This window comes from Pseudomonas idahonensis (assembly GCF_037903935.1).
Lineage (GTDB): Bacteria > Pseudomonadota > Gammaproteobacteria > Pseudomonadales > Pseudomonadaceae > Aquipseudomonas > Aquipseudomonas danubii.
This window is the reverse complement of record NZ_CP149586.1, coordinates 5,931,315-5,986,923: the sequence shown is the minus strand read 5'-3', so window position 1 is coordinate 5,986,923 and position 55,609 is coordinate 5,931,315. Positions and strand designations below refer to the sequence as shown.

At 62.5% G+C, this 55,609-nt stretch carries 50 protein-coding genes and 1 pseudogene (2 of these 51 only partly in view); 22 read left to right on the top strand and 29 right to left on the bottom strand.

Annotated features, from left to right (window positions below):
- The 5 genes from WIN67_RS27070 to WIN67_RS27050 form a co-directional block, all read left to right on the top strand.
- Positions 1–783, top strand: the 3' portion of a protein-coding gene (locus WIN67_RS27070; protein ID WP_110596247.1) for a D-alanyl-D-alanine carboxypeptidase family protein. It extends 375 nt beyond the left edge of the window; only the last 783 of its 1,158 coding nucleotides appear in the window; the start codon falls outside the window, past its left edge; it ends in the stop codon at positions 781–783.
- An 80-nt stretch (positions 784–863) separates the two neighbouring features.
- A complete protein-coding gene (locus WIN67_RS27065; protein ID WP_011063665.1) occupies positions 864–1,139 on the top strand; it encodes a DUF493 domain-containing protein in 276 nt (91 codons plus the stop codon).
- On the top strand, positions 1,139–1,786 hold the full coding sequence (gene lipB / locus WIN67_RS27060) for a lipoyl(octanoyl) transferase LipB (RefSeq protein WP_102865351.1): 648 nt from the start codon (positions 1,139–1,141) through the stop codon (positions 1,784–1,786). The genes WIN67_RS27065 and lipB overlap by 1 nt, the downstream gene beginning before the upstream one ends.
- A gap of 1 nt (position 1,787) precedes the next feature.
- Positions 1,788–2,810: a lipoyl synthase gene (gene lipA, locus WIN67_RS27055; protein ID WP_102865352.1), complete on the top strand. Its 1,023-nt coding sequence runs from the start codon at positions 1,788–1,790 to the stop codon at positions 2,808–2,810.
- A gap of 162 nt (positions 2,811–2,972) precedes the next feature.
- Entirely contained in the window at positions 2,973–3,920 is a 948-nt protein-coding gene (locus WIN67_RS27050) for a S66 peptidase family protein (protein WP_102882331.1), read from the top strand.
- A gap of 43 nt (positions 3,921–3,963) precedes the next feature.
- Here WIN67_RS27050 and WIN67_RS27045 read toward each other — a convergent pair whose 3' ends face one another.
- The 5 genes from WIN67_RS27045 to leuS all read right to left on the bottom strand — a co-directional run bounded on the left by WIN67_RS27045 (position 3,964) and on the right by leuS (position 10,046).
- Entirely contained in the window at positions 3,964–5,286 is a 1,323-nt protein-coding gene (locus tag WIN67_RS27045) for a lytic murein transglycosylase (RefSeq protein WP_110596246.1), read from the bottom strand.
- Between the two features lie 63 nt (positions 5,287–5,349).
- Positions 5,350–5,511 carry an alternative ribosome rescue factor ArfA gene (gene arfA / locus WIN67_RS27040; protein WP_007927093.1) on the bottom strand — a complete coding sequence of 54 codons (162 nt, stop codon included), beginning with the start codon at positions 5,509–5,511 and terminating at the stop codon, positions 5,350–5,352.
- 156 nt (positions 5,512–5,667) lie between these two features.
- Positions 5,668–6,705, bottom strand: a complete 1,038-nt coding sequence (holA, locus tag WIN67_RS27035) for a DNA polymerase III subunit delta (protein ID WP_115581007.1) — start codon at positions 6,703–6,705, stop codon at positions 5,668–5,670.
- Between the two features lie 39 nt (positions 6,706–6,744).
- Complete coding sequence (gene lptE / locus WIN67_RS27030; protein ID WP_102882328.1) at positions 6,745–7,350, bottom strand: LPS assembly lipoprotein LptE; 606 nt, start codon at positions 7,348–7,350, stop codon at positions 6,745–6,747.
- A gap of 89 nt (positions 7,351–7,439) precedes the next feature.
- Positions 7,440–10,046, bottom strand: a complete 2,607-nt coding sequence (leuS, locus tag WIN67_RS27025) for a leucine--tRNA ligase (RefSeq protein WP_102882327.1) — start codon at positions 10,044–10,046, stop codon at positions 7,440–7,442.
- A gap of 260 nt (positions 10,047–10,306) precedes the next feature.
- Between leuS and WIN67_RS27020 the strand changes: the two genes are divergently transcribed.
- Positions 10,307–10,627, top strand: a complete 321-nt coding sequence (locus WIN67_RS27020) for a hypothetical protein (RefSeq protein ID WP_102865358.1) — start codon at positions 10,307–10,309, stop codon at positions 10,625–10,627.
- Between the two features lie 123 nt (positions 10,628–10,750).
- Positions 10,751–11,512 (top strand): YdcF family protein, encoded by a 762-nt coding sequence (locus WIN67_RS27015; RefSeq protein ID WP_102865359.1) that lies wholly within the window; start codon positions 10,751–10,753, stop codon positions 11,510–11,512.
- 45 nt (positions 11,513–11,557) lie between these two features.
- On the opposite strand, the gene lnt is transcribed toward WIN67_RS27015, so the two are convergent.
- From lnt to miaB, 5 genes are all read right to left on the bottom strand, one after another.
- A complete protein-coding gene (lnt, locus tag WIN67_RS27010; protein WP_102882407.1) occupies positions 11,558–13,081 on the bottom strand; it encodes an apolipoprotein N-acyltransferase in 1,524 nt (507 codons plus the stop codon).
- Positions 13,082–13,271: 190 nt separating this feature from the next.
- A complete protein-coding gene (locus WIN67_RS27005; RefSeq protein WP_011063653.1) occupies positions 13,272–14,111 on the bottom strand; it encodes an HlyC/CorC family transporter in 840 nt (279 codons plus the stop codon).
- A gap of 42 nt (positions 14,112–14,153) precedes the next feature.
- Entirely contained in the window at positions 14,154–14,612 is a 459-nt protein-coding gene (ybeY, locus tag WIN67_RS27000) for an rRNA maturation RNase YbeY (protein ID WP_102865360.1), read from the bottom strand.
- Positions 14,605–15,624: a PhoH family protein gene (locus WIN67_RS26995; protein WP_102865361.1), complete on the bottom strand. Its 1,020-nt coding sequence runs from the start codon at positions 15,622–15,624 to the stop codon at positions 14,605–14,607. The genes ybeY and WIN67_RS26995 overlap by 8 nt, the downstream gene beginning before the upstream one ends.
- Before the next feature lie 199 nt (positions 15,625–15,823).
- Positions 15,824–17,152, bottom strand: coding sequence for a tRNA (N6-isopentenyl adenosine(37)-C2)-methylthiotransferase MiaB (gene miaB / locus WIN67_RS26990; RefSeq protein WP_162884095.1), 1,329 nt, complete (start codon positions 17,150–17,152; stop codon positions 15,824–15,826).
- Positions 17,153–17,286: 134 nt separating this feature from the next.
- On the opposite strand from miaB, the gene WIN67_RS26985 reads away from it, so the two are divergent.
- Positions 17,287–17,613: a DUF1820 family protein gene (locus WIN67_RS26985; RefSeq protein WP_007927079.1), complete on the top strand. Its 327-nt coding sequence runs from the start codon at positions 17,287–17,289 to the stop codon at positions 17,611–17,613.
- 47 nt (positions 17,614–17,660) lie between these two features.
- Here the strand turns inward: WIN67_RS26985 and WIN67_RS26980 are convergent, their stop codons facing one another.
- From WIN67_RS26980 to WIN67_RS26965, 4 genes are all read right to left on the bottom strand, one after another.
- On the bottom strand, positions 17,661–18,215 hold the full coding sequence (locus WIN67_RS26980; protein WP_253127814.1) for a tetratricopeptide repeat protein: 555 nt from the start codon (positions 18,213–18,215) through the stop codon (positions 17,661–17,663).
- Between the two features lie 221 nt (positions 18,216–18,436).
- Positions 18,437–19,720, bottom strand: coding sequence for a glutamate-1-semialdehyde 2,1-aminomutase (hemL, locus tag WIN67_RS26975; protein ID WP_102865364.1), 1,284 nt, complete (start codon positions 19,718–19,720; stop codon positions 18,437–18,439).
- Positions 19,721–19,738: 18 nt separating this feature from the next.
- Positions 19,739–20,362 (bottom strand): thiamine phosphate synthase, encoded by a 624-nt coding sequence (gene thiE, locus WIN67_RS26970; protein ID WP_102882323.1) that lies wholly within the window; start codon positions 20,360–20,362, stop codon positions 19,739–19,741.
- Between the two features lie 18 nt (positions 20,363–20,380).
- Complete coding sequence (locus WIN67_RS26965) at positions 20,381–21,178, bottom strand: hydroxymethylpyrimidine/phosphomethylpyrimidine kinase (protein WP_042941299.1); 798 nt, start codon at positions 21,176–21,178, stop codon at positions 20,381–20,383.
- A gap of 291 nt (positions 21,179–21,469) precedes the next feature.
- Between WIN67_RS26965 and WIN67_RS26960 the strand changes: the two genes are divergently transcribed.
- The 4 genes from WIN67_RS26960 to WIN67_RS26945 all read left to right on the top strand — a co-directional run bounded on the left by WIN67_RS26960 (position 21,470) and on the right by WIN67_RS26945 (position 27,886).
- Complete coding sequence (locus tag WIN67_RS26960) at positions 21,470–23,836, top strand: hybrid sensor histidine kinase/response regulator (protein WP_339070281.1); 2,367 nt, start codon at positions 21,470–21,472, stop codon at positions 23,834–23,836.
- 74 nt (positions 23,837–23,910) lie between these two features.
- Complete coding sequence (locus WIN67_RS26955) at positions 23,911–25,563, top strand: acyl-CoA dehydrogenase family protein (protein ID WP_339070280.1); 1,653 nt, start codon at positions 23,911–23,913, stop codon at positions 25,561–25,563.
- Positions 25,564–25,700: 137 nt separating this feature from the next.
- Positions 25,701–27,173, top strand: a complete 1,473-nt coding sequence (gene amn / locus WIN67_RS26950) for an AMP nucleosidase (protein ID WP_162884094.1) — start codon at positions 25,701–25,703, stop codon at positions 27,171–27,173.
- A 146-nt stretch (positions 27,174–27,319) separates the two neighbouring features.
- Positions 27,320–27,886 (top strand): pseudouridine synthase, encoded by a 567-nt coding sequence (locus WIN67_RS26945; RefSeq protein ID WP_162884158.1) that lies wholly within the window; start codon positions 27,320–27,322, stop codon positions 27,884–27,886.
- On the opposite strand, the gene WIN67_RS26940 is transcribed toward WIN67_RS26945, so the two are convergent.
- Positions 27,881–28,090: a DUF2788 domain-containing protein gene (locus tag WIN67_RS26940; RefSeq protein WP_003228500.1), complete on the bottom strand. Its 210-nt coding sequence runs from the start codon at positions 28,088–28,090 to the stop codon at positions 27,881–27,883. The two genes, WIN67_RS26945 and WIN67_RS26940, sit on opposite strands and share 6 nt — an antisense overlap.
- 104 nt (positions 28,091–28,194) lie before the next feature.
- Positions 28,195–28,674 carry an Lrp/AsnC family transcriptional regulator gene (locus WIN67_RS26935; RefSeq protein WP_102865370.1) on the bottom strand — a complete coding sequence of 160 codons (480 nt, stop codon included), beginning with the start codon at positions 28,672–28,674 and terminating at the stop codon, positions 28,195–28,197.
- 413 nt (positions 28,675–29,087) lie between these two features.
- Here WIN67_RS26935 and WIN67_RS26930 point away from each other — a divergent pair, with 413 nt between their 5' ends.
- On the top strand, positions 29,088–30,167 hold the full coding sequence (locus WIN67_RS26930) for a DUF6515 family protein (protein ID WP_339070279.1): 1,080 nt from the start codon (positions 29,088–29,090) through the stop codon (positions 30,165–30,167).
- Here WIN67_RS26930 and WIN67_RS26925 read toward each other — a convergent pair.
- Positions 30,161–31,057: a cation diffusion facilitator family transporter gene (locus tag WIN67_RS26925; RefSeq protein ID WP_123390350.1), complete on the bottom strand. Its 897-nt coding sequence runs from the start codon at positions 31,055–31,057 to the stop codon at positions 30,161–30,163. The two genes, WIN67_RS26930 and WIN67_RS26925, sit on opposite strands and share 7 nt — an antisense overlap.
- A 26-nt stretch (positions 31,058–31,083) precedes the next feature.
- Positions 31,084–31,503, bottom strand: coding sequence for a polyribonucleotide nucleotidyltransferase (locus WIN67_RS26920; RefSeq protein ID WP_102865373.1), 420 nt, complete (start codon positions 31,501–31,503; stop codon positions 31,084–31,086).
- A gap of 130 nt (positions 31,504–31,633) precedes the next feature.
- On the opposite strand from WIN67_RS26920, the gene hrpB reads away from it, so the two are divergent.
- On the top strand, positions 31,634–34,153 hold the full coding sequence (gene hrpB / locus WIN67_RS26915) for an ATP-dependent helicase HrpB (RefSeq protein ID WP_110596238.1): 2,520 nt from the start codon (positions 31,634–31,636) through the stop codon (positions 34,151–34,153).
- 7 nt (positions 34,154–34,160) lie between these two features.
- Here the strand turns inward: hrpB and WIN67_RS26910 are convergent, their stop codons facing one another.
- On the bottom strand, positions 34,161–35,237 hold the full coding sequence (locus tag WIN67_RS26910; RefSeq protein WP_102882316.1) for an endonuclease/exonuclease/phosphatase family protein: 1,077 nt from the start codon (positions 35,235–35,237) through the stop codon (positions 34,161–34,163).
- A gap of 87 nt (positions 35,238–35,324) precedes the next feature.
- On the bottom strand, positions 35,325–35,987 hold the full coding sequence (locus tag WIN67_RS26905; protein WP_110652050.1) for a YciC family protein: 663 nt from the start codon (positions 35,985–35,987) through the stop codon (positions 35,325–35,327).
- A gap of 180 nt (positions 35,988–36,167) precedes the next feature.
- On the opposite strand from WIN67_RS26905, the gene WIN67_RS26900 reads away from it, so the two are divergent.
- The 3 genes from WIN67_RS26900 (at position 36,168) to WIN67_RS26890 (ending at position 38,194) form a co-directional block, all read left to right on the top strand.
- The gene (locus WIN67_RS26900) at positions 36,168–36,938 is read left to right on the top strand and encodes a DUF2076 domain-containing protein (protein WP_267268959.1); all 771 of its coding nucleotides are present in this window, start codon (positions 36,168–36,170) and stop codon (positions 36,936–36,938) included.
- Positions 36,939–37,075: 137 nt separating this feature from the next.
- A complete protein-coding gene (locus tag WIN67_RS26895) occupies positions 37,076–37,555 on the top strand; it encodes an NYN domain-containing protein (RefSeq protein WP_102882313.1) in 480 nt (159 codons plus the stop codon).
- 27 nt (positions 37,556–37,582) lie between these two features.
- Complete coding sequence (locus tag WIN67_RS26890; protein ID WP_110652052.1) at positions 37,583–38,194, top strand: 3'-5' exonuclease; 612 nt, start codon at positions 37,583–37,585, stop codon at positions 38,192–38,194.
- Between the two features lie 14 nt (positions 38,195–38,208).
- Here WIN67_RS26890 and WIN67_RS26885 read toward each other — a convergent pair whose 3' ends face one another.
- Positions 38,209–38,661, bottom strand: a complete 453-nt coding sequence (locus WIN67_RS26885) for an Lrp/AsnC family transcriptional regulator (RefSeq protein ID WP_016963834.1) — start codon at positions 38,659–38,661, stop codon at positions 38,209–38,211.
- A gap of 160 nt (positions 38,662–38,821) precedes the next feature.
- On the opposite strand from WIN67_RS26885, the gene yedA reads away from it, so the two are divergent.
- Positions 38,822–39,730 (top strand): drug/metabolite exporter YedA, encoded by a 909-nt coding sequence (yedA, locus tag WIN67_RS26880; protein ID WP_102865379.1) that lies wholly within the window; start codon positions 38,822–38,824, stop codon positions 39,728–39,730.
- On the opposite strand, the gene WIN67_RS26875 is transcribed toward yedA, so the two are convergent.
- From WIN67_RS26875 to WIN67_RS26865, 3 genes are all read right to left on the bottom strand, one after another.
- Entirely contained in the window at positions 39,731–40,786 is a 1,056-nt protein-coding gene (locus WIN67_RS26875; RefSeq protein WP_339070277.1) for an alpha/beta hydrolase family protein, read from the bottom strand.
- A gap of 178 nt (positions 40,787–40,964) precedes the next feature.
- Entirely contained in the window at positions 40,965–44,174 is a 3,210-nt protein-coding gene (locus WIN67_RS26870; RefSeq protein ID WP_339070276.1) for a discoidin domain-containing protein, read from the bottom strand.
- 337 nt (positions 44,175–44,511) lie between these two features.
- Positions 44,512–46,941, bottom strand: coding sequence for a discoidin domain-containing protein (locus WIN67_RS26865; protein ID WP_339070275.1), 2,430 nt, complete (start codon positions 46,939–46,941; stop codon positions 44,512–44,514).
- 274 nt (positions 46,942–47,215) lie between these two features.
- Here WIN67_RS26865 and WIN67_RS26860 point away from each other — a divergent pair, with 274 nt between their 5' ends.
- On the top strand, positions 47,216–48,550 hold the full coding sequence (locus WIN67_RS26860; RefSeq protein ID WP_102882307.1) for a DEAD/DEAH box helicase: 1,335 nt from the start codon (positions 47,216–47,218) through the stop codon (positions 48,548–48,550).
- A 77-nt stretch (positions 48,551–48,627) separates the two neighbouring features.
- Here WIN67_RS26860 and WIN67_RS26855 read toward each other — a convergent pair whose 3' ends face one another.
- The 4 genes and pseudogenes from WIN67_RS26855 to WIN67_RS26840 form a co-directional block, all read right to left on the bottom strand.
- The gene (locus WIN67_RS26855; protein WP_339070274.1) at positions 48,628–49,860 is read right to left on the bottom strand and encodes a TIGR03862 family flavoprotein; all 1,233 of its coding nucleotides are present in this window, start codon (positions 49,858–49,860) and stop codon (positions 48,628–48,630) included.
- Between the two features lie 179 nt (positions 49,861–50,039).
- The gene (galE, locus tag WIN67_RS26850) at positions 50,040–51,059 is read right to left on the bottom strand and encodes a UDP-glucose 4-epimerase GalE (RefSeq protein WP_110652057.1); all 1,020 of its coding nucleotides are present in this window, start codon (positions 51,057–51,059) and stop codon (positions 50,040–50,042) included.
- A gap of 206 nt (positions 51,060–51,265) precedes the next feature.
- Positions 51,266–51,720 (bottom strand): annotated as a pseudogene (locus WIN67_RS26845) (transposase); the annotation flags it as partial.
- 300 nt (positions 51,721–52,020) lie between these two features.
- Positions 52,021–52,941 carry a histone deacetylase family protein gene (locus WIN67_RS26840; RefSeq protein ID WP_102882304.1) on the bottom strand — a complete coding sequence of 307 codons (921 nt, stop codon included), beginning with the start codon at positions 52,939–52,941 and terminating at the stop codon, positions 52,021–52,023.
- A gap of 75 nt (positions 52,942–53,016) precedes the next feature.
- Between WIN67_RS26840 and WIN67_RS26835 the strand changes: the two genes are divergently transcribed.
- The 3 genes from WIN67_RS26835 to WIN67_RS26825 all read left to right on the top strand — a co-directional run bounded on the left by WIN67_RS26835 (position 53,017) and on the right by WIN67_RS26825 (position 55,149).
- Positions 53,017–53,586, top strand: coding sequence for a GNAT family N-acetyltransferase (locus WIN67_RS26835; RefSeq protein WP_102865387.1), 570 nt, complete (start codon positions 53,017–53,019; stop codon positions 53,584–53,586).
- Between the two features lie 103 nt (positions 53,587–53,689).
- Entirely contained in the window at positions 53,690–54,559 is an 870-nt protein-coding gene (gene tesB, locus WIN67_RS26830; protein ID WP_102865388.1) for an acyl-CoA thioesterase II, read from the top strand.
- Positions 54,556–55,149 carry an HAD family hydrolase gene (locus WIN67_RS26825; protein ID WP_170002312.1) on the top strand — a complete coding sequence of 198 codons (594 nt, stop codon included), beginning with the start codon at positions 54,556–54,558 and terminating at the stop codon, positions 55,147–55,149. The genes tesB and WIN67_RS26825 overlap by 4 nt, the downstream gene beginning before the upstream one ends.
- 86 nt (positions 55,150–55,235) lie before the next feature.
- Here WIN67_RS26825 and WIN67_RS26820 read toward each other — a convergent pair whose 3' ends face one another.
- A protein-coding gene (locus tag WIN67_RS26820; RefSeq protein WP_102865390.1) for a hypothetical protein crosses the window boundary here: on the bottom strand, positions 55,236–55,609 show its end. It continues 598 nt past the right edge of the window; the window shows 374 of its 972 coding nt (coding positions 599–972); the start codon falls outside the window, past its right edge; its stop codon occupies positions 55,236–55,238.

The following is a 55,609-nucleotide window of genomic DNA, read 5'->3' as shown; positions in this document are numbered from 1 at the left end:
GACGCCAGCGTTGCGGTTTCCGAGCACATTGCCGGCAGTGAAGACGCTTTTGCCGACATGATGAACAAGACGGCTGCCGATCTGGGCATGAGCAACAGCCACTTCATGAACCCGACCGGCCTGCCGAACCCTGAGCACTACTCGTCGGCCCACGATATGGCGGTGCTGGCTCGCGCGATCATCCATGAAGACCCTGCCCACTATGCGATCTACTCGCAGAAGGAGTTCTTCTGGAACGGCATCAAGCAACCTAACCGTAACCTGCTGCTGTGGCGCGACAAGACCGTCGATGGTCTGAAAACCGGCCACACCGATGAAGCCGGCTACTGCATGGTGTCTTCGGCAGTACGCGATGGCATGCGTCTGATCGCCGTGGTGTTCGGCACCAACAGCGAGCAGGCCCGCGCCGCCGAAACCCAGAAGCTGCTGACCTACGGTTTCCGCTTCTTCGAAACCCAGACCTTCTACCAGAAAGGCACCGAGCTGGCTCAGGCGCCGGTGTGGAAGGGCACCACTCATCAGGTCAAGGCCGGTCTGGCTGAAGATCTGACCATGACCATGCCTAAAGGCCAGTTGAAAAAGCTCGCCGCCAGCATGACCATGAACCCGCAACTGGTTGCGCCGATCGCCAAGGGCGACGTGATTGGTAAAGTCGAAGTGAAACTGGACGACAAGGTGGTGCACAGCGCTGACCTGATCGCCCTGGAAGCGGTCGACGAAGGTGGTATCTTCCGCCGCATGTGGGATAGCATCCGTCTATTCTTCTACGGCTTGTTCAACTGATATTGTCGACCTGCATGGCCCTCGCTCCGAAGTGGAGCGGGGGCCATGTCCGTCGTCCGGCTTACGAGGCCGTTACTGCCATGACAGACACTGACGTTAAGTCGCACAAGATTGAATTCCCCGTCGATGACTACCCGATCAAGGTGATCGGTGACACGGTTGTCGGCTTCAAGGACACCGTGATCGAGATCCTCGCCAAGTACGCCAAGCTGGACATCAAGTCCCTCGCCGAGCGTCAGAGCAGCAACGGCAAGTACACCACGGTACAACTGCACATCACCGCCACCGGTGAAGACCAACTGCGTGATATCAATAGTGCCCTGCGTGCTACCGGTGTCGTCCACATGGTGCTGTGATGCCACAGACGCTGGGCTTTCGTGAGCTTGGCCTGATGGCTTACGAGCCGGTCTGGCAGGCCATGCAGCGCTTTACCAATGAACGTGGCACCAGCGCCCCAGACGAAATCTGGCTGGTGCAGCATCCGCCGGTGTTTACCCAGGGCCAGGCGGGCAAGGCCGAGCATCTGCTGCTGCCGGGAGATATACCGGTGGTGCAGGCCGATCGCGGCGGACAGGTGACTTATCACGGTCCCGGCCAGTTGGTGGCTTACTTGCTGCTGGATGTACGCAGGCTGGGATTCGGCGTGCGTGACCTGGTCAGTCGCATGGAGCAATGCCTGGTGGAGTTGTTGGCCAGCTACGGCGTGCCGGCGGCGGCCAAGCCCGATGCACCGGGTGTCTACGTCGAAGGGGCGAAAATCGCCTCCCTGGGCCTGCGTATCCGCCATGGATGTTCCTTTCATGGCCTGGCCTTGAACGTGGACATGGATTTGCAGCCGTTTCGACGGATTAACCCCTGTGGTTATGCCGGGTTGGCGATGACCCAGCTGAGCGACCATGCAGGGCCGATTGAATTTGCCGAGGTAAGTGCCCGGCTGCGTGCGCAGCTCGTCAAACACCTCGACTATGCTGAGCAGACGACCCTAACGGGCGGAATCGACTGATATGACTACTGCGCAAGACGCTGTTCAAACCCTGATCCCGACGGTGGATGTCTCCGAGCGGGCGCCACGTCCGAAAGTTGAAGCCGGCGTCAAATTGCGCGGTGCGGAAAAGGTTGCGCGCATTCCGGTGAAGATCATTCCGACCACCGAACTGCCGAAGAAACCGGACTGGATCCGGGTACGTATTCCGGTATCCCCGGAAGTCGACCGGATCAAGCAACTGCTGCGCAAGCACAAGTTGCACAGCGTCTGCGAAGAAGCATCCTGCCCGAACCTGGGCGAATGCTTCTCCGGCGGTACCGCAACCTTCATGATCATGGGCGACATCTGCACCCGTCGCTGCCCATTCTGTGACGTTGGCCACGGTCGTCCAAAACCTCTGGATGTCGACGAGCCGATGAACCTGGCAGTGGCCATCGCCGACCTGCGCCTGAAGTATGTGGTGATCACTTCGGTGGACCGCGACGACCTGCGTGACGGCGGTGCCCAGCACTTTGCCGACTGCATTCGCGAGATCCGCAAGCTGTCGCCGAACGTACAGTTGGAAACCCTGGTGCCCGACTACCGCGGTCGCATGGATGTAGCCCTGGAAATCACCGCTGCCACGCCACCGGATGTGTTCAACCACAACCTGGAAACCGTGCCGCGCCTGTACAAGGCTGCGCGTCCGGGCTCGGATTACCAGTGGTCGCTGACCTTGCTGCAGAAGTTCAAGCAACTGGTGCCCCATGTACCGACCAAGTCCGGCTTGATGCTGGGCCTGGGCGAAACCGACGACGAAGTCATCGAAGTCATGAAGCGCATGCGTGAGCACGACATCGATATGCTGACCCTTGGTCAGTACCTGCAGCCGTCCCGCAACCACTTGCCGGTTCAGCGTTTCGTGCATCCGGATACCTTCGCCTGGTTCGCCGAGGAAGGTTACAAGATGGGCTTCAAGAATGTCGCTTCGGGCCCGCTGGTACGTTCCTCGTATCACGCCGACGAACAAGCGAAACTGGCCAGAGAAGGCCTGGTTTCCTGATTTGCCTGCCCGCAAGGCTTGGGTCTTGCGGGCAGTTTCCCGGCTCTTTCGAGCACCTCTGCAGTCTCGGTTGTTTTTCGCCCACCCGGTCGCGTCCTCCTCTTCTGTTTAACGAGATTCATGGCTACTGTGCTTGAGTGAATTCACACAGGGAGAATCTGCATGCCCATCCAACCGACTGCTGCCCTTCATGCTCACCTGCCGGTGCCGGCACTGGCTGCGGAAGGCGTCATCGGCCTTATTGCCCCCGCCGGTCCCGCAGTGCTGGATACCGAAAAAGCCTTTCAATGGATGCGTTCCCGTGGCTATACGCTGCGGATCTTTCCCGGCGTCGGGCAGCAGGAGGGATATCTGGCTGGCAGCGACGAGGTGCGCCTCGATGACTTGCACAGCGCCTTTGCCGATAGCCAAGTCGACGCCATTGTGTGCCTGCGCGGGGGCTATGGCAGCCCGCGTTTGCTGGACAAGATCGACTTTGAGTTGCTGCGGCGCAACCCCAAGCCCTTTGTCGGCTACAGCGATATCACCGCCCTGCACCTGGCGATCAACCGCTATGCCGGGTTTGTGAGTTTTCACGGACCGATGCTCAATGCCGACCTGCTGGGTGACAAGCAACCGCCAACCGAGGCGTCCTTTTTCAACCTGCTCCGGGGCCAGGTAAAGGCGGGTAGTCTGCTGTCTCATCCCGTGGCTTTCCCATTGACCACTGTGGAGCCGGGCATTGCGTTGGGTGCGCTGTTGGGGGGGAATCTGTCGATGATTGCCTGCACGCTGGGCACGCCTTACGAAATCAATACCGACGGCGTCATCCTGTTTATCGAGGACGTCAACGAGCCGTTGTACCGTATTGACCGCTTGCTCAATCACCTGCGGCTGGCCGGCAAACTGGACAACCTGCGGGGCGTCTTGGTGGGGGATGTGGCCGGCGTGGACTTCAGCGCATTGTGCCGCCTGCTCAAGCAGACCTTCGAGCCGCTGCGGATTCCAGTGCTGGCAGGATGGCGCAGTGGCCATTGTGACCCGAACCTGACTTTGCCCATGGGCGCTCTGGTCAGGCTGGACGCAGGGGCGAGGGAGTTGACCCTGGCACAGGACGTGGTGTTCAAGTAGGACTGGCCCTGGCGAAGGGGGAACCCCTTCGCCAGCTCCGGGCTTAGCGGTTGCGCAGGCTGTCCAGCAACTTGTGAGTAGGGTAGCCGTCTGCGGGCCAACCCAATGCTTGCTGGGCGCTACGAATGGCTTTGCGGGTGTTGGCTCCGATGATGCCGTCGGGGTTGCCGGCGTCATACTGGTTGGCGTTGAGCAGGGTCTGCAATTCGATGCGCTCGGAGCGGCTCAGGGGCAGGTCGTCCTTGGGCCAGTCGCCACTGATCAGGCCGGCGCCGCCGAAGCGTTCGGACAGCAGGTTGACTGCCAGGGCGTAGGACGATGAGTTGTTGTACCTGAGCACCGCTCTGAAGTTATCCAGGATCAGGAACGCCGGCCCCCGATAACCCGCAGGCAGCAGCAAGGAGGCGGACAATTGCTCTGATCCGTAAGGCAGCGCCTTGCCATTGGCGGTTGTCATCCCCAGGCGCATCCACTCGGCCACGGTCTTGCGGGTGGAAGCATCGGCCAGGGCATAGTCGAAGCCGCTGTTGAGCTGGACTTCAACACCCCAGGGCTGACCCTTTTGCCATCCTGAGCTTTGCAGATAGTGGGCGGTGGAGGCCAGGGCGTCGGCCGGGCTGTTCCAGATATCGCGACGACCATCGCCGTCGAAGTCCACAGCGTGGGTGTTGTAGGTGGTTGGAATGAATTGGGTCTGGCCCATGGCCCCGGCCCAGGAACCCAGCATCTTCTCTGGCTGGATGTCGCCGTGTTGAATGATCTGCAAGGCGGCAATCAGCTGGCTGTTGGCAAAGGCCGGGCGCCGTCCCTCATATGCCAGGGTTGCCAGTGAGCGAATCACCGACTTGTTGCCCTGGAAGTCACCGAAATTGCTCTCCATGCCCCAAACGGCCACCAAGGTCTGGCGATCAACGCCATAGCGCTGTTCGATCCGTTGCAGGATGTCGCTGTACTGGACCAGCAGTGCCTTGCCCTTGCGTACCCGTACCGGGGACAGCGCGCCATCCAGGTATTCCCAGACGGGGCGGGTGAACTCCGGTTGGCTGCGATCGGCCTTGATCACGCTCATATCCGGGGTGACCCCGGCGAAGGCGCGGTCGAATACATCGGCGCGAATCCCGGCGCCCAAGGCTTCGGCGCGGAACGCGTTCATCCATTCATCGAAGGTCTGAGTGGGCTGGATGTCCAGATTGTCGACGGCCAGTGGTGCGACGGTGGCAGGTGCGGCAAGGGGGGCTGTCTGGAGGTTGGGTAGCGGCTGGGCGTCGGCGGCAGTGGGTTTCTCCGCGCAGGCGACGAGTAGAACAAGGCTGGAGGCAGCGATCAGTTGGCGCATGTGCCAACGACGAGAAAGACAAAAGGGCATGCACGGGTCCAGAGAGAATAACAATCAGGTGCAGACCTTATCATGCCAACGGGGTTCAGGGCTTTAGGCGGCCAGAAAGTAAGAAGCCTCCCAGCTTTTAGACTGGAAGGCTTCACGGCGGTAGCTGCCTTTGCCCTTGGCTGGGCGTTCCTGACGGCTGCGGAACAGTGGCTGGGCGATGATGGATTTGGCCTTGTTGGGGCCATGCTTGGATGGCTTGCTCATGGTGAGTGCTCGCTGTTTCAGGATGAGAAGTGTTGCGGCGCGAATCATCGGCCAGAGTGGCGTTGCTGTCTAGGGTCTGTTCCCGTTTGGTGACGAGCCGCGTTGCTGGGCCAAACGAGAACAGACCCTAGTGCAAGCAAAAGATAAGTAGCGCGATTATTCGGCAGGCAGGGCCAGGCGTTGGCCGGCCATCAGCAGCGACAGGCGGCTCAGGCTGCTCCAGGGCGAACCACTGGCTTGGCCCTTGATCTGGGCATCGATGCGCTGGGCATCCAGTAGCAATTGACCCCAACGTTGCGCCGAATAGCGCTGCAAGGCTTTGCTCATCAGGGGTTTGCGCTTGTCCCAGACGGGAGGGCGAGCCTGACTGAACACCTTGTCCAGTGGCACGCCCTGGCTGAATTGCAGTGCCAGGTTGGCCAGCAGTCGCAGTTCCCGGGACAGGGCCCAGAGAATGACCGGCGGTTCGACGCCTTCGCCCCTCAGTCCTTCAAGCATGCGCAAGGCATGGGCGGCCTCGCCGTTGAGAATCGCATCCACCAGCCCAAACACGTCGAAGCGAGCACTATCGGCCACGGCGGCCTGTACCGTTTCGACGGTGATCTGCCCACCTTCGGCCATCAGCTTGAGCTTTTCGATTTCCTGTGCGGCCGCCAGCAGGTTGCCTTCTACCCGGGCGGCGATCAGCTCGACGGCGTCCTGGCTGGCGGACAGGCCGGCCTGTGACAGGCGCTGGCGAATCCACTGTGGAAGCTGGTTGGCGTCCACCGGCCAGATCTGCACGAACTGAGTCTGGGCACCTTCGACCAGGGCCTTGCCCCACTTGGTCTTCTGTGCGCTGCCGTCGAGCTTGGGCAGGCTGATCAACAGCACCGTGTCTTCGGCCGGACGCGAACAGTATTCGATCAGTGCTGCTGCACCCTTGTCCCCAGGCTTGCCCGAAGGCAGGCGCAACTCCAGCAGGCGCTTTTCTGCGAACAGCGACATGCTGGCCCCTGCTTGCAGCAGGGTGCCCCAGTCGAAGCTGGCATCGGCGCTGAAGACCTGGCGCTCGTCGAATCCCTGCTGGCGCACGGCAGAGCGAATGGCGTCGGCGGCTTCCTGGCACAGCAGGGGATCGTCGCCGCTGATCACGTAGACCGGCGCTAGTGTGCCTTGCAGGTGTTTGCCGAGTTGGGCGGGGGCGAGTTTCATAGGCGGGGGCCAGAGGGGCGCCTGAGCGCCCCGCAAGGCTTACTGGTTCGGCAGTTCCAAGGGAGACTGTTGCGGAGTTTCCGCCTCAGCCTTGCGCGCGGCTTCCAGGGCGTCGGCTTCTGCCTTGGCTTTGGCCTCGGCGGTCGCCTGCAACTGAGCAAGTTGTTCCGGGGTCAGCAGTTGCAGACGGATCAGCATGCGCTGGATCAGGTCGCGACGCATTTCCTTGCGGGTTTCCGACGATTCCTGATCCGAACCAGTGATGTTGTTGCCGTCGTGCAGGAAGACTTTCTGCACTTCCAGCTTGTCGTTGAGCAGGTGCAGGTTGTCGTGAGTCAGGATCTCGTACCTGAGGGTTGTGCTGATCTCGTATTCGGCCGAGCTGCCACCGCCGGTGTAGCTGAGCGTGCGCTGGGAGTTTTCCTCATTCAGCAGCACCAGCTTGTAGGGCGCGCCGGCATGGACCCGCACGCCACTGTTTTCCAGTTGCTGCTGGAGCATTTTCACGGTGGTGCCGTAGGCGTCCCGAGCACTCAGGTCGAGCTCCTTGATGGTCAGCTCCTGGGTTCCCGTGCCGCGCAACTGGAAGCCACAGGCGCTCAGCAGAACAGCCAGGCCCATCACCAGCAGGTTACGTTTGATCATGTATTGCTCCCCTTGAAACCATATGGGCCAACCTTGTGGCCCTGAAGGTTTTGTTCGGCACCCGGTCCCGGACCGGGCGCCTGATCCAATTAGCTGGCGACGATGTTGACCAGTTTGCCAGGCACCACGATGACCTTGCGGATGGTCAGGCCTTCGGTGAAGCGCAGCACGTTCTCGTTGCTGCGCGCCGCAGCTTCGACTTCTTCACGGCTGGCGCTGGCCGGCATTTCGATCTGGCCGCGCAGCTTGCCGTTGACCTGGATGACCAGTTGCAGGCTGTCCTGAACCAGGGCGCTTTCGTCCAATACCGGCCAGCCTGCGTCGATCACCGGGTCGGCGTGACCCAGGCGATTCCACAGTTCGTGGCTGATGTGCGGGGTGATCGGCGCCAGCAGCAAGGTTACGGTTTCCAGACCTTCCTGAACCAGTGCGCGATCCTGCTCGGTACCTTGCGGGGCTTTTTCCAACACGTTCATCAGCGTCATCACCTGGGCGATGGCGGTGTTGAATTTGTGGTTCTGGCCCACGTCGTGGCTGGCCTGCTTGATGGCTTGGTGGATCGAGCGGCGAATGGCTTTCTGCTCGTCGTTCAGGCTGGCGATATCCAGTGTGCCCGGCAGGCCCTGGGTGACATGTGCTTGAGCCAGGCGCCAGACGCGCTTGAGGAAACGGTGCGAGCCTTCAACGCCGGAGTCCGACCATTCGGCACTCATGTCAGGTGGCGAGGCGAACATCATGAACAGGCGGCAGGTGTCTGCGCCGAACTGGTCAATCATCGACTGTGGGTCGACGCCGTTGTTCTTCGACTTGGCCATCTTCTCGGTGCCGCCGATTTCCACCGGCAGGCCGTCCGCGATCAGCTTGGCGCTGATGACCTTGGCCTTGCTGTCGCGTTCGAGTTCGACGTCCGCCGGGTTGAACCAGGTGTAGGCACCGTTGGCTTCACGACGGTAGTAGGTCTCGGCGATCACCATGCCTTGGGTCAGCAGGTTCTTGAATGGCTCGTTGGAGCTCACCAGGCCTTCGTCACGCATCAGCTTGTGGAAGAAGCGCGCGTAGAGCAGGTGCAGGATGGCGTGTTCGATACCGCCGATGTACTGGTCCACCGGCAGCCAATGGTCGGCTGCCGATTTTTCCACCAGGCCGCCTTCATAGTGCGGCGAGGCGTAGCGGGCGTAGTACCACGACGATTCGACGAAGGTGTCCATGGTGTCGGTTTCACGCTTGGCCGGTGCGCCGCATTTCGGGCAACTGCACTCGTAGAACTCAGGCATGCGTGCCAGGGGCGAACCGGCGCCGTCCGGCACCACATCTTCCGGCAACACGACCGGCAATTGGTCTTCCGGCACCGGCACATCGCCGCAGCTGTCGCAGTGGATGATCGGGATCGGGCAGCCCCAGTAACGCTGGCGGCTGATGCCCCAGTCCCGCAGGCGGAACTGGGTACGCGATTGGCCGAGGTTCTTCTTCAGCAGGGCCACTTCGATGGCGTCGAACGCGCCGGGGAAGTCCAGGCCGTTGAATTCGCCGGAGTTGATCAGTTCGCCGTGCTCGCCGTAAGCGTCCTGCCATGGGGCAGGCGTCTCATCGCCGGCGCTGGTGCGCACCACGGCCTTGATCGGCAGGCCGTACTTGCTGGCGAACTCGAAGTCGCGCTCATCGTGGGCCGGCACTGCCATTACTGCGCCATCGCCATAGTGCATCAGCACGTAGTTGGCGACCCAGACCGGAAGCTTCTCGCCAGTCAGTGGGTGCTCGACGAACAGCGAGGTCGGCAGGCCTTTTTTCTCCTGGGTCGCCATGTCGGCTTCGGCAACGCTGCCGCCTTTGCATTCGGCAATGAACGCCTGCAGCTCAGGGTTGTTGCGGGCGGCCAGGGTGGCCAGCGGGTGTTCGGCCGCGACGGCGACGTAAGTCGCGCCCATCAGGGTGTCGGGACGGGTGGTAAAGACTTTCAGGGTGCCGGTTTCGCCGATCGACGCCTGATCGTAAGGGAACTGCACTTCCATGCCACGGGACTTGCCGATCCAGTTGCGTTGCATGGTCTTGACCTGCTCGGGCCAGCCCGGCAGCTCGTCGAGACTCTCCAGCAGCTCATCCGCGTAGGCGGTGATCTTGAAGTAGTACATTGGGATTTCGCGCTTTTCGATCAGCGCCCCGGAGCGCCAGCCGCGGCCATCGATCACCTGTTCGTTGGCCAGGACGGTCTGGTCGACCGGGTCCCAGTTCACGGTGCCGTTCTTACGGTAGATCACGCCTTTTTCGAACAGGCGGGTGAACAGCCACTGTTCCCAGCGGTAGTAGTCCGGCTTGCAGGTGGTGACCTCACGAGACCAGTCCACCGCCAGGCCCAGGCTGCGCAGTTGGGTCTTCATGTAGGCGATGTTTTCGTAGGTCCACTTGGCCGGTGCGACGTTATTCTTCATCGCGGCGTTTTCCGCCGGCATGCCGAAGGCGTCCCAACCCATGGGTTGCAGGACGTTCTTGCCTTGCATGCGCTGGTAGCGGGAAATCACGTCGCCGATGGTGTAGTTGCGCACGTGCCCCATGTGTAGCTTGCCGCTGGGGTAAGGGAACATCGATAGGCAGTAGTAAGTTTCCTTGCCTGGCTGTTCTCTGACTTCAAAGGACTTTTGCTCATCCCAGAACGACTGGGCGGCGGCTTCGATTTCACGGGGCTGATAGTGTTCGTGCATGGCTACTTTTGTACTGAATAGGGGTGGCCTAATCCTCTTCAACGCAACCTCGGGTAGTGATGGCGCCAAATACGGCGTTTTTCAGGGCCCGGTGGAGCTGGAAGTGGAGTTACAGGAAGCGCCGTAGCATACATGACCGCACTCTGCCGAGGGAAACCCTGATTGCTCGCGCGGGCCGTTGGTCGCGGCGGCGCGTCGCTTTCAGCTGTCCGACTAAGCTCAAAAAGGGGAGTGATTCTTATCTTCGATGAGGTGAACGGATGCTTGAGTCGCAGCGAAAAGTAACAGAACCGGAGGTGTATGAAAGGCTGCTGAATCGACTGGCTCTGGCCCTGGATGCGGCAAGAACTGCGGATCGACTGCGCAATGAACGGCCGGTCGAGTTGGAGCTGCGGGGGTTGAGCCCTGCTGAGTTCGAGTTGATCAGGGCCTACCTGGCCCGCAGTCAGCATGAAATGCAGGTCAATGTATCGGGCAGTCCGCAACACCAGGAAAGGCCCCGTTCGGCCAAGGTCATTTGGTTGAAGGATCAGGCGCCCCTCAGGGATTCGGTAAGCGTCCGGTCCCAGCAGTTCAAGTAGGTCCCGAGCCCTTCATTGGGTTGAGAGGTCGTTGCCGAGGACCTCGAAAGCGAAAGTGCCTGTCAGCGGTTGTTGCCGCATGGGTATCCCCTTTAGGCTTCGAGCATCTTTTGGAGATGCTCGATGCCTTTTCGTTATTTCATCAAACAGTTACTGCTGCCGCCCGGCATTCTCTTGCTGTTGCTTCTACTGGCCTGGAGTCTGCGTCGGTCCAGGCCTCGGCTGGCGCGATGGTGCTTTGTCCTGGGGTTGGGCGGCTTCTGGTTGATGAGCCTGCCGGTAATGGTGGAGTGGGGTGCCCGTGGGCTTGAACGGTTGCCGCCCTTGCCACAGAGCCAATGGGCCAGCCTGGCAGAGCAGGCGGACGCGATCGTGGTCCTGGGTTCCGGCCGTGAGCGGGGTGATCCGGCTTGGGGTTCTGATCAGCCCACGGGCGTGGGGTTGGAGCGCGAGCGTTATGCCGCGCGGCTGGCCAAGGCTTCCGGGCTGCCCCTATTGACCAGCGGCGGCCTGCATTACGGTACGCCGCCCACCGAAGCTGCGCTGATGGCCGAATCGCTGCTCAATGACTTTGGCGTGAGCGTGCGCTGGCAGGAAGGTCGTAGCCGCACCACCTGGGAAAACGCCCAGTTCAGCGCCGAAGTCTTGCAGCCACTGGGTATCAAGCGCGTGGTGGTCGTGACCCAGGCCTGGCACATGCCACGTTCGGTCTGGAGTTTTGAGCGCGCAGGGTTTGTTGTGGTGCCAGCACCGGTAGGTTTTCTGGGCGTGGACAACGCCCGGCCGTTGGGAGGCTGGATGCCGGAGTTCAAGTCGATCTGGCAGAGCGGCCAGTTGCTGAACGAGGCGGTGGGCCAGTTAGGTTATCGCCTCTTTTATCGCTGATCACAGGGCCGACTCCAGTCGGAGCCGGCTTGCGGGCGAAGGTTTCTAAACGGTCTTGGCGATGCGGCTGGCCAACAAGGCCCAGCCAAACAGCAGGGCGCAGAGCACTGCCAGTGGCCATGAGCGCCACTGCAAGTACGGTGTCAGGTTATGCATGGGCACCACTTCGCCATAGAGAATGCCCCGTTCGAACTGTGGAATCTGCACGGTGATTTTGCCGAACGGATCAATCAGCCCGGTGACCCCGTTGTTGGTGGCGCGGATCATCCAGCGTCCGGCTTCCAGGGCGCGCATCTGCGCCATCTGCAAATGCTGAAGAGGGCCGATGGAGGTGCCGAACCAGGTGTCGTTGCTGATGGTCAGCAGCAGGTCGCTGCGGGCCGAAAGACCGGCGGCGAACTCAGGGTAGACCACTTCGTAACAGATGAACGGCGCAATCTGATACCCCTTGGCTTGCAGTAACGGCTGGTCGGCCGGGCCGCGGGCAAAATCCGACATTGGCAGGTTGAAGAAGTCGATCAGGCCACGCAGCAGCTCCTGTAGGGGCACATACTCGCCAAAGGGCACCAGTTTTTGTTTCAGGTAGGTGCCATCGCCTTCGCCGGTCACGGTGATGCCGTTGAAGTAGCGTTTTTCATGGTGCACCAGTTGGCGCACCGGAACGCCGGTAATCAGTGCGGAATGACGGTCGGCGGCAAAGTTGCCCATCATCGTCAGGTAGCCCTCGGCGGACTCCTTGAGCACCGGAACCGCGGTTTCCGGCCAGACCAGCAGGTCTACCCGCTTGCTGCTGAAACTCATGTCGCGGTACAGAGCCAGTTGGGCATTGAGCTCGGCCGGGTCCCATTTCATGCTTTGTTCGATATTGCCCTGAATGGCGGCGACCGAAAGCGGATCACCCGAAGGGCTGGTCCAGGCGTGACCTTTGAGTGCCAGGCCAACTGCCCAGGGCGCAGCCAGCAGCAACAGGCCGGCGGCAATAAACCCCTTGCGTCCGGCCTTGATCAGGCGCGGCAGGTTGTAGAGCAATGCAGCGGTCAACGCCAGGGAGAAGGAAATCAGCCAGATGCCGCCCACAGGCGCGAGTCCGGCCAGGGGGCCGTCAAGCTGGCTGTAGCCGGAGTAGAGCCAGGGGAAACCGGTAAGGAACCAGCCGCGAAACGCTTCCTGCCCCAGCCACAGAGCAGCGAAAGCCAGAGCATCCGCCAGCGGTGCTTCGTTGCGCCGCAGCCAGCGGGCCCAGAGCCATGCGGGCAGGGCAAAGAACCAGGCAATGGCGGCGATGAAGGCCAGCATCAGCACGCCGGCGAGCAAAGCCGACGCGCCGCCGTAGGTGTGGATACTGACGTAGATCCAGCTGGTACCGGCGCCGAACAGGCCGAAGCCGAAGCACCAGCCCCGGCCCAGGGCCTGGCGGGGCGTGAGCTCCCGCAGACCGGCATAGAACAGTCCTACCGCCAGCAGCGCCAGCGGCCAGATGTCATAGGGCGCCAAGGCCAGGGTGGTAATGGCGCCGGCTGCAACGGCCAGCAGGTTGCCGGGCCAGCCGGGTCGGGTTGAGCGCTGCAAGAGGCGTTTCATCAGCTCTTTCCTGTTTCGCGCCGGGCGGGGCACGAGGAGATGGGGTGGGTGGATTCAGATGAGCGGCGAATCCTGCAGCGCTGTTTGACAGTCCGCCCCCGAGATCTGTCGTCCCCAGGCCAGGTCGTTGGCCTGGGGACGATGATTCTGTGCGGGGGAGGGCTGATGCCCCTTGTCCCTAGCGGGAGATGGGGGTCAGGCGCAGCAGATGAATCCGCCGGCTGTCGGCGTTGAGCACGCGGAAGCGATAGGCGCCGATTTCAGTGATTTCGTTGCGTTTTGGCAAGTGGCCGAAAGCACTCATCACCAGGCCGCCCACGGTATCGAACTCGTCATCGGAGAAGTCGCTGTCGAAAAACTCGTTGAAGTTCTCGATCGGCGTCAGCGCCTTGATCAGGAAGTCACCGCTGGGAAGCGGTTTGATGTAGCTGTCTTCCTCGACGTCATGCTCGTCCTCGATGTCGCCGACGATCTGTTCCAGCACGTCTTCGATGGTCACCAGGCCTGCCACGCCGCCGTATTCGTCGATGACGATGGCCATGTGGTTGTGGTTGGCACGGAACTCGCGCAGCAGCACGTTCAGGCGCTTGGACTCGGGGACGAAGGTCGCCGGGCGCAGCAGGTCCTTGATGTTGAAGCTGTCGCCGTTCTCCTTGAGGATCAGCGGCAGCAGGTCCTTGGCCAGCAGGACGCCCATCACGTCGTCATGGCTTTCGCCGATCACCGGGTAGCGCGAGTGCGCCGAATCGATGACTGCAGGCAGGAACTCCCGGGGTGTCTGGGTCGCCTTGATGCTGATCATCTGCGAGCGCGGAACCATGATGTCCCGGACTTGCAGGTCAGCTACCTGGATGGCGCCTTCGACGATGGCCAGCGCTTCGCTGTCCAGCAATTTGTTCTGATGGGCTTCGCGCAGCAGCTCCAGCAGCTCCTGGCGGTTTTTCGGCTCATGGGCAAAAGCCTGGGTCAGTTTGCCCAGCCATGACTTTTGCCCGTTGCTCGATCGATCTTCGCTCATAGCGATTGCTCTGAATCCTTGGTTGTTACAGGTGGTTGTTGATCAGCTTTCGTCGTCTGCATACGGGTCGGGGTGACCCAGCTCAGCAAGCAACGTTCGTTCCAGTGCTTCCATTTCTTCGGCTTCGTCATCATCTATATGGTCGTAACCCAATAGATGCAAGCAGCCGTGAATGACCAGATGGGCCCAGTGGGCCTTAAGTTCCTTGCCTTGTTCGGCGGCTTCGCGTTCGACCACCGCAATGCAGATCACCAGGTCCCCCAGCAAGGGGATATCCAGCAGTTCATCCGGCACGTCGGCAGGAAATGACAGCACATTGGTTGCGTAATCTTTGTGACGCCAGGTGTGATTCAGCTCACGGCCTTCGTCTTCGTCCACCAGGCGGATGGTCAGTTCCGAATCGGCGGTGCGCTGGCGCAGAGCCAGCTCGCACCACTGGCGGAACTCTTCATCGCTGGGGGCCGGCTGCTGGCTGGCGCGTTGCAGGTCAAGCTCAAGCATCGCGGCGGTTGCCTCTGTCGGCTGAAGCCTTGGCGGCCTCGTCCTCGGCTCGCAGCTCGAAGCGTTCATAGGCTTCGACAATGCGTTGCACCAGTGGATGGCGCACCACGTCCTTGGGCATGAAGTGAGTGAAGCTGATGCCGGGTACATCCTTGAGCACGTTGATCACTTGGGCCAGGCCCGACTTGGTGCCTTTGGGCAGGTCGACCTGGGTGATGTCGCCGGTGATCACTGCGGTGGAGCCGAAACCGATTCGGGTGAGGAACATTTTCATCTGTTCCACGGTGGTGTTCTGGCTTTCGTCGAGGATGATGAAGCTGTTGTTCAGGGTCCGGCCGCGCATGTAGGCCAGGGGCGCGATCTCGATGACCTGGCGCTCGATCAGCTTGGCTACTTGTTCGAAACCGAGCATTTCATACAGCGCGTCATACAGCGGGCGCAGGTACGGGTCGATTTTTTGTGCCAGATCGCCGGGCAGGAAACCGAGCTTCTCGCCCGCTTCCACGGCTGGCCGCACCAACAGGATGCGCCGCACTTGCTCGCGCTCTAGGGCATCTACGGCGCAAGCCACCGCGAGGTAGGTCTTGCCGGTACCGGCCGGGCCAATGCCGAAGTTGATGTCATTGCCGAGGATTTCTTTGACATAGCGCTGCTGATTCAGGCCGCGAGGGCGAATCATGCCTTTCTTGGTGCGCAGGGCTATGGCGGCATCGGCCACCGATGGGTTGTCCAACTCTTCCACGGCGGATTCCTGGAGGAACAGGTGTACCAGGTCCGGCGATAGCTCGGTGCCCTTGGTTTCCCGGTAGAGACGGCGCAGAAGATTTTCCGCGGAGGTGGTGTGCTTGGGTTCGCCAATCAGCTCGAACTGATTGCCGCGGTTGCGGATCTCGATCATCAGGCGCTGTTCGATCAAGCGCAAATGCTCGTCGAATTGCCCGCACAGATTGGCGAAGCGGCGAGCCTCGAAGGGCTCGAGGATGAAACGATGAGGTTCTATGGGTGCGTTCAAGGTCGTTTTTTAGCCGCCCAACGGCAATTAAGATGAATTCAAGGATAACGCCAGCGGCCTGGGTGCGAAAGCTCTTATGCGGTGCAATGGCCGGTGATGCTTTCTTTGTAGGAGCCGGCTCGCCGGCGAAGGTGCTCTTGAAGGTTTCTTCGCCGGCAAGCCAGCTCCTGCACAAGCCCGCTCCTACACAAGTCAGTGCTTACGATAACAGCGAGCCGCGTAGCGAATGGGGCTGAGCCGAATCGATGTGCACGTCGGCGAACTGGCCGATCAGTGTGGGATTGTCGCAACGGAAGTTGACGATTCGGTTGTTCTCGGTACGGCCCTGCAATTCGCCAGGGTCTTTCTTGGAGTAATCGGTGACCAGAATGCGTTGGGTCGAGCCGACCATTTGTCGGCTGATCTCGAATCCTTGCTGGTTCAGGCGATGCTGCAGTGCGTTCAGACGCTCCTTCTTCAGCGCTTCGGGTGTGTCGTCGGCGAGGTCTGCAGCCGGGGTACCTGGGCGCTGGCTGTAGATAAAGGAGTAGGAGAAGTCGAAGCCTACGTCCTCGATCAGCTTCATGGTCTGCTGGAAGTCTTTCTCCGTCTCGCCGGGGAAACCGACGATAAAGTCCGAGCTGATGCAGATTCCCGGGACTGCCGCCCGTAGCTTGCGCAGCTTGGACTTGTATTCCAAAGCTGTGTGGTTGCGTTTCATCGCCGCCAGAATGCGGTCCGAGCCCGATTGCACCGGCAGGTGCAGGTGTTTCACCAGCTCTGGTACTTCGGCATGAGCCTGGATCAGGCTGTCGGAGAACTCCAGAGGGTGCGAGGTGGTGTAGCGAATTCGTTCGATACCATCGACAGCGGCCACTACGCGGATCAACTCGGCCAGGTCCGCCATGCGCCCGTCGTGGGTCTGACCCCGGTAGCCGTTGACGTTCTGGCCCAGCAAGGTGACTTCACGCACACCGTTCTCCGCCAGGTGGATGATCTCGGCGATCACGTCGTCAAATGGCCGGCTGACTTCTTCGCCGCGGGTGTAAGGCACTACGCAGAACGTGCAGTACTTGCTGCAGCCTTCCATCACCGACACATAGGCGCTGGGGCCGTCGATGCGCGGCTCGGGCAGGTGGTCGAACTTTTCGATTTCCGGGAACGAGACATCCACTTGCGGCAGTTTGGTGGCGCGAGCGACGTCGATCATTTCCGGCAGGCGGTGCAGCGTCTGCGGGCCGAAGACCACGTCCACGTAGGGCGCTCGATCACGGATGGCCGCGCCTTCCTGACTGGCCACGCAGCCACCGACGGCGATCACCATGTCCGGGTTGGCCAGCTTCAGCTCGCGCCAGCGCCCCAGTTGCGAGTACACCCGGTCCTGGGCGCGCTCGCGAATGGAGCAGGTGTTAAGCAGGATGACGTCAGCGTCTTCGGCGCGGGCGGTGACTTCCAGGGCCTGATGTTCACCCAGCAGGTCCACCATGCGCGAGCTGTCGTACTCGTTCATCTGGCAACCGTGGGTTTCGATGTAAAGCTTCTTGGCCATGGACCTCGGTCTCACGTGATTCAAAGAACCGCGCATTATAGGGGCCATACCTACAGGTTCCTAGCGTTGTGCATCGGGTAGCTATGCTATAGTTCGCGCCCTATTTTTATCCCCCGATGTGTTGCCCGCCCACCATGACCAAACGTGAAGCCCCAATCTATAAGGTGATTTTTCTCAACCAGGGCCAGGTGTTCGAAATGTACGCCAAGCAGATCTATCAAAGCGATCTGTGGGGTTTTCTGGAAGTGGAAGAGTTCGTCTTTGGCGAGCGCACGCAAGTGGTCGTCGATCCGAGCGAAGAAAAACTCAAGGCTCAGTTCGAAGGCGTTGTGCGCAGTTTTGTGCCGATGCATTCGATTGTGCGCATCGACGAAGTGGAGCGCCTGGGCACACCGAAGATCAGCGAAGCCCGCGGCGTAAGCAACGTCATGCCGTTTCCCATGCCAATGCCCGAAAAGTAAGCCTGGTTTGCGTAGGCGCCAGTTTGCCGGTGAGTGACGCGAAGGTGTTACGGCAGGGGCGAGAAAGGCGAACGCCCATCGGCGCTTTGCAGTTCCATCAGGTATTTACGGAAGATCTGCCCCAGCACTTGGGTCGCAACTTCCAGTTCGTCACGCTGCATGTGCTCGGCGACTTCGTCGGCGGTGTCCAGGGCGTCTTCGGCACCGTTGACCGCAGCCATCTTCAGCACGATGTAGGCTTGAACGTTGTTGGCCGGCACGCCTTCGCCGTGGAAGAACATGGTGCCGAGCTTGAACTGCGCCTGGGCATGGCCTTGCAACGAGGCCTTTTCGAAATAGCTCAGGGCTTGATTGAGGTCCCGCGGCGCGCCTTTACCCTCGTAATAGAACTCACCCAACTCGTATTGCGCCTGTGCGTCCCCTTCATCGGCGGCTTTCTGGCACGCGGCTAGCGCCTCGGCCTGTTCCTGTGCCTGGGGATCGAGGGTGCAGCGACCCATCGCTGGGATCAACAACGAGTTGCCGCCTGCTTGTGCGTGCGCGAGCAGGGGCTGAAGGAGCAACAGGCAGCCCAATGTCAGGGCGCGGCCGGTGCGGTTCATGGGAATCGACTTACCTCTGAGGGGCGCGCGGACCCGGCGAGGGGGTCCAATAAGCGCGCATTATGAAATAAGCAGGGCCAACCTTACAAAGTCTTTACTCGTTTTTCTGCTGCGTGGCCGCGATATCCGCTGGTTTGCCGCGTATTTCCCCCTTTGCCAAGGGAAAGTTCGAGTAAAGCACGAAGCTGGCATGGTTGATCACCATGCCAGCCATGTAGCGCTTATTTCAGGGCGGCAAATGCGCGCTCTGCGGCATCCAGGGTCAGTTGCAGCTCAGTCTCGCCGTGGGCGATCGAGGTGAAACCGGCCTCAAAGGCACTTGGCGCCAGGTACACGCCGCCTTCCAGCATCAGGTGGAAGAAGCGCTTGAACAGGTTGGCATCGCTGGCCATCACGTCGTCAAAGGTGACGATATCGTCGGCGCCACTGAAGTACAGGCCGAACATGCCGCCCGCCTGAGTGGTGACGAACGGAATGCCCGCGGCATCGGCGCGTTGCTGCAAGCCTTCGAGCAGGCGGCTGGTGTAGTCGCTCAGTTCGGCGTGGAAGCCCGGGCGGCTGATCAGGCGCAGGGTGGTCAGGCCGGCAGCCATGGCCAGCGGGTTACCGGACAGGGTGCCGGCCTGGTAGACCGGACCCAGGGGCGCAATGTGTTCCATGATCTTGCGTTTGCCGCCGAAGCAGCCCACTGGCATGCCGCCGCCGATGATCTTGCCGAAGGTGGACAGGTCTGGAGTGACGCCGTAATGGGCCTGGGCGCCGCCTAAAGCGACACGAAAGCCGGTCATCACTTCGTCGAAGATCAGCACTACGCCGTGTTGGTCGCAAAGAGTGCGCAGCCCCTCGAGGAAGCCCGGTGCCGGCGGCACACAGTTCATGTTACCGGCCACAGGCTCGACGATGATGCAGGCCACTTCCTGGCCCACTTCCGCCAGCATTTTTTCCACTGCAGCGATGTCGTTGAAGGGCAGGGTCAGCGTGTGTTTGGCGAAAGCTGCAGGTACACCGGCAGAGCTGGGGACGCCTTGAGTCAGGGCGCCGGAACCGGCCTTGACCAGCAGACTGTCGGAATGTCCGTGGTAGCAGCCTTCGAACTTGATGATGCTGTCGCGGCCGGTAAAGCCACGGGCCAGGCGAATCGCGCTCATGGTGGCTTCAGTGCCGGAGCTGACCATGCGCACCATTTCCATGGAGGGAACGATGGAGCACACCAGATCGGCCATTTCGGTTTCCATGGCAGTCGGGGCGCCGTAGGACAGGCCATGCTCCAGCTGCTTGCGTACCGCGTCCAGCACGTCCGGGTGACTGTGGCCGAGAATCATCGGACCCCAGGACCCGACATAGTCGACATAGCGCTTGTCGTCTTCGTCAGTGACGTAGGCACCTTCGGCGTGCTTGAAGAACAGCGGGGTGCCGCCCACGCTCTTGAAGGCGCGGACCGGCGAGTTGACGCCACCAGGGATGTGTTTCTGGGCGTCGGCAAACAGGGTTTCGGAACGGGACATGATCGGGCTCTCAAAAAATCAGCTGTTGAATAGGGCGTTGAAGGCGCGGGCGCGACGGGTCACTTCGTCGGCGCTATCGGCGCCGAACAGGCCGTGAACCACCGCCAGCAGGTCGGCGCCGTGGTTCACCAGGGGGGCGGCATTTTCCAGGGTGATGCCGCCAATCACGCAGATCGGCAGATGCAGGCTGGCCCGGGCCTGATCCAGCAACTCCAGGCTGGCCGTGGGCGCGCCGGGTTTGGTGGTGGAATTGAAAAAGCGGCCGAAGGCGACATAGCTGGCGCCTTCCTTCGCGGCTTGCTCGGCCAGTGGCAATTGGTCGTGGCAGGTCGAACCGATAATGGCCTGGCGCCCCAGCAGGGCGCGGGCCGGCGTCAGGGGACCGTCGCTCTGGCCCAGATGCACGCCGGCACCGATGCGTGCCGCCAGCTCGGCGTCATCGTTGATGATCAGGCGGGTCTTGTAGCGCTCGCACAGGGTCAGCAGGGTTTCGGCTTCCCGCAGACGGCGGGCCTGGTCGTCGCTCTTATCGCGGTACTGCAACAGGGTGACGCCGCCTTCCAGCGCCGCCTCCACGTACTTCAGGAACTTGCCGGCCAACAGCTGGCTGTCGGTGATGGCGTACAGACCACGTAGTTTCATTGAGCGGGCCTCATGACATTACGAGCAGAAATCCAACGGCAAGCGGCGCGGGACAAACTGGCCGCGGCCCAGTTGCTCGGCGTCGCGCAGGGTGCGCCAGGTGTAGTCCAGGGCCGACTTTACAGCGCTGGCCAGATGTTCGCCTTGGGCCAGACGTCCGGCCAGGGCACTGGCCAGGGTGCAGCCGGAGCCGTGGTAGCTGCCCGGCAGACGCTGGCAGGTGTAGGTCTCGCGCAGGCCGTCACGGCTGTACAGGCGATTGTGCACTTCGTGTTCATCGCCATGGCCGCCGGTGATCAGCAGGTGCTTGACGAACGGCAGGAGTTTTTCGGCGCATTGGTCGGCGCTGCCTTCGGGCAGTTCCGCAAGAATTCGGGCTTCGGGAAGGTTGGGAGTGGCAATGGTGGCCAGGGGCAGCAGGCGTTCGCGCATGGCGTAGCCCACTTCATCCTTGCCCAGACGGCCACCGCCGCCGGCGCGCAGCACCGGGTCGCACACCAGGGGCAGGTGTGGGTGTGCCTGCAGCAGTTCGACCACGGTGTCGACCATCTCCAGGGAGCCCAGCATGCCCAGCTTGACCGCGGCGACAGTGGAGTCGTTGAGCACGGCATTGGCCTGGGCCAATACCCACTCGCGATCCAGAACGCGGAAATCGCTGACGTTGACCGTGTCTTGCACGGTCAGGGCGGTGACAGCCGGAGCTGCGTGACAACCCTGAGCCAGCAGGGCTTCGATATCTGCCTGCAAGCCGGCGCCACCACTGGGGTCGTGGCCGGAGAGACAGAGGACAACGGGGCGAGAGCTGTAGATATTCATGGGCGGCGAGCTTACCACCAAACGCTTTTTTTCGCGGCGCCTGGTGCGCAATGGAAGCTGTCGCTTTGCCGTGTTCGATCTTCTTGACCGATGCAACAGCTCTAGCTCGCTGGATTGCGCTGAAAGGCCCGTTCTAGAGCCTTTAGACTAAAATTTTCAATGGTGTTCATTGGCCATCAACGGCTATGCTAGAGTGCATTCAAACCAATAACAGGTCATGCCGGTCTTGCGTCTGCTCAAGGGAAATGGGGGACTTCCTGACACCACCGGACAAGCCACGCTGGGGCTTTAATGCGCTATTTGCTGATGTTGCTGTTGAGCTTGCCGATGCTGGCTGGCGCCGTCGAGTTCGACGAGTTCACTCAACGCTTGCCTTTGGGCCGAGTGATGCAAGTATTCGAAGACGCGGGTAGCGAAGCAACAATTGCCGATGTCAGTTCGGGGCCCTTGGCTGAGCACTTCAAACCCCACGATAAAGATACCCTCAATGCCGGTTACTCACGTTCGGCCTTCTGGCTGAAGATCGACCTTCAATACCGCCCCGGCAATCCCGCGGCACAGCGCAGCTGGTTGCTGGAACTGGCCTATCCGCCCCTGGATCACCTGGATCTGTACGTCCCCGATGAAGCCGGTGGCTTTCGTCTGGCGGAGCGCACCGGCGATGCCTTGCCATTCGACAGCCGACAGATTCGCCAGAACAATTACCTGTTCAATCTGAATTTCTCCCCCCATGAGCACAAGACTGTCTATTTGCGCCTGGCCAGTGAAGGTTCGATCCAGGCGCCGCTGAGCCTCTGGTCCAACACGGCCTACCTCGAGGCGCAGCCAGTGCGGCTCTACGTGCTGGGGCTGATCTACGGGGTGTTGCTGGGCATGCTGGTGTACAACCTGTTCATCTATCTCAGCGTGCGTGACACCAGCTACCTCTACTACATCGTCTACATCGCTTCGTTCGGTCTTTATCAACTGTCGGTCAACGGTGCCGCAGTGGAGTACTTCTGGCCCAACAGTCCGTGGTGGGCCAATGCGGCGACGCCATTCTTCATCGGCGCCGCGGGGCTGTTCGGCAGTCAGTTCGCCCGCAGTTTCCTGCAGACCTCCCGGCACAGTCCCTGGGTTGACCGGGTGCTGCTGGCGCTGATGGCGTTCGGCGCAGTGGTCATGGCCTTGTCACTGATGACCAGCTACGCCCTGGCCTTGCGCCTGGCAACCACCTTGGCGCTGCTGTTTACCGTGGTGATTTATGTGGCGGGGATCGTCGCCTGGTGTCGCGGATTGCGGGTGGCGCGTTATTTCATCATTGCCTGGTCGGCCTTTCTCTTCGGTGGGGTGATCAACACCTTGATGGTGCTGGGTTACCTGCCGAACGTATTCCTGACCATGTACGCCAGCCAGATCGGCTCGGCGATCGAGGTAGCGCTGCTATCCCTGGCCCTGGCCGACCGGATCAACTCGATGCGTGAGCAACAAGCCCAGACGCTGCTTGAGGCCGGGCAGAAGCTTGAAGTGCTGAACCAGCAACTGGCTCACAGTAACCGTCTCAAGGATGAGTTCCTGGCGACCCTGACCCACGAGTTGCGTACGCCGATGAACGGTGTCATCGGCTCGCTTGAGCTGATGCAGACCCTGGAACTGGACCCGGAGATGGAGCAGTACCAGCAGACCGCCGCCGGCTCGGCACGGGACATGATGCGCATGGTCAACGGCATCCTCACGTTGACCGAACTGCAAGCCGGCAAGCTCAGCGCCCAGCGCCAGCCGTTCAGCCTGCGTTCGATGCTCAGCGCACTGCAAACCCAGTTCGGCGCCAGCGCGGCGGCCAAGTCCCTGTCCTTTCAGGTCGACCTCAGCGCCGGGCTGCCCGACCGCTTGCAGGGCGATCGCTGCAAGCTCAGCCATTGCCTGGAGTGCCTGCTGGAGAATGCCGTCAAGTTCACCCATTCCGGTGGCGTGGTGTTGCGGGTGGTCACCCGGTCTGTTTCGGCCGAGCGGGTGAGCCTGAGCTTTGAGGTGATCGACAGCGGGATAGGTTTTGTCAATCTGGACGAGGCGACGCTGTACCAGCGTTTCTTCCAGCTCGACGGTTCCATGACGCGTGAATACGGCGGATTGGGCATCGGCCTGGCGATCTGCCGGCAATTGGTGGACTTGCTGGGCGGGCAGTTGACCCATGAGTCCACGCCTGGACAGGGCAGTTGTTTCCGCTTGCTGGTGGAGTTCGATGTCCAGGAACCCACTCCTCGGGCGCCGACAGCCCTTCATCGGCGTGCGCCCCAGGACTGTACCGTGCTGCTGATGGATGATAACGACGTCGATCAACTGGTGGTGCGGGGCATGTTGCTCAAGCTGGGGTACCGAGTTCGCACCGTCGGCAGTCCCACCGATGCGCTGCAACTGCTGGGGCGTGAACTTGTCAGCGCGGTGCTGATCGATGGCCAGATCACTGCAGCGCAACTGGGGGCATTTCGTCTTCAGGCCCAGGCAATGCCCGGATACGCCCACCTGCCCATCTTGCTGGCTTGCGCTCCTGGTACTGAAGGTTGTGCAGCGACAGCAGGGGCCGACTGCCTGGGCAAACCGGTGAAATTCGAGGCACTGCAAGCGGTGCTGTTGAAGCGGGTACTTTGTGTTGAGCAAGGCGAAAGTGCCGATATTTAGGCTGATATGCCACTTTGTTCGGGGTAGAGCGGGTGCTTAACTGGGGTCTTGGCACACCCTGAAGGAGTCCCGCAATGAACCTCCACCAGTTCGCTGAAACTCACGAAGTCACCAACCAGCCGCCCGCCCTGGACGGCGCCAACCTCTATCGGATAGACCTGCCGTTGCAGCAGTGGATGCGGCGCTTCGATGCCGGCTGGGCCGAATCCCGGGTCGATGCCTATGGCGCCCTGGCGGGTGGTCCGCTGATGGAGGCGGGGTTCCTGGCCAATCAGAACAAACCGGTTTTTTCCAGTCACGACCGCTTTGGTCACCGGATCGACCTGGTGGAGTTTCATCCGGCGTATCACCAGTTGATGCAGGCGGCCATCGAGGGCGGGCTGACCTCACTGCCCTGGACCGACCCACAAGCGGGGGCTCATGTAGCCCGCGCCGCCATGACCTACCTGCACAGTCAGGCCGAGGCGGGCAGCGGTTGCCCGTTGACCATGACGTTTGCCTGCGTGCCGGCGCTGAAACTGCAGCCGGACATCGCCGAGCAGTGGCTGCCGAAGATCCTCGCCACTCAATACGACCCGCGTAATGTTGGCATGCAGCACAAGACCGGGCTGACGATTGGCATGGCCATGACCGAGAAGCAGGGCGGGACCGACGTTCGTGCCAATACCACCCGAGCCTATCCGGTGGGAGCCCCGGGACCGGGGCAGGCTTATGAACTGGTGGGGCACAAGTGGTTCTGCTCGGCGCCGATGTGCGATGCCTTCCTGACCCTGGCCCAGACCGACAAGGGCCTGACTTGTTTCCTCCTGCCCCGTCATCGTCCGGATGACAGCCGCAACCAGTTCTATATCCAGCGCTTGAAGAACAAGCTGGGCAACCTCTCCAATGCTTCCAGCGAAGTGGAGTTCCGTGGCGCTCTGGCCTGGATGATCGGTGACGAGGGGCGCGGCGTACCCACCATTATCGAAATGGTCGCCATGACTCGCTTTGACTGCATGGTCGGCTCCAGCTCGCTGATGCGCCAGGCGTTGACCCAGGCCAGCCATCATTGTGCCCATCGCCGCGTCGGCGGGCGGGTGCTCAGTGAGCAGCCGCTGATGCAGAACGTGCTGGCCGACCTGGCCTTGGAAAGTGAAGCGGCCCTGGCCTTGAGCATGCGCATGGGACGAGCCCTGGATCACCAGGACGATGCCCAGGAAGCGAAGTTCTCTCGGCTAGTGACGGCAGTGGGCAAGTATTGGATCTGCAAGCGCGCCCCGGCCATGATCAACGAGGCCGCCGAATGCATGGGAGGCGCCGGATATGTCGAAGACAGCATCCTGCCGCGGCTGTACCGCGAGGCGCCGGTGAACTCCACCTGGGAAGGCTCAGGCAACGTGCAATGCCTGGATGTGCTGCGGGCCTTGTCGAAAGAGCCCGGGGTACTCGATGTATTGTTTGCCGAGCTGGGAGACGGGCATGGCGAGCAGCGTCTGGCGGCGCATATTGCGGCGCTCAAGGACAGCTTCAGGGACACCGGCGACATCCAGTACCGCGCCCGCCAACTGACCGAGGACATTGCCTTGGGCCTGCAGGCCAAGCTCCTGCTTGAGACCGGTAACGAGGTGGTCAGCGATGCCTTTATCGCCAGTCGTCTTGGAGGGCAGAGCGGTCGGGTCTACGGTACCTTGCCCCGCGGGCTGGACGTAGCCGCCATTGTTGCCCGCTCCACGCCTCAAGGCTTCTGACCTTTCGTAGCAGCCGGCTTGTCGGCGAAGAGGCGTTGTCGCCATGGCCAGCGCCGACACGCCGGCTCCTATAACTCCGCTGTTCCCGTGGGGCGGTGTTGCAGGCAAGATGAACGCCTGCAAGATCAGAACACAGGATGCTTACCGTGACCGAAGCTTTTATTGTCGTTCAAACCGCCGAGCAAGCCGTGGATCGGCTTGCTGCTTTGCATGAGCGGGCCACTACGGCGCTGAGCCAGGCGCTCAAGCGTTACCTCAAGGACCGGGTCGAGCCGGATGCTGAGCAAAGAGCGCTGTTTCGCTATCCCGAATTGCGCCTGACCTACCACTGCCATGGCGAAGTTCCGCAGACCACCCGGGCTTATGCCAAGGTGCAACTGCCGGGCACCTACAGCGTCACCGTCACTCATCCCGCGGCCTTCCGCAATTACCTGCTCGAGCAACTGGTGCCTTTGATGCATGACTTCACCGTCACGGTGGAAGTGGGTGTCAGCGAGCAGAACATTCCTTATCCCTATGTGGTGGAACAGGGCGACGAACTGGCCGGTTCCGGCGTAACCGCGGCGGCCCTGGCCCGGGTATTCCCCAGCACCGACCTGTCGGCTGCCACCGACGGTATCGCCGACGGTCTCTACGACTGGGAAAACACTCACCCGCTGCCTTTGGCGCTGTTTGATGCGGCGCGGGTCGATTTCTCTTTGCGGCGCCTGGTGCATTACACCGGTAGCGACTGGCGTCATGTGCAGCCGTGGATCCTGCTGACCAACTATCACCGTTACGTCGACCAGTTCATCGTCCATGGTCTGGAGCAACTGCGCAGTGATCCGCGTTTTGTGCGCATGGTCCTGCCGGGCAACGTGATCATTGAAAAAAGCATGGATCACGGCGAGGCTTCGGCAATCGCCGCCGGTGTTGTCTGGCATCGCTACCAGATGCCGGCCTATCACCTGCAGGCCAGCGATGGCCACGGTGTGACCCTGGTGAATATCGGCGTCGGCCCCTCCAATGCCAAGAACATCACCGACCACTTGGCGGTGCTGCGCCCTCATTGCTGGTTGATGATTGGCCACTGCGGTGGACTGCGGCAGTCCCAGACCATCGGCGATTACGTCCTGGCTCACGCCTACATGCGGCGTGACGGCATTCTTGATCGCGTGGTGCCGCCGAACATTCCGATTCCGGCCTTGGCCGAGGTCCAGCTGGCGTTGCAGCAAGCGGCGGCCAATGTCACCGGGGAGAAGGGCGAGCAACTGAAGAAGCGTCTGCGCACCGGCACCGTCCTGACTTACGACGACCGCAACTGGGAACTGCGCTGGGCCGAGGAACGTCCGTTCATCAACCTGTCCCGGGCCGTGGCGGTGGACATGGAAAGCGGCACTATCGCGGCCCAGGGCTATCGCCTGCGGGTGCCTTACGGCACCTTGCTGTGTGTCTCGGACAAACCCCTGCACAGTGAGATCAAGTTGCCGGGGGCGGCCAATGCCTTCTACGAGCGGGCGGTCAGCCAGCATTTGAAGATCGGTATCGAAGCCGTGGACCTGATGCGCAGTGAGCTCAACTCCCTGCACTCGCGCAAACTGCGCAGCTTCGACGAGCCGCCTTTCCGCTAAGCGTTTAATCCATGGTCATTTGGCGATCAGGCCACTAGCATTGTCGGTCCTGATCGCTGAATGTTCCTGATCCCATGTCCCGTCCGCCCCGTCCTGCTTCCCGTCGCCCTGGCGCGAAGCCGTTTTCCGTTTCTCCCTCCAAGCGCGTGGCCAAGGCGCCACCGGCCGAGCCGAAGCTGATCCTGTTCAACAAGCCTTTCGACGTGCTGACCCAGTTCAGCGATGGCGAGGGACGGGCGACGCTCAAGGATTTCATCGCCATTCCCGGGGTCTACCCGGCCGGGCGCCTGGACCGCGACAGCGAAGGGTTGCTGCTGTTGACCAATGACGGGCAGTTGCAGGCGCGGATCGCCGACCCCAAGCACAAGTTGGCCAAGACCTATTGGGTACAGGTCGAAGGCGAACCCAGCGCTGAGCAGTTACAGCGCTTGCGTGACGGCGTGGAGTTGAACGACGGCATGACCTTGCCGGCCGAGGCGCGGCGGCTGGAAGAGCCAGAGCTGTGGCCGCGCAATCCGCCAGTGCGCTTTCGCAAGAGCGTGCCCACCCATTGGCTGGAATTGGTGATTCGTGAGGGGCGCAATCGCCAGGTACGGCGCATGACCGCCGCCGTCGGCTTGCCGACCTTGCGGCTGGTGCGGGTCAGGATTGGCGACTGGACCCTGGATGGCCTGGATCAGGGCCAGTGGAAGGAAGTGCCGGCGCGCTTATAGAGCGCCGGATTCGATCAGGCCGATCACCACGCTCTTGATGATGAAGGCGGCCACGCCCAGGCCCAGCACGAAGAACAAGATAAAGGAGCCGAAGCGTCCGGCCTTGGACTTCTTGGCCAGGTCCCAGACGATGAAACCCATGAATATGATCAGGATGCTGACCAGACCGGTCATCATCCACTCTTCGAATACTGCTGGGTCCATCGATCATCTCCATTGCAGGCAGGGCAAAAAATGCCGGGCGAGTATACGCCAAGGGACACTTGCCGAGCATTGATCTGCCTGCGTTACGTCGCCACAGCCGCTATTCAACTGCGCAGGTGGGTCAGGGGCAGTTCGGTGCTGTTGAGTACCTGATTGAGCACGAAACTGGAGCGCACACTGGTCACGCCGTCGATGCGGGTCAGGTGGCCGAGCAGCAACTTCTGATAGTGATCCATGTCCGGCACCACCACCTTGAGCTGGTAGTCGGCGTCCACACCGGTCACCAGGCTGCATTCCAGTACCTGGGGCAGGCTGCGGATGGCCGCTTCGAAGTTCTCGAAGCGTTCCGGCGTGTGCCGGTCCATGCCGATCAATACGTAGGCGGTCAGGCTCAGGCCGAGCATCTTGCGGTCCAGCAGGGCGACCTGGCGGGAAATATAACCGTCGTCTTCCAGTTGCTTGACCCGGCGCGAGCAGGGCGAGGGCGACAGACCGATGCGCTCGGCCAGTTCCTGGTTGGAGATGCGGGCATCGCGTTGCAATTCCGCCAAAATACTCAGGTCATAGCGGTCGAGTTTGCTCATCAATCAGGCCTTTGTCATAAGTATTGCGTTGAATTATCTATCTTGAGTTAAAAATTGCGCAAGAGGTGTTTTTGCAAGCAATCTTCGCAATCCGCTGTCGCCGGCCCAGGCCTATTCTTATCACCAGAATCACTGCCCGGACATAGAGTCCACTGCGGCCCGCCGAATCAGGCCTGCCGCGGCCGCCAACCCCATAGGGTTGATCCGGCCCCCGGGCTACACCCTGTCCAGAAGACGGAGTGAGGTGAGCCGGCGCCACAAGCGTCGAGCACGGACAAAATCTCAAAGGGTGGCCGACGGGCCGCCCTTTTTTATTGCCTGCGAAATAAGTCTCGTGACTGATAATCTGCTGCAGAACCGCCCCAGGCTTTTTCAGTCTTAGGTACAGGCCCCAATCCGCAGTGAGGAATAGCATGAAGTCGCGCATCTGGCGTTTGGCAGGTGTTGGTGTGTTGTGCGTGAGCGTCAGCGCGCAAGTGCTCGCCGATGAGCGGGACGAGGGACTGCAGGGAACGCCTTCCGGCGGGCAGCGTGAGCATGCCCCCGAAGGGCGTGGCGAGGGCCATCAGGGCCGTCCGGCGAACTCGCCTGAACGTGCGCAACCTGCCCCGCAGCAACCGCGTCCGCAGAATGAGATCATTCGTGGCGATAACAGCCGGCAGTTCGAACACAACGGCCAGAATCCGGGTGGGCAGTGGCAGAACCGTCCCCAGCATGATCCCAATCAGCAGGGGCGACCGGCTCTTCAGCAGCCGCAGCCGGCGCCAGGGCTGCCCATCCAGAGCCGGCCCGATACCGTGCGCCAGACCCAGGAGCCCCAGCGCGGCTATTACCAGGACATTCCCCGGCGCAACGATTACAACCAGCATTGGCAGGCCGGTGGTCCAGGCTCGCGTCCCGACCATGGTCGCCCCAACGACTATCGCTGGCCGGGCCGTCCCGACGGGCATGGCAACGGCTGGGGGCCAGGCCCGCAATATCGCCCCGGCTACGTGATTGACCGTTTCCCCGAGCGCAATTACCGGGTGCCGTACCGTGGTCAGGATTACTTTTTCTCGGGGGGCTACTGGTATCGCCCACAAGGTCCGCGTTATGTAGTGGTGCGCCCGCCTTATGGGATTCGAGTGGCCTACCTGCCTGACTATGCACGGGAAGTGTGGATCGGCAGCGCGCTGTTTTTCCTCGCCGCCGGAGCCTATTACACCTATGAAGCCAACACCCAGCAGTATGTCGTGGTCGAACCACCCGTGGGTGTGCCGCCGCCGGACCAGCAGCCGGCTGGCAATGGCTATGACGTGCTGGCGTACCCGGTCAACGGCCAATCGCCACAGCAGATCGATCAGGATCGCTACGACTGCTATCGCTGGGCGGTGCAACAGAGTGGCTTCGATCCGGCCAGCGCGACCTACCAGCCGGCCCCGCAAGTGGTGCAGGCCTACCGTCAGGCCCAGGGCAACTGCCTGAGCTCGCGGGGTTACCAGGTCACTTACTGAGCCCTGGCGGCCTCGACCACTTCCTGCGGATCGGCGTGTACCAGCACCTCGGCCCGTGGATAGGCCTGGTGGATCGCGTCGGCGGCTTGATCGCTGATGGCGTGGGCCACCGACAGGCTCAGGTCGCCGGGCAGTTCCAGATGCAGTTGGACGAACCAATGGCTGCCGGAAATCCGCGTGCGCAAGTCATGGGCGCCCAGCACGCCGGGCACACTGCAGGCCAGTTCCAGCATGTGTTGGCTGACATCGGCGGGCAGTTCCTCGTCCATCAGCACCGAGAAGCTTTCCCGGGCGATCTGGATCGCGCTCCAGAGAATGTAGACGGCGATCCCCAGGCCGAACCAGGCATCCACCTGATGCCAGCCGAAGGCCGCCAGTACCAGGGCCAGGAGGATGCTGCCATTGAGCAGCAGGTCGGAGCGGTAGTGCAGGGAGTCGGCCCGTACCGCGTTGGAGCCGGTTTCGCGGATCACCCGATGTTGCAGGATCAATAGCGCCATGGTCAGCACCAACGACAGCCCGATCACCCCGATGCTCAGCCAGGGCGCACCTACCGGTTCCGGGTGCTGCAGGCGTTCGAACGCCTGAAAGGCAATCAGCACTGCACTGCCGGCGATGAACAGCGCCTGGGCCATGCCCGCCAGGGACTCCGCCTTGCCGTGGCCGTAGCGGTGATCATCATCGGCCGGGCGCAGGGCGTAATGCACCGCCAACAGATTGAGCAGCGAGGTGAAGCCGTCGAGCACCGAGTCGGTCAGCCCCGCCAGCATGCTCACCGAGCCGCTGAGCCACCAGGCGATGGCCTTGGTCACAATCAGGATGCCTGCCACCGTAACCGAGGCGCGGGTGGCCAGGCGCAGGAGGCGAGCGTGTTCCGGGTTGCCAATCATCGGCGGCGGGTTCCTTGAAGGTGGGGTCAGGCTGCAGGCTGCAGACCGTACAAGGCCAATTGCTGCACGCTGCCCTTGTGCTGGATCAGGCGCGGGTCATCCAGAGGGAAGCTGCCCCCCAGTTCGCTTTCCAGAATGGCCTGCAGTTTGCGGTTGTCGACTTTACCGTCGGCGCCAATGGCCTGCTGGAGTTTTTCCGGCGCGATTTGCGCGGTCTTGCCCGGCTCCAGGTAGATCGCCCCGGTGGCGAAGTCGACGCCAAAGGCGATCAGCCCCGGAATGACATAGAACAGCAGGCCCACGGCATCGAGCACCACCACCACTGGATCGATCTTGCCGTCGATCTGGCCGCGGCGGTCGGGAAAGAAGATCGAGCCACAGGCTGTGAGTTGGGTCAGCAGAGTGGTCACCAGAACGCCGCCAATGACACGGTGGGGAATACGCATGGATATCTCCTGGTAAATATGCAGACAAAGCGAAATGGAGCGGGGCATTGAGTCTTGTCGATCAGCACTCAGACCATGATTAACCCCAGGCAGTTCGCCGTTATACTCGCGCCTCTGTTTTGGAGCCAGCATGAATTCTTTGCCAATTGATGAAGTTTTGCCTGCATTGCGCGAGGCCCTGGCGGCGCGCCATGAAGCGGTGCTCGAAGCCCCGCCCGGTGCCGGCAAGACCACCCGTGTGCCCCTGGCGCTTCTGGATCAGGACTGGCTGGCCGGACAGACCATCCTCATGCTCGAACCCCGGCGCCTGGCGGCCCGGGCTGCGGCGGAGCGTCTGGCCAGCGAACTGGGGGAGAAAGTCGGTGAAACCGTGGGCTACCGCATCCGCCTGGAGAGCAAGGTCGGCCCGCGGACCCGTATCGAAGTGGTCACCGAAGGCATCCTCACCCGACGCCTGCAGGACGACCCTGCCCTGGAAGGGGTTGGCCTGCTGATCTTCGATGAGTTTCACGAGCGCAGTCTGGATGCCGACCTGGCCCTGGCCTTGAGCCTCAATGGCCGGGAGCTGTTTCGTGACGAGCAGCCCCTGAAGATTCTGTTGATGTCGGCGACCCTGGAGGGCGAACGTCTTTCCACGCTGCTGGGCGATGCGCCGATCCTGCGCAGTGAGGGGCGCATGTTCCCGGTGACCCAGCGCTGGGGGCGGCCGTTCCAGCCCGGCGAGTTCATCGAACCGCGGGTGGTGCAGACCGTGCTTGAAGCCATCAACGATGAAAGCGGCAGCCTGCTGGTGTTTCTCCCAGGCCAGGCCGAGATTCGTCGAGTGCATCAGCAGTTGGCCGAGTCCTTGGGACAACGCAGTGAGATCCTGCTCTGTCCACTGCATGGCGAGCTGGACCTGGCCGCCCAGCGCGCAGCCATCGATCCGGCCCCGGCGGGGCGGCGCAAAGTGGTATTGGCCACCAACATCGCCGAAACCAGCCTGACCATTAACGGCGTGCGGGTGGTGGTGGACGCCGGGCTGGCCCGAGTGCCGCGCTTCGATCCCGGCAGCGGCATGACCCGCCTCGACACCCAGCGCATCTCCCGGGCCAGCGCCACCCAGCGCGCCGGCCGGGCCGGGCGCCTGGAGCCTGGCGTGTGCTATCGCTTGTGGTCGGCGGATCAGCAGGAACAACTGGCGGCCTATGCCGGCGCGGAGATCCTTCAGGCCGACCTGGCCGGTCTGGCCCTGCAACTGGCGCGCTGGGGCGTGACCCCGAATCAGCTGGCCTGGCTGGACCCGCCTCCCAGCGCCGCTTATGCACAGGCTCAAGACCTGTTGCAGCGCCTGGGAGCGCTCAACGATGACGGCACATTGACCCGCCACGGTCAGGCCATGGCCGAGTTGCCGGCCCATCCGCGCATTGCCCACTTGCTGTTGCGCGGCCAGTCCCTGGGGCTGGCGCAGATGGCCTGCGACGTCGCGGCCCTGCTGGGGGAACGGGACATTTTGCGCGGTGCCGGCGCCGACCTGCACAGTCGCCTGGTGCTGCTTTCCGGGGAGGAGCGCGCGGCCCGTGGTGCCCAGGGTGGTGTCCAGCGTGCGCGGCAACTGGCGCGGCAGTACCGTGGCTACCTGCGAGGGCAGCCCGAGGCAGCCGTCGCCGATCCCGAGCATCCGCGCTGGCTTGGTGCCTTGCTGGCCCTGGCCTATCCCGATCGGGTGGCCCAGCAGCGCCGTCCCGGTGGTGCCGAGTATCGACTGGCCAACGGCCGCGCGGCGCTGTTCAGCGAAACCGACAACCTGATGAAGCAGCCCTGGCTGGTGATCGCCGACCTGGGCAGCCGCCAGGGCCAGCGTGAGGAGCGCATCTACCTGGCCGCGGATTTTGATCCGACCCTGTTCGATACGGTGCTGGCAGAGCAGGTGCGCAACGTCGACCAGCTGGATTGGGACGAGCGTGAAGGCGTGCTGCGGGCCGAGCGTCAACGCAAGGTTGGTGAGCTGGTACTCAGCCGTGAACCGCTCACCGGCCTGGACGAGTCAGCCCGTAGCCAGGCCCTGGTCAATCTGGTGCGGCGCAAGGGCCTGGAGCTGCTGCCCTGGACCCCGGAGCTGCGCCAGTGGCAGGCTCGGGTGACCTTGCTGCGGCAGCTGGATCTGGCGGACAAGGGCGAGAGCCAATGGCCGGATGTCAGTGATGGCGCCTTGCTCGCAGGGCTGGAGCAGTGGCTACAGCCCTACCTGGGCAAGGTGTCGCGACTGAGTCACTTTGCCAACCTGGAGCTGGCCAGCATCGTCCACAACCTGTTGCCCTGGCCGCTGCCCCAGCGCCTGGACGAGCTGGCTCCGCATCATCTGACAGTGCCCTCGGGCTCCTCGATCCGACTGGACTACAGCGAGCAGCCGCCGATTCTGGCGGTGCGCCTGCAGGAGCTGTTTGGGCTGTCGGACACGCCGCGGATTGCCGGTGGCCGCCAAGTGGTCAAGTTGCACTTGCTGTCGCCGGCGCGGCGTCCGGTGCAGGTCACCCAGGATCTGGCGAACTTCTGGCGCAGCACTTACGCCGAGGTGAAGAAGGATCTCAAGGGGCGCTATCCCAAGCATTACTGGCCGGACGATCCACTGATTGCCGAGGCTACGGCGCGGATCAAACCCCGCAAGTAAAGCGGGGTTACAACGCCGGCAACAGGAACCGGGCAAGCACCGGCAGGTGGTCGGAGATGCGCTGGGTGTCGTCCTGGCGTACTCGGGATTCAACCCGCTTCAGTCGTGGGCTGTAGAACAGGTAGTCCACCGTACGATCCGGGCCGTCGAGGCTCGGGTCGTTGGGGTAGTGGGTCAGCCAGCGAGCACGGTCGACGCCACTGGCCTGGGTGTTGCTGGGGATCATCGGGTACTTGTCCCACAGCAGGTGCAGCGGGCTGTCAGCGTTGTAGGGCGCGCGCTGTTCTTCGCTCAGGCGTTGGTACTGGCTCAGGGGCAGCAGGTTGAAATCGCCGCCAATCAGCCAGGGGGTGCCGCGGCTCTCCAGTTTGTCCAGAACCTTGGCAATGGCCGTCACCTGCTTGTGCTGAGTGTCGTCGGCGCGCTGCGCACGCTCCAGATGGGTGTTCAGCACCACCAGTTGGCCGCCATCGCTCAGGGGCAGGTAGCTCAGCAGCAGGGCGTCCTTGGGCTGGAATTGCCGGCTGATGAGCGAGTGCGGGGCAACCGGCAGTTGCAAGCGTTCGGCGTGATCGATGCGGTAGCGGCTGAGGGTCGCCAGTTGTCGGCCGACGCTGCCGAAAATGTGCGGCGAGGGCACGAAGTCCGCCTTCCAGTCGTAAGCCTGGGTGCTGCAGGGGTAGAGGTCGGCGAGCCGCTCCTGCAGGAGTTTGAGTTGATCCTGGTAGGCGCTGGCCTTGGCGCCGTTGTCCACTTCCTGCAGCAGCACCAGGTCCGGCTGTTCGTCGCGGATGACCCGGGCCACTTCGTCGAGGCTGAAGGCCATGTCTTCCAGGGTCGGACGTTCGTCCTCGCCCCGGGCCTGGTCGTTCCAGAACACGTAGCGCTTGCCCGCCAGGTACTGCAGGTTCCAGGTCATCACCTTGAGTGCCTGGCCCGGCACCAGCGGCGTGGCCTGGGCGCTGCAACTGACCGTCAGGGTTTCCTTGGGCAGAGGGCGCCAGGTCAGGCTGTAGATCAGGCCGGTCAGTACCAGGCCGATCAGGAGCAGGCTCAACAGGGTGATGCGCAGTAGACGGGTCATCGGCTCGGCTTATGGCGTTGCAGGATGGGCCGGAGCATAACCGAGTGCGCGGCCGTCACCCAAGGGGTAGAGCGGCCGCAAGGTGAATCAGCGGTTGTCCGCTGGCTCGTTGATGAGCATGAACAGGCGGAACAGCACCACGCTGGTGAACAGCTGCAGGAAGCTGTAAGCGCTGTCGATGGCCAGTGACAGGATCGGGTTGTGCGGATCGGGATAGGCGGCTTCGCTCGCCCCCTTGAGCAGCCACAACGGGGCCATGACCGCCAGGATGCACAACAGGATGCGCAGGAAGTGCCCGCGGCTCAGGCGCAGGCTTTCCTTGATGGCCGCCAGGGGCGCCAGGCCCTTGAGCACCAGCAGGTACTCGGCGAAGGCCAGCACCACCATCAGCCACAGCCCCGGCAGCAAATACAGCGACAGCCCGAGCAGAATCAGCAGCGTGCTGACCGCCGTCAGCACGGCGAAGCGCGGCCATAGGCTCAGGGCCATGGCCCAAAGATCACGGTTGCGGGGCGATTCCCCCCGGGTGCGGGCGTCGAGAAACAGGATCAGCGCGCCGGTGTACAGCGGATAGAGCAAGAGCCCCACCACCACGCTGGAGCCGGGAAAGGCATTCTCGCCCAGGGCGCTGCTGACGCCTTGTTGCAGCAGCGCTTCGAGAATCACCAGGGGCAGGCACAGTTGGGCGATGCGGCCGAAGTTGCGTTGGAAAAAATAGAAAGAGTCGCGCAGAACATCTAACGGAGTCATTGATGGGGATCGCAGTTGACCAAGCGGTTGAACACTTTAACCGAAGCTGGCCCCTCGGGAGCAAACGTAAACCTTGAGTAAAGACCATTGAAAGTCGTCGCCCCAACCCCATAACTGGTGCGTACCGCGGCCCTGTGGGGGCACGGACCAGATTTTTACCGGCAATCTAAAGAGGTCGCCATGAACAGCGAAGAGCAAACCCTGATCGATGGACTGTTTTCACGGTTGCAACAAGCCGAGACGGACTCAGCTCCACGTGACGCCCAGGCCGAAGCGCGGATCAAGGAACACCTGATCCGCCAGCCTGCGGCCGGGTATTTCATGACCCAGGCGATCCTGGTGCAGGAGGCTGCCCTGAAAAGCCTCGATGAACAGAACAAACAATTGAGCCAGCAAGTGCAGCAGTTGCAGGCCGAACTGCAACAGGCTCGCTCCCAGGCCGCCGCTGCGGCTCCAGCTCCGGCGGCGAGTGGCGGCTTTCTGTCGAGCATCTTCGGCGGTTCCCGCGAGCCGCAACCGGCTCCCGCGCAGGCCCCGAGTGTGGCGCCATCCTCCGGCGGTGGCTGGCGTGAGCCGTCCCGTTCTTCCTTCGGCGCGCCTGCGCAGCAGAATTTCGGCGCCCCGCAGCAGAACTATGCGCCGCAACCGGCACCGGCGGCCGGTAGCAGCTTCCTCGGCGGGGCTTTGAAAACCGCTGCCGGGGTGGCCGGCGGGGTGATGCTGGCCCAGGGCATCAGCAGCCTGTTCCACAGCAACCAGCAGCCTCAGGAAGTTGTCGAAGTCATCAAGGAAGAACCGGCACCGGCCAGCGACAACAGTGGCTGGGGCAATGACGATCAGCGGCTGGCCAACAACGACTCCTGGGGCAACAGCGACCAGGGCGGCTTCAGCAACGCCGATTACGGCAACGACGACAGTTCGTTCTTCTCCGACGACGATTCCTTCGTCTGAGGCTCCGTCGGTCCGGGGCAGGCACCTGCCCCGGACCGATTATTCGCGGAACATTCCTTGTGACTGGCATACTGGGCGACTTTTCGGGTCTTGAGCCCCGTTCCAGCCCCTGCGCTGCTGCGCCATGAGGATTAGCGGTGAAGAAAATCGCGGTGTTCGCCGACGTCCAGAACCTCTATTACACCGTCCGCCAGGCCTATGGTTGTCACTTCAACTACGCGGCGCTGTGGGCGGATATCAGTAAAGAGGGGCAGATCGTCGAAGCCTATGCCTATGCCATCGATCGCGGTGACAGCAAGCAGCAGCAGTTTCAGCAGATCCTGCGCAACCTGGGCTTCACGGTAAAACTCAAACCCTACATTCAGCGCAGCGACGGCTCGGCCAAGGGCGACTGGGACGTGGGCATCACCATCGACATCATGGACGCCGCCGCCCAGGTCGACGAAGTGGTGCTGGCCTCCGGCGACGGCGACTTCGACCTGCTGCTCGAGCGCATCATCCACAAGCATGGGGTCAGCGCGGTGGCTTATGGCGTGCCGGGTCTGACTGCCAATTCGCTGATTCGCGCCGCCACCCGCTATGTGCCGATCGAAGGCGCCTTGCTGCTGAAAAGCTGATCATTTTTTATACGGAGCTGCACAGGTTTGGAACGTATTGCCGTCATCGACTTTGAAACCACCGGGATCTCCCCGAGCAGCAGTTGCCGGGCCACGGAAATCGCCGTGGTGATTCTTGAGCAGGGGCGCATCGTCGAGCGTTACCAGAGCCTGATGAATGCCGGCGTGCGGGTGCCGGGCTTTATCGAACAACTGACCGGCATCAGCAACGCCATGCTGCGCAGCGCCCCGCCAGCGGAGCAGGTGATGAACGAGGTCAACGAGTTTGTCGGCACCACGCCGTTGCTGGCCCACAACGCGGCCTTCGACCAGAAGTTCTGGGATTTCGAGCTGGGGCGGATCAAGCGCACCCGCTTGCAGAATTTCGCCTGTTCCCTGCTGCTGGCCCGGCGCCTGATGCCGGCGGCGCCGAACCACAAGCTGGGCACCCTGACCTCATTTGCCGGCTTGCCCCACACCGGTCAGGCGCACCGGGCCATGGCCGATGCGGAAATGGCCGCCAACCTGGTGGCCCATCTGGCGGGCGAGCTGCGTCACACCCATGGCGTGCGTGAACTGTCCCACGACTTCCTCTGCAAGTTGCAGAAGGTCCCGGCTGCCAAGATTCCCGAGCACCTCAAGCGCCAGCGCGGTTTCTGAGTGGGAGCTGCGGCTCACTTGCCGTTGTTTTCCAGTTGCCCCAGGGGGACACGCCGTTCGATGGCGCTGGAAAGCACGATGGAAGTCTTGCTGAAACCGAACTGGGCCACGCGGTTGATCAGTTCCTCCAGCTCCGGCATCGAGCCCACGGCAGCCTGCATGATCACGCAAGGATCTCCCGTCACCCGATGACACTCGGTGAGCTGGGGGATCTTGATCAGTTCGTCATAGTTCTTCTGGTTGCCATGCTGGGCCAGGCGCAGTTCGATCACGCACTGGATCGGCAGCCCCACCTTGGCCATGTCGACCTTGGCCTGATAACCGGTGATCACGCCGCTGGCCTCCAGCTTGGCCACCCGCTCGGCCACTGCCGGCGCCGAGAGGTTGACCTTGCGCGCCAGCTCGGCATAACTCGCCCGGCCGTTTTCCAGCAGGCTGGCCAGGAGCAAGCGATCGTATTTGTCCATGGAAGGCCTCTAATAGATACGACTTTCGAAAGCACGGCATATAGCCCTGAACTCCATGCTTTGGAAAGTGTACTGCCGTTATAAACAGGTTTTGTAACTTAAGTTCCCCGGGTCGCCTTTCTAGAATAGTTCTCCCCCTGCCTGCTCCGAGCTGCCTCCCATGCCTGGCCAAAGCCGTTTTCCCTTGCCGTTGATCGCCGCCTTTTTTGCCCTGTATGTGATCTGGGGGTCGACCTATCTGGTGATCCGCATCGGCGTCGAGTACTGGCCACCGTTGATGCTCGGCGGCGTGCGTTTCATCATCGCCGGCAGCTTGATGTACGCCTTCCTGCGCTGGCGCGGGGTTCCGGCGCCGACCTGGGCGCAATGGAAGGCCGCGGGGATCATCGGCGTGTTGCTGCTCAGTTGCGGCAACGGTGCGGTGACGCTGGCCGAACACTCCGGGGTGACCTCTGGAGTGGCGGCTTTGGCGGTGGCCACCGTGCCTTTGTTCACCTTGCTCTGCGGCTATTTCTGGGGGGCACGCAACACGCGTCTGGAGTGGGCCGGGATCATCCTCGGGATGATCGGTATCGGCATGCTCAACCTGGGTTCCAACCTGCAATCGAGTCCGCTGGGTGCGGCCTTGTTGCTGTTCGCGGCGGCGGCCTGGGCCTTCGGTTCAGTGTGGAGCAGGCACCTGCCGCTGCCCCAGGGGGCCATGGCCAGCGCTGCGGAAATGCTCGTCGGTGGCGTGGTGCTGATGATCGGCAGCGTCTTGAGCGGCGAGCATCTGGACGCCATGCCGCCCCTGGAAGGCTGGTTGGCCCTGGCCTATCTGGCCGGCTTCGGGTCGATCATCGCCTTCAACGCCTACATGTACCTGCTCAAGCACGTGCGGCCGGCCGCGGCCACCAGCTATGCCTACGTCAATCCGGCGGTGGCGGTGCTGCTGGGGATCGTCTTTGTCGGTGAAACCATCGGCATCGAGGAGGGCCTGGCCATGCTGGTGATCATCAGCGCGGTGGTGCTGATCGGCCTGCCCCAGTGGCGTAAGCCGAAAGCCGCTCCTCAGCAAGAGGTTGTCTGATCAGCCTGCCGGTGGTTGGCCGGCAAGCTTCTGATCCAGAAAGTCGCCGATCAGCTTTGCCACCTGCCGGTGGATATCCTGGCGATCACCGGCATCGCCATCGCGGCAGATAATCTCGTCCCCAGGCGCCTCTTCCTTGAGCAGGGCCAGGGCGCCTGGCTTGCAGACTTGCATGAAGCTGAAGTGGCTGGCATTGGCCAGCACCTCATAGCGCGAAGGCGGGGACGCCAGATGGGCGTTCAGATAGCCCGACTCTTCTTTCACGGGCATGTCTGCGATGTTCACTCCGGCCCCCAGGACCAGGACCGGTGTGTGCAGCGTCGACAAACTCTCGGGGGTAAAGCCGCGGGCGAACCCCAGGTCCAGCGCAACGACGGCCTTGACTCGCGGGTCCCGCAGATCGGCACTCAGCGGGCCTTGATTGTGCGCGGTGATTCCCAGTTCCGGAGCTATTTGGCAAAGGCGTGGATTGGGATGCAGCCGGCATTCCTCCAGGTAACGTTGCGGGCTGTAGCGGGCGCCGGCCAGCGCGGTGACCGTCCAGCCGCCCAGGGAGTGGCCGATGGCGGCGATGCGCTGCGGGTCGACCGTGCCGGCCAGGGTGTTATCGCGGGTGAGCCTGTCGATGACCCGGCTCAGGTCGCGCGGGCGTTCCCAGAGCTTCGCCGCTTCCGCGGGGCGCTGGTCGAATGTGGTGGTGCCCGGATGGTCGGGGGCCGCGACTATATAGCCTTGGTCCACCAGGCTCGATACCAGCCAGCTGAGATTGCGCCAGTTGCCGCGATAGCCATGGGACAGCACCACCAGCGGATGGGCAGAACCGCTAGGGGCGGCATCCTTGATGGTCGCTACACCCTGGAAAATCGGGTTTTCAGCCGATGGCAGGAGGGGGGCGGTGGTCGTGGTGGGGTACCAGAGGGCGACATGCAGGGGGCGCTGCTGACTGGCGTCCGCCAGCGTCACTTCACGAAAGCCGATGAGTTCGGCGGCATGCACCAGGGGCAGGTGCAGGCAAAGGCCCGCTAGCATCCATGCGGACAGGGCAAATTTGCGCATTCAGATCTCCATTGGCAAAGCATCGGTGTTCTGCCAGTGGGGGCGCGCCTTGGAGGAATCGACGGCGTTCAGCGGCAGAGGGTGGACGACGACTGATGGCAGTCGCCGTCCATCCTTTTACCTGAAGTGGCCGGGAAAGGGTGACCGGATTGCGGAGCAAGCGGTCACGCCTCTGGCATCAGTTACAGGCGCCGGCGTCGCGCCAGACCTTGCCACTGCCTTCACCGCCGACGGTGGCAGCAGACGGCTCGTTGCCTTTGGTCCACCAGCGGGCGATGTAGTAGCGGCCGTTGTGGCTGACCTTGTCATTGGCCAGGTAGGTGCCTTGACGGCTCCAGGCGCCCAGGCAACCGGCCGGCGTTTCCACGATGTCGGCCAGCACGGTCACACTATGGTCACGGCTGACCGTATGGCTGCCGTTGCCCAGGTTCAGGGTGAAGCGGTAGCTGATGTCCTTGTCGCTCTTGGGCGCGACAAAGGTCAGTTTCGAACCCGAGACCTGGAAGGCGACGCTGGGCGTCACTGTCCATTGGTAGCTCAGCGCCAGACCGGCCGGGTCGCTGGAACCGGCGGCGTCCAGGGTCACTGTTTCACCGCCCTTGGCCTGACTGGCCCCGGCGATGCTCGCCAGCGGCGGCTTGACCGGTGCCGGCTTCTCGGCCAGGACCTTGACCTGATGGGTGCGGGTGGCGCTGTGCTTGCCGTTGTTCACCGTCAGGCTGACGTTGTAGGTGACATCCTGCTCGGCCTTCGGGGCGACGAACTTCATCAGGTGGCCTGCGGCGTCAAAGGCGACGTTGGGGCTGATGCTCCAGCTGTAGCTGAGCTTCAGGCCTGCCGGGTCGCTGGACCCCGTGGCGTCGAGGTACACGGTTTCTCCGGACTTGGCCTCGCTCGCGCCGCCGATGACCGCTACCGGCGGTTTGACCTCTTCCGCCGGTGGCTCGACCGGTTTCTCGCCCTCGCTCTGGCACGGGCCCAGGTCACGCCAGACCTTGCCGGCGCCGTCCGGGCCGGTGGTGCTGGCCAGGCCCGGCTCGGTGCCGGAGGTCCACCAGCGAGCCTGGTACTGACGACCTTTCCACTGCACCACATCGTTGCCGACGTAAGTGCCTCTGAGCGTCCATTCTGGTTTGCAGCTGGCATCGGTGGCCTTGCCCTTGATCAGCACCTCGTGGGTTCGGGTGCTGCTCTGCTTGCCGTTGCTCAGGGTCAGGGTGAAACGGTAGCGGGTGTCGCTCTGCAGTTCCGGCGCGGTGAAGCTGATGCGCGCGCCGTCGAAGTCGAAGTCCAGGCGCGGCGAGGCTTCCCAGGCGAAGTTCAGGGCATTGCCCTGGGGATCGCTGGAGGCCGAGGCATCGAGGACGATCTTGTCCCCGGCATTGGCTTCGGTCTTGCCGCTGATCACCGCCACCGGAGGTTGACCGGCATTCACAGGCTTGAGGGACGCGGCCTTGATGTCGTTGTCGGCGCTGAATTCGCCGTCTGCCAGCAGGGTCCAGGCGCCGTTTGCACTGTTGCTGCCATAGACCTGATACCCCTTGATGTTGCCGCTCAGGCCGGCGTCCTGGCGCGGCAGGTAGTGCAGTTGCGAGAAGCGGCTGTCGGCCCCCAGGTCGATCAGTATTTCATGGGGGTAGCGCGCACCCGCCGTCGTGCTCCAGTAGGAGTTGGGGTTGCCGTCGATGGCGTGGTTGCCGACCGCAGTGCCAGGCACCGCGCTGCTGGTGGACATGACCTTCCAGCTATTGCGGGGCAGGGCCTTGCCCTTGGCATCCACCAGCAGCAGTTCGGCGACGCTGGCGGTGTCCTTGCCGTCCACCGCGGAGGTGGCGACGAATTTCAGGTAGCGGCCCTGGGCCGTGTCCTGGGTCAGACCGTAGGCGTGGCCTTCAAGCACCTGATCCTGAGTGGCCCGGTTGTCGGTGTTGATCGCCAGGTACCAGCGTCCCGGCTGCGGGTCGTTCACCCCCAGGGACACGTTGTGGCTGCGTGTCGAGCGGTAGTCGTAGCTTGAGCCGCTGGGCTGGGCGCCGCGCTTGAGCAGCAACTGGATCTGGCCGGCCTTCTCGGTGAGTTCGCCGTCCACCACGGTGAATACCAGGCGCCGGGTGCCTTCGGGGACATCCACCGGGAAGTAGCGCGTCTGGCCGCTGGCCAGGCTGACTTTCTGGTTGAGGATCGAGGTGCTTTGCTCCTGTTCGAGCGGGACCACGGAAGGGCTGTAGGCCGACATCCGCGCCGCGTTTTCCCGCCAGACCCGGGCCATGTTGGCGGTTGTCGCGTTGCCCAGCGGCACGCCGCGGCTGTCCTTGACGTCCGGGTTGGAGAAATAGCCCACATGGTTGCCGCAGAGGATGGTGCCGACCCGGCCGTTGTTGTAGCCGAAGCGGTAGCTCTTGCCATCGGAACAGTGGCTGCCGCCGATGTTGTGGCCCAGCTCATGACGGAAAACGGTGGCCGACTTGATGGAGTTGATGGTGTAGCGGCCGTTGATGTAGCCCCACCCTACGGCGGTGTCCTGGCCGGGGGTGCCCACGACGAAACTGGCCACCACGTCGGGGCTGTAGCGACGCATGCCTTCGGCGAAGATCTTGCTGACCTGGCCCAGGTTGGTTCCGGTGATGGCCGCATCCTGGGGCACCACCTGAGTGCCCACCAGGCGCAGGCGCACGCCCTGGACCTTGGATTGTTGCAAGGCGCGGTTGACCGAGGCCACCTGGACCAGGGCGTAGGCTTCGTGGTCACCGATATAGTCGGCGGCGGCTTGGGAGAACCCGGCCAGCAGGTCGATCACGGTTTCGCCCTGGACGTTGCGGTTGACCTGGAAACTGCGCAGGCCGCTCTGCGACTCCTTCAGGGCTGGGGTTTCGCTGCCGTCATCGGCGATGTAGTCGACACTCGACGGGGCAAAGGCGGCTCCGGCGTCGAAGTGGATCATCGACTGCTGGCCGTTGGCGTCGCCGCGAATGATGGCATTGGCGTCCGGCAACAGGGCGATGAAGCTGCCGTCGGGGCGCGCGGCGAGGGTCATCTCTCCGGGGGCGCTGAGGGTACGGGCGCGTCCCTCCAACTGGCCGGTCATGACCCGCAGGTCCTTGAAGGTATCGTCCTGTTGCGCGATCAGGTTGCGGATGCGCATCCCGGTGACCTGTTGCAGCTGTTCGGTGCCGGTTTCGGCGGCGCCGAATGGCATCGCCCTGGCGCCGGGCAACTGCAGGTTGATGAAGTGACCCTGGATCACCGTCGCGCCGAGAGCGGCATCGGGGCTGTGCTGGACGACATCGGCCTGCGCCATGCCGCCGAGCGGCAAGAGCAGGGCAGCGCCCAGGCTGGCGCCCCAAAGGCGGGTAGCGCGGGACAAGGCGGTCAATCTGAAGCTCGACATAACTATTCCTGGATAGTCTCAGCGCGGTGCGAAACCTGGCGAACAGGACCGCTAAAGCGTCCGCGCTGATGAGGTGGATAAGGAGTTTTGCCGGCGGAGGGCATCATAGGCAGGGGCGCTCCGGGCGTACATCGAACAGGGGGCTTTTCGTACCGGTCCTAGGTGCCTGGCAGGATCGCCGGGGCGGGTGGGGCGGAGCGTCCAGGCCGCTAAACAACAGCAGGGGGGCGGTGTCACAGAGAGGTTGGCGAGGTCACGCAGGCAGCGGCCACAGGGGCCGTGGCCTGCGCAGGGGGAAGGGGGCTGGTTGCCGGGGGCGTGAAGCCCCCGGCGGCTGTCAGTGACAGGGGCCGAGGTCGTTCCAGACCTTGCCGCTGAAGTCCGGCCCGGTGAACGCCGGGTTGCCCGGCTCCTGGCCTTGGGTCCACCAGCGGGCGAGGAAGAAGCGCCCGTTGTGGCTGACTTTCTGGCCGCCCAGGTAGGCCGTTGTGCGATTCCAGGCACCTGCGCAGCCAGGCGCCGTTTGCGGTGGGGCGAGGACCGTGACGCTGTGCTCGGCGGTCGCGGTTTTCTGGCCGTTGTCCACGCTCAGGGTGAAGCGGTAGCGGGTGTCCTGCTTGAGCTGCGGGGCGTTGAAGCTGACGCTTGCGCCGTCATAGCTGAAGTCCAGTGCCGGCGTGACTTGCCAGGCAAAGCTCAAGGCTTTGCCTTGCGGGTCGCTGGAACCCGAGGCATCCAGCAGCACCCGTTCACCGGCGTTGGCCTGGCTGCGACCGCTGATCACGGCGACAGGTGGCAGGCTGGCCTCGACTGGCTTGAGGGCAACGGACTTGACCTCGTTGTCGGCACTGAACTCGCCTTTGGCCAGCAGCGCCCAGGCGCTGGTTGGGCTGTCACCGCCATACACTTCGTAGCCCTTGATGTTGCCGGCGGCATCGTTGTTTTGCCGCGGCAGGTAATTCAAGGAAGAGAAGCCCCGCTCTGCTCCGAGGTCGATGATGATCTCGTGGGGATAGCTGGCACTGCCCGAACTCCAGTACGAGTTCGGTTTGCCATCGACGAACCACAGGCTGTTGTCGATGCCGGAGGTCTTGCCGTTGACCGAGTGGACGCGCCAGCCGTTTCTCGGCAGCGGCTTGCCCTTGGCGTCGGCCAGTAGCAGTTCGGCGATGCTGGCGACTTTGCTGCCGTTGATCGACGACGTGGCGACAAAACGCAGGTAGCGAGCCTGGCTGGTTTCCTGGGTCTTGGCGAAGACATGGCCTTCAAGCAACTGGTCGCTGGCGCTCTTGTTCTTCTCGGCTCGTACCCCGACGTACCAGCGTCCGGGCTTGGGATGGCTCACCCCCAGGGCGACGCCATGGTTTTCCAGGGAGCGGTAGTCATAGTCGCTGGCGGTGGGGCGGGCGCCGTGCTTGAGCAGCAGTTGCACCTTGCCCGCCCGTTCATGGCGCGGGCCGTGGTTGATCGACAACGCCAGGCGCTCGGTGCCCTCGGGAATATCCAGGGTCTCGTAGTGGATGACGTTCTGTTTCACGTCGATGGACTTGCTCAGCAGCGGTGTGACCTGTTCGTGGTCCATGGGGATCACCGCCGGGCTGTAGGCGGACATGCGCTGGGCGCCTTCACGCCACAGGCGAGCCATGTTGGCGGTGCCCAGTTGGCCCAGGGGCACGCCCAGGTTGTCCCTGACCTCCGGGTTGGAGTAGTAGCCCACGTGGTTGCCACACAGGATCGTGCCCACCCGGCCGTTGTGGTAGCCGAAACGGTCGCTGCTGCCGTCCGAGCAATGACCGCCGCCGATGTTGTGTCCCACCTCGTGGCGAAAGGTGGTGGGCGACTTGATGTTGTTGATCGAGTAACGGCCATTGACATTGCCCCAGCCGAGCATGGTGTCGACCCCCGGGGTGCCGACAAAGAACCCGGTCACCAGATCGGGGCTGTATTGCCGCATGCCTTCGGCAAACAGGCTGCTGACCTTGCGCAGGGTTCCGTCGGTGCCGGAGGTGATCGGGTGATCCTCGGCAATGACCTGGGTGCCCACCAGGCGCAGGCGTACCCCTTCGATCTGTGACTGGCGCAAGGCATGGTTGACCGAGGCGACCTGGGCCAGGGCGTAGGCTTCGTGGTCGCCGATGTAGTCGGCGGCAGCCTGGGAGAAACCGGCCAGCAGGTCGATGACGGTTTCGCCTTGGGCGTTGCGGTCGACCTGAAAGCTGCGCTGGCCGTTGCGGGTCTGCAGCAGGTTGGGCTCCTGGGCTTGCTCGGACTGCACATAGTCGATGTTGCCGGGCGCATGGGAGTGCCTGGTTTCGGCGGGGATCAGCGTCTGCTGACCATTGGCGTCGCCGCGAATGGTGGCATTGGGCAGCAGGGCGATGAAGCTGCCATCGCTGCGGGCGGTGACGACGACGTTGCTTTCACCGAATGCCAGGCGAGCGGGGCCCTGGGCCCGGCCCACCAGGACCTTGATGTCCTTGAAGCGATCGTCCTGATCCAGGCGCAGGGCGCCGATGCTCAGTCCGGTGGCCTGGGTCAGGCGCTCGGTACTGGCGGCAGGCGCGTTGCGCAGCCTGGGATCGGGGTTCAAGGCCTGGATGTCGATGAACGGGCCGCTGATCACAGCGGCGCTGGCAACGGCAGGTGTGGCGGGTGATGTCTCGTCGGCCAGGGCCGGGCTGGCCAAGGGCATGAGCAGGACGGCTCCCAGGCTGGCGGCGCGGATGGCGTCGGCCAGGGAAAGGTGAGGCAATTGGCGGTGGGGCATAACCACTCCAGGACAAGCACAGCGCAGTGCGACACCTGTATTGGCAATCGCTGAATGACGGGCGCTGATGAGATGGATTCGGGAGGTTTGCCGGCGCGGTGAATCTTATGAATCGACCTGTTGCTTGTACATGTCCGCCAGGCCTTTTCGGTCACGTACGAAGCAGCGGATGTGCGGGGATGCCAAGCGGCGGTAGGGAAAGCAAGCGCTTAAAAGTGCGGTAAACTGCCGCCCATTGCCTCTTCAGTGCTGACTTTTTCCTACGGTACCCCCCATGACATTCGCCACTCTTGGCCTGATCGAACCTCTGCTGCGCGCCCTCGAAACCCTCGGCTACCAGACCCCGACCCCGGTGCAGGCGCAAGCCATTCCGGCGGTGCTGGGCGGGCGTGACCTGATGGCGGCTGCCCAGACCGGCACCGGCAAGACTGCCGGTTTTGCCTTGCCGCTGCTGCAGTTGCTGACCATGGAAGGGCCGAAGGTCGACAGCAACTCGGTGCGCGCGCTGATCCTGGTGCCGACCCGCGAGCTGGCCGAACAGGTTCACGAAAGCGTGCGTCAGTACGCCGAGCACCTGCCGCTGCGCACCTACGCGGTGTACGGCGGGGTCAGCATCAACCCGCAGATGATGAAGCTGCGCAAAGGTATCGATCTGCTGGTGGCGACCCCGGGGCGTCTGCTGGACCTGTTCCGCCAGAACGCGGTGAAGTTCAGCCAGTTGCAGACCCTGGTGCTGGATGAGGCCGACCGCATGCTGGATCTGGGCTTCTCCGAGGAGCTCAAGAGCATCTATGCCGCGCTGCCGAAGAAGCGCCAGACCCTGCTGTTCTCCGCCACGTTCTCCGACGCCATCCGCCAACTGGCCGGGCAGATGCTCAACGACCCGCTGAGCATCGAGGTCAGCCCGCGCAACGTGGCCGCCAACACGGTCAAGCAATGGGTGGTGCCGGTGGACAAGAAGCGCAAGCCGGAACTGTTCAGCCACCTGCTGCGCAAGAACCGCTGGAAGCAGGTGCTGGTGTTCGCCAAGACCCGCAACGGCGTGGATGCGCTGGTGGAAAAGCTTCAGGGCCAGGGCGTGAACGCCGACGGCATCCATGGCGACAAGCCCCAGGCCACGCGCCAGCGCGCCCTGGACCGGTTCAAGGCCAGCGAGATCCAGATCCTGGTGGCCACCGACGTGGCGGCCCGTGGCCTGGACATCGAAGACCTGCCGCTGGTGGTCAACTTCGACCTGCCGATCGTCGCTGAGGACTACATCCATCGCATCGGTCGTACCGGCCGTGCCGGCTCCACCGGTGAGGCGATCTCCCTGGTGTGTGCCGACGAAGTCAACCTGCTGTCGGCGATCGAGATGCTCACTCGCCAGACTTTGAAGCGCCATGAAGAGCAGGACTTCGAGCCCGAGCACCGGGTGCCGGAAACCGACGCCAGTGGCCAGGTGGTGAAAAAACCGAAGAAGCCCAAGAAACCGAAAACTTCCGGCGGTGGCGGCAAGCGCAACCTGGGCAAGTGGGTGGACAGTGGTGAAGTGGCCGAAGCGCCAGCGGTGAAACCGGTACGCAAGGTCCCGGCGTTCAACACCGGGCCACGCAAGCGCAAGCCTTGATCTGAATTGTGCTGACCTCTTCGCCGGCCAGTCGGCTCCTACAATCCCCGTAGGAGCCGGCTGGCCGGCGAAGCTATTTATGGCCGGTGTTGCAGCCACTCCAGCATTCCCAGCCCGGCCCGACGGCCGCTGGCAAAGCAGGCGGTCAGCAGATAGCCGCCGGTGGGGGCTTCCCAGTCGAGCATTTCCCCGGCGCAGAACACCCCGGGTAGTTGCTCCAGCATCAGTCGTTCATCCAGCGCTTCGAAGGCGACGCCGCCGGCGCTGCTAATGGCCTCGTCCAATGGGCGGGTCTTCACCAGCGTCAAGGGCAGAGCCTTGATCGCCGCCGCCAGGCGCGCCGGATCGTTGAAGGTGTCGGCGCCCGTCAGCTCACGCAGCAACCCCGCTTTCACCCCCTCGATCCCCAACTGACTCTGCAGGTGCTTGGCCATGGAGCGCGAGCCACGCGGCTTGGCCAGGGCGGCCTGGACCTTGTCCCGAGGCTTGCCCGGCAGCAGGTCGATATGAACGGTGGCTTGCCCGTGCTGGTGGATGTTGTCGCGGATCGGCGCCGACAGGGCATAGATCAGACTGCCTTCGATGCCGCTGGCAGTGATCACGCATTCCCCCAGCCGGGGGATGTCGTCATTGAGGCCGATGGCCACGTTCTTCAGCGGCGCCCCGGCGAATTTGCTGCGCAGCAACTCGCTCCAGGCACTGACCTCAAACCCGCAATTGCTTGGTTGCAAGGGGGCTACCTGCACTCCGCGCTGTTGCAGCAGGGGCAGCCACGCCCCATCAGAACCCAGGCGCGACCAACTGCCACCGCCCAGTGCCAGCAGGGTTGCATCGGCCTCTACCGCGCGCTCGCCTTCGGGGTGCCGGATGCGCAGGCTGCCGTCGGCATTCCAGCCCAGCCAGCGGTGCCGGGTGTGGATAACCACCCCGGCGTCGCGCAGGCGCTTGAGCCAGGCGCGCAGCAGCGGCGCGGCTTTCATGTCGGTGGGGAACACCCGTCCCGAGCTGCCGACGAAGGTGTCGATACCCAGGCCGTGAATCCATTGGCACAAGGCCTCGGCGCCGAACTCGCGCAGCAGCGGGGCGATGTGCGGGGCTCGCTCGGCATAGCGCGAGAGGAAGGCCGGGTAGGCTTCGGAGTGGGTGATGTTCATGCCACCGACCCCGGCCAGGAGGAACTTGCGGCCCACCGATGGCATGCCGTCGTACAGATCGACCCGAACGCCGGCCTGGCTCAGTACCTCGGCAGCCATCAGGCCGGCGGGACCGCCGCCGATGATCGCGACGTGGGAAGTAGGGGAGGGGGACATCAAAAAGCCTAGAAAATGGGAGGGGTGGTTATTGTAAGCAATGCTCGGGAACAGCACCTGCTGGATGAGTTGCCGGCCATTGGTACAACGTCATGACCGGCAGTAACCAAGTCCTTGATTAAATCTGCACGAACCCCGTAAACGCATGAAACAGTCGCGCCGGCCAGTGCAGTCTTCATTTAAGACGACCGGTACCCATCTGGGTTATTCGACTGCCAACGCCACGTATCCTCCATCATCTCCTTCAACCCGAGCTCCGCCTTCCAGCCCAGATCCTGAAGTGCCTTGGACGGGTCTGACCAGCATTGCGCAATGTCGCCCTGGCGACGTGGGGAGAAAGTGTGGGGAATGCTGCAGCCAGAGGCGTCCTCGAAGGCTTGGATCATCTCCAGTACTGAGTAACCCACCCCAGTCCCGAGGTTCCAGGCATTTATACCGGTGTGCTGGGAAATGTAGTTCACGGCTGCTACGTGCCCTTTGGCAAGATCAACTACATGAATGTAGTCCCGAACACCGGTGCCATCGGGGGTCGGATAGTCGTTGCCATAGATGGAAAGTCTTTCGAGTTTTCCCACTGCGACACGGCTTATGTAGGGCAGTAGATTTTCCGGCAGGCCGTTGGGGTCCTCGCCCAGAAGTCCACTCTGATGTGCGCCCACCGGATTGAAGTAGCGCAGCAGGGCAACTGACCAGCGTGGATCGGCTGCTGCCATATCCTGCAGCATCTTTTCTACCATTAACTTGGAGGTGCCATAGGGGTTGGTAGGTGTTCCCAGCGGGCAGCTCTCGACAATCGGTATCTGCACCGGGTCGCCGTACACTGTGGCGGAGGAACTGAACACCAGGCGGTAGACGCCTGCGGTGGCCATGGCCTGGCACAAGGTGATGCTGCCACTCACGTTGTTCTGATAGTAGGACAAGGGTTGCTTTACGCTCTCACCGACGGCTTTCAGGCCAGCGAAGTGCAATACCACATCAATCTCGTGCTGGGTAAAAATACGCTCAAGGATGGCGCGGTCGCAAACATCACCTTGAACAAATACAGGGGTGCGACCGGTAATTTGTTGCACGCGCTGTAGCGAGAGCATGGAACTATTGCACAGGTTATCCAGAACCACCGCCTCGTGGCCTGCTTGAAGCAATTCCAGCAATGTGTGTGAACCAATATACCCTGCACCGCCAGTTATTAAGAACCGCATAGTTATGAGCCTGTTTCAAGTGAGTGCTGACAGTCCGGCCGCAGTATTATCTGGATCTGATGGTGGATTTTGAAAAATGATACAGCACTGCCAATAGGTTTTTAACGCTTTCATTCTGACAACATAATAAAATTTTCTCGCGTCAAGCCCGATGTCCAGTGCGCTTTTCAGATCGCAGGATCTTGCTTTTGATCACTCGCAAACGTGGTCCCTTCACACAAATACACGGTGATGTCCCGGAAAAAGCGCTCGACCATGTTCATCCAAGAGCTGAACGTCGGGGGGAAATGCACTTGGAAGTGTTTATGTTTTTCCAGCAACGCTTTCATATTGGGATGCTTGTGGGGGGTGTAGTTGTCGGTCATCAAATGCAGTTGTAGATGCTTGGGTATTTCTCGATTGATCTTCTTGAGCAACTTCCAGCCACTGTTGATGCCGATGTTGATATTCAATATTCCTAATCAAATGCCCCTGTAGTTAGTTCAGGCCGTGAACAGCGTGGCGGTGCCATGACGCACACAATCGTGCGACTGCATCATGCTTCGGCAGCTCCATCGAGCTTTACCGATGCGTGGTTGAGTGACTGGCTCAAGGACGCGACGCACAGCTTCGCGGGGCAGAAAAGGTTTACGGCCCCACCTGGCTTATCGAGCAAACCGTTATCTGGCAACGAGTGTGGGCGTCGAAAAACCCCAGGGAGGTGTGTCGCTACCCTGATCAAAAAACAGACACCGCTCTGCAAGCCTTGCAGAGCAAGGGATCTAGCGCCTTTCACTCAGGTTATCCACAGGCAGCTCCACAGGTATTGGGGGTAAGCGATCCACAACAACATGACCGTCTGGTGACATTGATCAAAAAACAGGCGATTGCCTTGAAGCCCCGTAGAGCAAGGGCTGTAGAGGCTTTCTCCCAGGTTATCCACAAGCGGCTCCACAGTGGATGTGGGTAAGGCTGCAAGGGCTCAGTAGCAGCCTGACGACTCCCAGACTCGTTGTGCGCTGTGGTGGAGGATGCCGTGGCGTCGGGCCAGGGCCTGGCGATCCTTGCTGTAGCCGCCGCCGATCACGCCGACCACCGGGATGTCGCGGCCCAGGCAATGGCGCATGACTCGCTCGTCACGCTCGGCCAGGCCGGCATCGGTGAGCTTGAGGTAGCCCAGGGCATCGTCCTGGTGCACGTCGACCCCGGCGTCGTAGAGCACCAGATCCGGCTGATACAGGGGCAGCAGGTAGTTGAGAGCGTCGTCCACCACCTTGAGGTAGTCGGCGTCGCCCATGCCCATGGGCAGCGGGATATCCCAGTCACTCTGGGCCTTGCGTGCGGGGAAGTTCTTTTCACAGTGCAACGAGACGGTCACCGCGTCGGGGGTATGTTGCAGGATCCGAGCGGTGCCATCGCCCTGATGCACGTCGCAGTCGAAGATCAGCACCCGTCCCACTCGCCCGCTTTGCAGCAGGTAATGGCTGATCACGGCCAGGTCGTTGAAGATGCAGAACCCCGCCGGGTAGTCGTAGTGGGCGTGGTGGGTACCGCCGGCCAGGTGGCAGGCCAGGCCATGTTGCAGCGCCTTTTCGGCCGTGAGCAGGGAGCCGCCGACAGCGCGCACCGTGCGCCGGGCCAGGGCTTCGCTCCAGGGCAGGCCGAGGCGCCGCTGGTCTTCCCGGGACAACTCGCCGCTCATGTAGCGTTCGATATAGCCAGGGTCGTGGGCCAGGGCGAGGATGTCGGCCGGGCACAGCTCGGGGCGCAGCAGATCGGCATCGTGGGTCAGGCCACTGTCCACCAGGTGGTCGCGCAGCAGGCGGAACTTGTCCATGGGAAAGCGGTGCTCCGCCGGGAACTCGGGGCTGTAGTCGTCGTGATAGATCAGTGGCAATGACATGGCATTTTCTTAGAGGAACCCGTGAAGGATCCTACCAGCGATGTAGACTTGCACCCACGGAAACGGAGGGGCCTGATGGAGCCAATACTGCAACTCGAAAGCGCGCGTCTGCTGCTGCGCCAGTGGCGTGACGATGATTTGCCGGCATTTGCCGCGATGTGTGCCGATCCGCAGGTCATGCGCTACTTTCCCGCGCCCCTGAGTCGTCTGGAAAGTGCCGCGCTGATCGGGCGCATACGCGGGCATTTCGCCGAACATGGCTTTGGCCTCTGGGCGCTTGAACGTAAGGATAACGGCGCCTTTATCGGCTTTACCGGGCTGCTGGAGGTGGGTTTCGAAGCGCCCTTTACCCCTGCGGTGGAGATCGGCTGGCGCCTGGCCCGGGAACACTGGGGCCTGGGGTATGCCAGCGAAGCGGCCTGGACTGCCTTGCGTTGCGCTTTCGATCGACTGGCCCTGGACGAAGTCGTGGCCTTCACCACCCGCAATAACCTGCCGTCGCAGAAAGTCATGCAGGCCATTGGCATGCATCACGCGGCCCAGGAGGATTTCGAACACCCGAAACTCGCCGCCGATCATCCGTTGCGCGAGCATGTGCTGTACCGCATTACCCGCGAACAATGGCTGGAAACCTTGCATGGATAGCAGGCGCGCACGTTTAGAATGTGCCGACGAGATACCTGGCCCCAATTGATATCACCGCCGCAGCCGAGATTGCGCGGTGTTGCCCTGTGTGAGGAGAGTCTGAATGAGTCATGTGCTGGATGATCTGGTCGATCTGTTGACCCTGGAAGCCATTGAAGAAAACCTGTTTCGCGGTCGCAGCCAGGACCTGGGTTTTCGCCAGCTGTTTGGCGGCCAGGTGCTCGGCCAGTCGTTGTCCGCGGCCAGTCAGACGGTAGAGGAAGCACGTCACGTGCATTCCATGCACGGCTACTTCCTGCGTCCCGGCGACGCCGCCTTGCCGGTGGTCTACCAGGTGGATCGGGTGCGCGACGGCGGCAGCTTCAGCACCCGGCGGGTGACGGCGATCCAGAAGGGCAACCCGATCTTCACCTGCAGTGCTTCCTTCCAGTACGACGAAGAAGGCTTCGAGCACCAGAACAGCATGCCCCAGGTGGTCGGGCCGGAGAACCTGCCGTCGGAGCTGGAAATCACCACCCAGCGCGCGCACCTGATTCCCGAGCACATGCGCGAGAAGCTGCTGTGCCCCAAGCCCATCGAAGTGCGCCCGGTGACCGAGAAGGACCCCTACAACCCGCAGCCGATGGACCCGGTGAAGTACGTCTGGTTCCGCGCCGACGGTGCTCTGGCGGACATCCCGGCGCTGCACAAATACCTGCTGGCCTACGCGTCGGACTTCGGCCTGCTGACCACTTCGATGCTGCCTCATGGCAAGTCGGTGTGGCAGAAGGACATGCAGGTCGCCAGCCTCGATCACGCCTTGTGGTTCCACGCCGACCTGCGGGCCGACGACTGGCTGCTGTACGCCATGGACAGCCCCTGGGCCGGTAACTCCCGGGGCTTCTCCCGGGGCAGCGTGTTCAACCGTGCCGGTCAACTGGTAGCCTCGGTGACTCAGGAAGGGTTGATCCGTCATCGCAAGGATTGGGCATGAGTCTTTCAGACATAGAACATTGGGTGTTCGACATGGACGGCACCCTGACCATCGCCGTGCATGATTTCGCGGCGATCCGCCAGGCGCTGTCGATTCCTCCGGAGGACGACATCCTCACTCACCTGGCGGCCTTGCCGGCAGAGGAGTCTGCGGCCAAGCACGCCTGGCTGCTGGAGCACGAGCGCGACCTGGCCCTGGGTTCGCGCCCGGCGCCGGGTGCGGTGGAACTGGTGCGGGAACTGGCCGGACGCGGTTATCGCCTGGGCATCCTCACCCGCAATGCCCGGGAGCTGGCCCACGTGACCCTGGAAGCCATCGGCCTGGCGGACTGCTTTGCCAAGGCGGATGTGCTGGGGCGCGACGAGGCCCCGCCCAAACCCCATCCCGGTGGTTTGCTGAAACTGGCCGAGGCTTGGGATGTGGCGCCGCAGCGCATGGTCATGGTCGGTGACTACCGCTTCGACCTGGACTGTGGACGGGCAGCGGGAACGCGCACGGTGCTGGTGAACCTGCCGGACAACCCCTGGCCGGAGCTGACCGACTGGCATGCCCGGGATTGCGCGCAGTTGCGCGAACTGCTGTCGGCCTGAGGGCCTGTTCGCTGGTAAGTCGGTTCTTACCCGTCCCGTAGGAACCGCCTTGCCGGCGAAAGCGTCATTTCAGACAGCGCCTTTCTCTACTTGAACAGCGCCGCCTGCCCTGCGGGGGAGGTGAACATCTTGTCGCCGTCATGCCCGACCCCGGGCACTTCCACCAGCCGTTGTGGCAAGCCTTGCGGGTGACGCCGCATCAGGTAGTCGAAGTAGTTGTGCCCGCGAATCAGCCGGTAGGCGCCCTGGGTCTCGGCCGCGCAGCTCTTGTCCAGGGCCGGGTGGTTGGGGTCGATGTCCTGCTGGCCCAGCAGGTAGGTGATGTGGCGTGTCACGTAGCCTTGTTCGAGCTGCGCCGGGGATGGGGCGCTGGCATAGGCCGGGAGCCGGTTCAGGCCATATTTCCAGTCGTTGAACCCCGGGCAACTGGCCGGCTCGAAAGCCACCGGGCGCGTTGCAT

What these genes read in the sequence shown, in the direction of transcription:
- WIN67_RS26940 (WP_003228500.1), bottom strand. Translation starts at nt 28,090, where the DNA reads ATGGACCCAGCAGTATTCGAAGAGTGGATGATGACCGGTCTGGTCAGC.
- leuS (WP_102882327.1), bottom strand. Translation starts at nt 10,046, where the DNA reads ATGCACGAACACTATCAGCCCCGTGAAATCGAAGCCGCCGCCCAGTCG.
- WIN67_RS26980 (WP_253127814.1), bottom strand. Translation starts at nt 18,215, where the DNA reads ATGAACCGCACCGGCCGCGCCCTGACATTGGGCTGCCTGTTGCTCCTT.
- WIN67_RS26840 (WP_102882304.1), bottom strand. Translation starts at nt 52,941, where the DNA reads ATGTCATTGCCACTGATCTATCACGACGACTACAGCCCCGAGTTCCCG.
- WIN67_RS26885 (WP_016963834.1), bottom strand. Translation starts at nt 38,661, where the DNA reads ATGGACAAATACGATCGCTTGCTCCTGGCCAGCCTGCTGGAAAACGGC.
- WIN67_RS26865 (WP_339070275.1), bottom strand. Translation starts at nt 46,941, where the DNA reads ATGCCCCACCGCCAATTGCCTCACCTTTCCCTGGCCGACGCCATCCGC.
- ybeY (WP_102865360.1), bottom strand. Translation starts at nt 14,612, where the DNA reads ATGCTTGAGCTTGACCTGCAACGCGCCAGCCAGCAGCCGGCCCCCAGC.
- holA (WP_115581007.1), bottom strand. Translation starts at nt 6,705, where the DNA reads ATGAAACTCGCCCCCGCCCAACTCGGCAAACACCTGCAAGGCACACTA.
- WIN67_RS26965 (WP_042941299.1), bottom strand. Translation starts at nt 21,178, where the DNA reads ATGAATATCTACAGCTCTCGCCCCGTTGTCCTCTGTCTCTCCGGCCAC.
- WIN67_RS26835 (WP_102865387.1), top strand. Translation starts at nt 53,017, where the DNA reads ATGGAGCCAATACTGCAACTCGAAAGCGCGCGTCTGCTGCTGCGCCAG.
- WIN67_RS26825 (WP_170002312.1), top strand. Translation starts at nt 54,556, where the DNA reads ATGAGTCTTTCAGACATAGAACATTGGGTGTTCGACATGGACGGCACC.
- hrpB (WP_110596238.1), top strand. Translation starts at nt 31,634, where the DNA reads ATGAATTCTTTGCCAATTGATGAAGTTTTGCCTGCATTGCGCGAGGCC.
- lipB (WP_102865351.1), top strand. Translation starts at nt 1,139, where the DNA reads ATGCCACAGACGCTGGGCTTTCGTGAGCTTGGCCTGATGGCTTACGAG.
- WIN67_RS26960 (WP_339070281.1), top strand. Translation starts at nt 21,470, where the DNA reads ATGCGCTATTTGCTGATGTTGCTGTTGAGCTTGCCGATGCTGGCTGGC.
- WIN67_RS26900 (WP_267268959.1), top strand. Translation starts at nt 36,168, where the DNA reads ATGAACAGCGAAGAGCAAACCCTGATCGATGGACTGTTTTCACGGTTG.
- thiE (WP_102882323.1), bottom strand. Translation starts at nt 20,362, where the DNA reads ATGAAACTACGTGGTCTGTACGCCATCACCGACAGCCAGCTGTTGGCC.
- WIN67_RS27045 (WP_110596246.1), bottom strand. Translation starts at nt 5,286, where the DNA reads ATGCCCTTTTGTCTTTCTCGTCGTTGGCACATGCGCCAACTGATCGCT.
- WIN67_RS26985 (WP_007927079.1), top strand. Translation starts at nt 17,287, where the DNA reads ATGACCAAACGTGAAGCCCCAATCTATAAGGTGATTTTTCTCAACCAG.
- WIN67_RS26935 (WP_102865370.1), bottom strand. Translation starts at nt 28,674, where the DNA reads ATGAGCAAACTCGACCGCTATGACCTGAGTATTTTGGCGGAATTGCAA.
- WIN67_RS26930 (WP_339070279.1), top strand. Translation starts at nt 29,088, where the DNA reads ATGAAGTCGCGCATCTGGCGTTTGGCAGGTGTTGGTGTGTTGTGCGTG.
- WIN67_RS26870 (WP_339070276.1), bottom strand. Translation starts at nt 44,174, where the DNA reads ATGTCGAGCTTCAGATTGACCGCCTTGTCCCGCGCTACCCGCCTTTGG.
- tesB (WP_102865388.1), top strand. Translation starts at nt 53,690, where the DNA reads ATGAGTCATGTGCTGGATGATCTGGTCGATCTGTTGACCCTGGAAGCC.
- WIN67_RS26955 (WP_339070280.1), top strand. Translation starts at nt 23,911, where the DNA reads ATGAACCTCCACCAGTTCGCTGAAACTCACGAAGTCACCAACCAGCCG.
- miaB (WP_162884095.1), bottom strand. Translation starts at nt 17,152, where the DNA reads ATGGCCAAGAAGCTTTACATCGAAACCCACGGTTGCCAGATGAACGAG.
- lipA (WP_102865352.1), top strand. Translation starts at nt 1,788, where the DNA reads ATGACTACTGCGCAAGACGCTGTTCAAACCCTGATCCCGACGGTGGAT.
- WIN67_RS27050 (WP_102882331.1), top strand. Translation starts at nt 2,973, where the DNA reads ATGCCCATCCAACCGACTGCTGCCCTTCATGCTCACCTGCCGGTGCCG.
- WIN67_RS26875 (WP_339070277.1), bottom strand. Translation starts at nt 40,786, where the DNA reads ATGCGCAAATTTGCCCTGTCCGCATGGATGCTAGCGGGCCTTTGCCTG.
- WIN67_RS27065 (WP_011063665.1), top strand. Translation starts at nt 864, where the DNA reads ATGACAGACACTGACGTTAAGTCGCACAAGATTGAATTCCCCGTCGAT.
- galE (WP_110652057.1), bottom strand. Translation starts at nt 51,059, where the DNA reads ATGCGGTTCTTAATAACTGGCGGTGCAGGGTATATTGGTTCACACACA.
- hemL (WP_102865364.1), bottom strand. Translation starts at nt 19,720, where the DNA reads ATGTCCCGTTCCGAAACCCTGTTTGCCGACGCCCAGAAACACATCCCT.
- yedA (WP_102865379.1), top strand. Translation starts at nt 38,822, where the DNA reads ATGCCTGGCCAAAGCCGTTTTCCCTTGCCGTTGATCGCCGCCTTTTTT.
- amn (WP_162884094.1), top strand. Translation starts at nt 25,701, where the DNA reads ATGCTTACCGTGACCGAAGCTTTTATTGTCGTTCAAACCGCCGAGCAA.
- WIN67_RS26905 (WP_110652050.1), bottom strand. Translation starts at nt 35,987, where the DNA reads ATGACTCCGTTAGATGTTCTGCGCGACTCTTTCTATTTTTTCCAACGC.
- WIN67_RS26910 (WP_102882316.1), bottom strand. Translation starts at nt 35,237, where the DNA reads ATGACCCGTCTACTGCGCATCACCCTGTTGAGCCTGCTCCTGATCGGC.
- WIN67_RS26855 (WP_339070274.1), bottom strand. Translation starts at nt 49,860, where the DNA reads ATGTCCCCCTCCCCTACTTCCCACGTCGCGATCATCGGCGGCGGTCCC.
- arfA (WP_007927093.1), bottom strand. Translation starts at nt 5,511, where the DNA reads ATGAGCAAGCCATCCAAGCATGGCCCCAACAAGGCCAAATCCATCATC.
- WIN67_RS27005 (WP_011063653.1), bottom strand. Translation starts at nt 14,111, where the DNA reads ATGAGCGAAGATCGATCGAGCAACGGGCAAAAGTCATGGCTGGGCAAA.
- WIN67_RS27015 (WP_102865359.1), top strand. Translation starts at nt 10,751, where the DNA reads ATGCCTTTTCGTTATTTCATCAAACAGTTACTGCTGCCGCCCGGCATT.
- WIN67_RS26860 (WP_102882307.1), top strand. Translation starts at nt 47,216, where the DNA reads ATGACATTCGCCACTCTTGGCCTGATCGAACCTCTGCTGCGCGCCCTC.
- WIN67_RS26925 (WP_123390350.1), bottom strand. Translation starts at nt 31,057, where the DNA reads ATGATTGGCAACCCGGAACACGCTCGCCTCCTGCGCCTGGCCACCCGC.
- lptE (WP_102882328.1), bottom strand. Translation starts at nt 7,350, where the DNA reads ATGATCAAACGTAACCTGCTGGTGATGGGCCTGGCTGTTCTGCTGAGC.
- WIN67_RS27020 (WP_102865358.1), top strand. Translation starts at nt 10,307, where the DNA reads ATGCTTGAGTCGCAGCGAAAAGTAACAGAACCGGAGGTGTATGAAAGG.
- WIN67_RS26920 (WP_102865373.1), bottom strand. Translation starts at nt 31,503, where the DNA reads ATGCGTATTCCCCACCGTGTCATTGGCGGCGTTCTGGTGACCACTCTG.